This window comes from Paenibacillus sp. FSL H3-0321 (assembly GCF_038002865.1).
In the GTDB taxonomy this organism is placed as follows: Bacteria; Bacillota; Bacilli; order Paenibacillales; family Paenibacillaceae; genus Paenibacillus_AQ.
This window is the reverse complement of record NZ_JBBODH010000001.1, coordinates 1,960,442-2,018,112: the sequence shown is the minus strand read 5'-3', so window position 1 is coordinate 2,018,112 and position 57,671 is coordinate 1,960,442. Positions and strand designations below refer to the sequence as shown.

At 41.9% G+C, this 57,671-nt stretch carries 55 protein-coding genes and 3 pseudogenes (2 of these 58 running past the window's edge); 39 read left to right on the top strand and 19 right to left on the bottom strand.

Translation table 11 applies throughout. The features are described 5' to 3' along the window. The 3 genes in view from MHI45_RS09005 to MHI45_RS08995 are tightly spaced (at most 18 nt apart) and all read right to left on the bottom strand, a layout consistent with a single transcriptional unit that may run on beyond the window. Window positions 1-754 carry the 5' portion of a class I SAM-dependent methyltransferase gene (locus tag MHI45_RS09005; protein WP_076113971.1) on the bottom strand. The gene continues 2 nt to the left of window position 1, outside the view, so the window shows 754 of its 756 coding nt (coding positions 1-754); it begins with the start codon at window positions 752-754; only part of the stop codon is in view: it crosses the left edge, with 1 base visible at window position 1. Continuing rightward, entirely contained in the window at window positions 751-1,116 is a 366-nt protein-coding gene (locus MHI45_RS09000; RefSeq protein WP_076113972.1) for a cupin domain-containing protein, read from the bottom strand. Before MHI45_RS09000 ends, MHI45_RS09005 begins: the two co-directional genes overlap by 4 nt. An 18-nt stretch (window positions 1,117-1,134) precedes the next feature. Beyond that, window positions 1,135-1,473 (bottom strand): cupin domain-containing protein, encoded by a 339-nt coding sequence (locus tag MHI45_RS08995; protein ID WP_076113973.1) that lies wholly within the window; start codon window positions 1,471-1,473, stop codon window positions 1,135-1,137. A 130-nt stretch (window positions 1,474-1,603) separates the two neighbouring features. Here MHI45_RS08995 and MHI45_RS08990 point away from each other — a divergent pair, with 130 nt between their 5' ends. Continuing rightward, window positions 1,604-2,314 carry a Crp/Fnr family transcriptional regulator gene (locus MHI45_RS08990; RefSeq protein WP_076113974.1) on the top strand — a complete coding sequence of 237 codons (711 nt, stop codon included), beginning with the start codon at window positions 1,604-1,606 and terminating at the stop codon, window positions 2,312-2,314. 376 nt (window positions 2,315-2,690) lie between these two features. Here the strand turns inward: MHI45_RS08990 and MHI45_RS08985 are convergent, their stop codons facing one another. Further along, window positions 2,691-3,545 carry a LysR family transcriptional regulator gene (locus MHI45_RS08985; RefSeq protein ID WP_076113984.1) on the bottom strand — a complete coding sequence of 285 codons (855 nt, stop codon included), beginning with the start codon at window positions 3,543-3,545 and terminating at the stop codon, window positions 2,691-2,693. 128 nt (window positions 3,546-3,673) lie between these two features. Between MHI45_RS08985 and MHI45_RS08980 the strand changes: the two genes are divergently transcribed. The 5 genes from MHI45_RS08980 (at window position 3,674) to MHI45_RS08960 (ending at window position 7,106) form a co-directional block, all read left to right on the top strand. After that, window positions 3,674-4,663, top strand: coding sequence for a zinc-binding dehydrogenase (locus MHI45_RS08980; protein ID WP_076113975.1), 990 nt, complete (start codon window positions 3,674-3,676; stop codon window positions 4,661-4,663). After that, window positions 4,660-4,965, top strand: coding sequence for a hypothetical protein (locus MHI45_RS08975; RefSeq protein WP_083675916.1), 306 nt, complete (start codon window positions 4,660-4,662; stop codon window positions 4,963-4,965). The genes MHI45_RS08980 and MHI45_RS08975 overlap by 4 nt, the downstream gene beginning before the upstream one ends. Before the next feature lie 66 nt (window positions 4,966-5,031). Further along, window positions 5,032-5,856: a MerR family transcriptional regulator gene (locus tag MHI45_RS08970; RefSeq protein ID WP_076113976.1), complete on the top strand. Its 825-nt coding sequence runs from the start codon at window positions 5,032-5,034 to the stop codon at window positions 5,854-5,856. Window positions 5,857-5,940: 84 nt separating this feature from the next. After that, window positions 5,941-6,711, top strand: a complete 771-nt coding sequence (locus MHI45_RS08965; protein ID WP_076113986.1) for an SDR family oxidoreductase — start codon at window positions 5,941-5,943, stop codon at window positions 6,709-6,711. 215 nt (window positions 6,712-6,926) lie between these two features. Further along, window positions 6,927-7,106 carry a hypothetical protein gene (locus tag MHI45_RS08960; RefSeq protein ID WP_076113977.1) on the top strand — a complete coding sequence of 60 codons (180 nt, stop codon included), beginning with the start codon at window positions 6,927-6,929 and terminating at the stop codon, window positions 7,104-7,106. A gap of 125 nt (window positions 7,107-7,231) precedes the next feature. Here MHI45_RS08960 and MHI45_RS08955 read toward each other — a convergent pair whose 3' ends face one another. Beyond that, window positions 7,232-7,585 (bottom strand): hypothetical protein, encoded by a 354-nt coding sequence (locus tag MHI45_RS08955; RefSeq protein ID WP_076113978.1) that lies wholly within the window; start codon window positions 7,583-7,585, stop codon window positions 7,232-7,234. A 530-nt stretch (window positions 7,586-8,115) separates the two neighbouring features. Between MHI45_RS08955 and MHI45_RS08950 the strand changes: the two are divergent. From MHI45_RS08950 to MHI45_RS08925, 6 genes and pseudogenes are all read left to right on the top strand, one after another. Then, window positions 8,116-9,090 (top strand): annotated as a pseudogene (locus MHI45_RS08950) (sigma-70 family RNA polymerase sigma factor); the annotation flags it as partial. Between the two features lie 79 nt (window positions 9,091-9,169). Then, window positions 9,170-9,592, top strand: a complete 423-nt coding sequence (locus MHI45_RS08945; protein WP_076114664.1) for a VOC family protein — start codon at window positions 9,170-9,172, stop codon at window positions 9,590-9,592. Between the two features lie 189 nt (window positions 9,593-9,781). Continuing rightward, the gene (locus tag MHI45_RS08940) at window positions 9,782-10,147 is read left to right on the top strand and encodes a collagen-like protein (RefSeq protein WP_341118978.1); all 366 of its coding nucleotides are present in this window, start codon (window positions 9,782-9,784) and stop codon (window positions 10,145-10,147) included. A 177-nt stretch (window positions 10,148-10,324) separates the two neighbouring features. Continuing rightward, a complete protein-coding gene (locus tag MHI45_RS08935; RefSeq protein ID WP_341118977.1) occupies window positions 10,325-11,260 on the top strand; it encodes a LytTR family transcriptional regulator DNA-binding domain-containing protein in 936 nt (311 codons plus the stop codon). 138 nt (window positions 11,261-11,398) lie between these two features. Further along, on the top strand, window positions 11,399-12,244 hold the full coding sequence (locus tag MHI45_RS08930) for an ABC transporter ATP-binding protein (protein ID WP_076114611.1): 846 nt from the start codon (window positions 11,399-11,401) through the stop codon (window positions 12,242-12,244). Further along, complete coding sequence (locus MHI45_RS08925) at window positions 12,241-12,951, top strand: ABC transporter permease (RefSeq protein WP_076114612.1); 711 nt, start codon at window positions 12,241-12,243, stop codon at window positions 12,949-12,951. Before MHI45_RS08930 ends, MHI45_RS08925 begins: the two co-directional genes overlap by 4 nt. Window positions 12,952-13,565: 614 nt before the next feature. Here MHI45_RS08925 and MHI45_RS08920 read toward each other — a convergent pair. Then, entirely contained in the window at window positions 13,566-13,769 is a 204-nt protein-coding gene (locus tag MHI45_RS08920; protein WP_144024520.1) for a hypothetical protein, read from the bottom strand. A 317-nt stretch (window positions 13,770-14,086) separates the two neighbouring features. Between MHI45_RS08920 and MHI45_RS08915 the strand changes: the two genes are divergently transcribed. Continuing rightward, on the top strand, window positions 14,087-14,230 hold the full coding sequence (locus tag MHI45_RS08915; RefSeq protein ID WP_179091895.1) for a hypothetical protein: 144 nt from the start codon (window positions 14,087-14,089) through the stop codon (window positions 14,228-14,230). A gap of 1,091 nt (window positions 14,231-15,321) precedes the next feature. Here MHI45_RS08915 and MHI45_RS08910 read toward each other — a convergent pair. The 5 genes from MHI45_RS08910 to MHI45_RS08890 form a co-directional block, all read right to left on the bottom strand. Continuing rightward, window positions 15,322-15,591, bottom strand: coding sequence for a PqqD family protein (locus tag MHI45_RS08910; protein WP_076114615.1), 270 nt, complete (start codon window positions 15,589-15,591; stop codon window positions 15,322-15,324). A 279-nt stretch (window positions 15,592-15,870) separates the two neighbouring features. Next, the gene (locus tag MHI45_RS08905) at window positions 15,871-16,662 is read right to left on the bottom strand and encodes an ABC transporter permease (RefSeq protein ID WP_076114616.1); all 792 of its coding nucleotides are present in this window, start codon (window positions 16,660-16,662) and stop codon (window positions 15,871-15,873) included. Continuing rightward, window positions 16,662-17,444, bottom strand: a complete 783-nt coding sequence (locus MHI45_RS08900) for an ABC transporter permease (protein ID WP_341118976.1) — start codon at window positions 17,442-17,444, stop codon at window positions 16,662-16,664. The genes MHI45_RS08905 and MHI45_RS08900 overlap by 1 nt, the downstream gene beginning before the upstream one ends. A 1-nt stretch (window position 17,445) precedes the next feature. After that, window positions 17,446-18,414, bottom strand: a complete 969-nt coding sequence (locus MHI45_RS08895; RefSeq protein WP_076114655.1) for an ABC transporter ATP-binding protein — start codon at window positions 18,412-18,414, stop codon at window positions 17,446-17,448. After that, on the bottom strand, window positions 18,415-18,786 hold the full coding sequence (locus MHI45_RS08890) for a CPBP family intramembrane glutamic endopeptidase (RefSeq protein ID WP_341119149.1): 372 nt from the start codon (window positions 18,784-18,786) through the stop codon (window positions 18,415-18,417). Window positions 18,787-19,702: 916 nt separating this feature from the next. Between MHI45_RS08890 and MHI45_RS08885 the strand changes: the two genes are divergently transcribed. From MHI45_RS08885 to MHI45_RS35120, 10 genes and pseudogenes are all read left to right on the top strand, one after another. Next, window positions 19,703-20,536 carry a hypothetical protein gene (locus MHI45_RS08885; RefSeq protein ID WP_340897118.1) on the top strand — a complete coding sequence of 278 codons (834 nt, stop codon included), beginning with the start codon at window positions 19,703-19,705 and terminating at the stop codon, window positions 20,534-20,536. Between the two features lie 190 nt (window positions 20,537-20,726). Beyond that, window positions 20,727-21,844 (top strand): annotated as a pseudogene (locus MHI45_RS35125) (transposase); the annotation flags it as partial. Between the two features lie 409 nt (window positions 21,845-22,253). Continuing rightward, window positions 22,254-23,543 (top strand): hypothetical protein, encoded by a 1,290-nt coding sequence (locus MHI45_RS08870; RefSeq protein WP_341118974.1) that lies wholly within the window; start codon window positions 22,254-22,256, stop codon window positions 23,541-23,543. Window positions 23,544-23,559: 16 nt separating this feature from the next. Next, window positions 23,560-24,495: a hypothetical protein gene (locus MHI45_RS08865; protein ID WP_076114445.1), complete on the top strand. Its 936-nt coding sequence runs from the start codon at window positions 23,560-23,562 to the stop codon at window positions 24,493-24,495. Between the two features lie 25 nt (window positions 24,496-24,520). Continuing rightward, window positions 24,521-25,612 carry a phosphotransferase gene (locus MHI45_RS08860; RefSeq protein WP_076114444.1) on the top strand — a complete coding sequence of 364 codons (1,092 nt, stop codon included), beginning with the start codon at window positions 24,521-24,523 and terminating at the stop codon, window positions 25,610-25,612. 55 nt (window positions 25,613-25,667) lie between these two features. Continuing rightward, a complete protein-coding gene (locus MHI45_RS08855; RefSeq protein WP_076114443.1) occupies window positions 25,668-26,429 on the top strand; it encodes an SDR family NAD(P)-dependent oxidoreductase in 762 nt (253 codons plus the stop codon). 394 nt (window positions 26,430-26,823) lie between these two features. Next, the gene (locus MHI45_RS08850; RefSeq protein ID WP_076114442.1) at window positions 26,824-28,038 is read left to right on the top strand and encodes a hypothetical protein; all 1,215 of its coding nucleotides are present in this window, start codon (window positions 26,824-26,826) and stop codon (window positions 28,036-28,038) included. A 99-nt stretch (window positions 28,039-28,137) separates the two neighbouring features. After that, window positions 28,138-29,283 (top strand): 3-dehydroquinate synthase, encoded by a 1,146-nt coding sequence (gene aroB / locus MHI45_RS08845; RefSeq protein WP_076114441.1) that lies wholly within the window; start codon window positions 28,138-28,140, stop codon window positions 29,281-29,283. Next, a complete protein-coding gene (locus MHI45_RS08840; RefSeq protein ID WP_076114440.1) occupies window positions 29,276-30,100 on the top strand; it encodes a sugar phosphate isomerase/epimerase in 825 nt (274 codons plus the stop codon). Before aroB ends, MHI45_RS08840 begins: the two co-directional genes overlap by 8 nt. 817 nt (window positions 30,101-30,917) lie before the next feature. Next, window positions 30,918-31,663 (top strand): annotated as a pseudogene (locus MHI45_RS35120) (ISL3 family transposase). A 425-nt stretch (window positions 31,664-32,088) separates the two neighbouring features. On the opposite strand, the gene MHI45_RS08835 reads toward MHI45_RS35120, so the two are convergent. After that, window positions 32,089-32,382 carry a hypothetical protein gene (locus tag MHI45_RS08835; RefSeq protein WP_076114437.1) on the bottom strand — a complete coding sequence of 98 codons (294 nt, stop codon included), beginning with the start codon at window positions 32,380-32,382 and terminating at the stop codon, window positions 32,089-32,091. A gap of 724 nt (window positions 32,383-33,106) precedes the next feature. On the opposite strand from MHI45_RS08835, the gene MHI45_RS08830 reads away from it, so the two are divergent. Together MHI45_RS08830 and MHI45_RS08825 are read left to right on the top strand one after the other, a co-directional pair. Beyond that, window positions 33,107-34,480: a UDP-glucose dehydrogenase family protein gene (locus tag MHI45_RS08830; RefSeq protein WP_076114436.1), complete on the top strand. Its 1,374-nt coding sequence runs from the start codon at window positions 33,107-33,109 to the stop codon at window positions 34,478-34,480. Between the two features lie 17 nt (window positions 34,481-34,497). Next, complete coding sequence (locus MHI45_RS08825; protein WP_076114435.1) at window positions 34,498-35,523, top strand: GDP-mannose 4,6-dehydratase; 1,026 nt, start codon at window positions 34,498-34,500, stop codon at window positions 35,521-35,523. Window positions 35,524-35,634: 111 nt separating this feature from the next. Here the strand turns inward: MHI45_RS08825 and MHI45_RS08820 are convergent, their stop codons facing one another. The 3 genes from MHI45_RS08820 to MHI45_RS35115 all read right to left on the bottom strand — a co-directional run bounded on the left by MHI45_RS08820 (window position 35,635) and on the right by MHI45_RS35115 (window position 37,178). Further along, a complete protein-coding gene (locus tag MHI45_RS08820) occupies window positions 35,635-36,249 on the bottom strand; it encodes an IS630 family transposase (protein ID WP_256718290.1) in 615 nt (204 codons plus the stop codon). After that, a complete protein-coding gene (locus MHI45_RS08815; RefSeq protein WP_076114434.1) occupies window positions 36,246-36,656 on the bottom strand; it encodes a helix-turn-helix domain-containing protein in 411 nt (136 codons plus the stop codon). Before MHI45_RS08815 ends, MHI45_RS08820 begins: the two co-directional genes overlap by 4 nt. 129 nt (window positions 36,657-36,785) lie before the next feature. Beyond that, entirely contained in the window at window positions 36,786-37,178 is a 393-nt protein-coding gene (locus MHI45_RS35115; RefSeq protein ID WP_076114433.1) for an IS5 family transposase, read from the bottom strand. 582 nt (window positions 37,179-37,760) lie between these two features. Here MHI45_RS35115 and MHI45_RS08810 point away from each other — a divergent pair. The 6 genes from MHI45_RS08810 (at window position 37,761) to MHI45_RS08785 (ending at window position 41,535) form a co-directional block, all read left to right on the top strand. Beyond that, a complete protein-coding gene (locus tag MHI45_RS08810) occupies window positions 37,761-37,973 on the top strand; it encodes an NAD(P)H-binding protein (RefSeq protein WP_076114432.1) in 213 nt (70 codons plus the stop codon). Between the two features lie 102 nt (window positions 37,974-38,075). After that, window positions 38,076-39,173, top strand: a complete 1,098-nt coding sequence (locus MHI45_RS08805) for an MBL fold metallo-hydrolase (RefSeq protein WP_076114431.1) — start codon at window positions 38,076-38,078, stop codon at window positions 39,171-39,173. Between the two features lie 190 nt (window positions 39,174-39,363). Next, a complete protein-coding gene (locus MHI45_RS08800) occupies window positions 39,364-39,711 on the top strand; it encodes a DUF6713 family protein (protein ID WP_340899761.1) in 348 nt (115 codons plus the stop codon). Window positions 39,712-39,727: 16 nt separating this feature from the next. After that, the gene (locus MHI45_RS08795; protein ID WP_076114471.1) at window positions 39,728-40,483 is read left to right on the top strand and encodes a class I SAM-dependent methyltransferase; all 756 of its coding nucleotides are present in this window, start codon (window positions 39,728-39,730) and stop codon (window positions 40,481-40,483) included. 135 nt (window positions 40,484-40,618) lie between these two features. Next, window positions 40,619-41,104 (top strand): LURP-one-related/scramblase family protein, encoded by a 486-nt coding sequence (locus MHI45_RS08790; protein WP_076114470.1) that lies wholly within the window; start codon window positions 40,619-40,621, stop codon window positions 41,102-41,104. 176 nt (window positions 41,105-41,280) lie between these two features. Next, the gene (locus MHI45_RS08785) at window positions 41,281-41,535 is read left to right on the top strand and encodes a cold shock domain-containing protein (RefSeq protein WP_076114469.1); all 255 of its coding nucleotides are present in this window, start codon (window positions 41,281-41,283) and stop codon (window positions 41,533-41,535) included. Window positions 41,536-41,777: 242 nt separating this feature from the next. On the opposite strand, the gene MHI45_RS08780 is transcribed toward MHI45_RS08785, so the two are convergent. Continuing rightward, window positions 41,778-43,280, bottom strand: coding sequence for an alpha/beta hydrolase family protein (locus MHI45_RS08780; protein WP_076114468.1), 1,503 nt, complete (start codon window positions 43,278-43,280; stop codon window positions 41,778-41,780). A gap of 248 nt (window positions 43,281-43,528) precedes the next feature. Between MHI45_RS08780 and MHI45_RS08775 the strand changes: the two genes are divergently transcribed. The 4 genes from MHI45_RS08775 to MHI45_RS08760 all read left to right on the top strand — a co-directional run bounded on the left by MHI45_RS08775 (window position 43,529) and on the right by MHI45_RS08760 (window position 48,137). Then, window positions 43,529-43,918, top strand: a complete 390-nt coding sequence (locus MHI45_RS08775; protein WP_076114467.1) for a hypothetical protein — start codon at window positions 43,529-43,531, stop codon at window positions 43,916-43,918. Window positions 43,919-44,458: 540 nt separating this feature from the next. Then, window positions 44,459-44,860, top strand: coding sequence for a GntR family transcriptional regulator (locus MHI45_RS08770; protein WP_076114465.1), 402 nt, complete (start codon window positions 44,459-44,461; stop codon window positions 44,858-44,860). Further along, window positions 44,857-45,930 carry a DUF5808 domain-containing protein gene (locus MHI45_RS08765; RefSeq protein ID WP_076114464.1) on the top strand — a complete coding sequence of 358 codons (1,074 nt, stop codon included), beginning with the start codon at window positions 44,857-44,859 and terminating at the stop codon, window positions 45,928-45,930. Before MHI45_RS08770 ends, MHI45_RS08765 begins: the two co-directional genes overlap by 4 nt. A 116-nt stretch (window positions 45,931-46,046) precedes the next feature. Further along, entirely contained in the window at window positions 46,047-48,137 is a 2,091-nt protein-coding gene (locus MHI45_RS08760) for a serine hydrolase domain-containing protein (RefSeq protein WP_076114472.1), read from the top strand. Between the two features lie 125 nt (window positions 48,138-48,262). On the opposite strand, the gene MHI45_RS08755 is transcribed toward MHI45_RS08760, so the two are convergent. Next, entirely contained in the window at window positions 48,263-49,135 is an 873-nt protein-coding gene (locus tag MHI45_RS08755; RefSeq protein ID WP_341118973.1) for an SDR family NAD(P)-dependent oxidoreductase, read from the bottom strand. 152 nt (window positions 49,136-49,287) lie between these two features. Here MHI45_RS08755 and MHI45_RS08750 point away from each other — a divergent pair, with 152 nt between their 5' ends. Then, complete coding sequence (locus tag MHI45_RS08750) at window positions 49,288-49,737, top strand: MarR family winged helix-turn-helix transcriptional regulator (protein WP_341118972.1); 450 nt, start codon at window positions 49,288-49,290, stop codon at window positions 49,735-49,737. Between the two features lie 175 nt (window positions 49,738-49,912). Here MHI45_RS08750 and MHI45_RS08745 read toward each other — a convergent pair whose 3' ends face one another. Next, window positions 49,913-51,064 carry a glycosyl hydrolase family 8 gene (locus tag MHI45_RS08745; RefSeq protein ID WP_341118971.1) on the bottom strand — a complete coding sequence of 384 codons (1,152 nt, stop codon included), beginning with the start codon at window positions 51,062-51,064 and terminating at the stop codon, window positions 49,913-49,915. Window positions 51,065-51,271: 207 nt separating this feature from the next. Between MHI45_RS08745 and uvrA the strand changes: the two genes are divergently transcribed. Together uvrA and MHI45_RS08735 are read left to right on the top strand one after the other, a co-directional pair. Further along, window positions 51,272-54,118, top strand: a complete 2,847-nt coding sequence (uvrA, locus tag MHI45_RS08740; protein ID WP_340897129.1) for an excinuclease ABC subunit UvrA — start codon at window positions 51,272-51,274, stop codon at window positions 54,116-54,118. Window positions 54,119-54,134: 16 nt separating this feature from the next. Next, the gene (locus MHI45_RS08735; RefSeq protein ID WP_076114459.1) at window positions 54,135-54,470 is read left to right on the top strand and encodes a hypothetical protein; all 336 of its coding nucleotides are present in this window, start codon (window positions 54,135-54,137) and stop codon (window positions 54,468-54,470) included. Window positions 54,471-54,895: 425 nt separating this feature from the next. On the opposite strand, the gene MHI45_RS08730 is transcribed toward MHI45_RS08735, so the two are convergent. Beyond that, window positions 54,896-55,804 (bottom strand): AraC family transcriptional regulator, encoded by a 909-nt coding sequence (locus tag MHI45_RS08730; RefSeq protein WP_076113819.1) that lies wholly within the window; start codon window positions 55,802-55,804, stop codon window positions 54,896-54,898. A 178-nt stretch (window positions 55,805-55,982) separates the two neighbouring features. On the opposite strand from MHI45_RS08730, the gene MHI45_RS08725 reads away from it, so the two are divergent. Then, a protein-coding gene (locus MHI45_RS08725; RefSeq protein ID WP_341118970.1) for a glycoside hydrolase family 52 protein crosses the window boundary here: on the top strand, window positions 55,983-57,671 show its 5' portion. The gene runs 537 nt beyond the window's last position; 1,689 of the gene's 2,226 nt are visible here — the first part of the coding sequence; the start codon lies at window positions 55,983-55,985; the stop codon falls past the right edge of the window.

The following is a 57,671-nucleotide window of genomic DNA, read 5'->3' as shown; positions in this document are numbered from 1 at the left end:
ATTGCTTCCGGCTGCAGACGGCGATATAGCTGAGCTCCTTGCCGGTGGTATTGAAGAACCTGAACATCTTCTTGAACTGCTCGCGGTTCTCCTTCTTGAGGCCGTTCCTGATAATGCGCATAGCGCCGAACACGCCTTCATCGCGGATCAGTCCCTGAATCTGCATCAGCGACATCGGACCTGTAGCGGTGCCTACATGCGAGAAGCCTGCCGAGTAGAACAGCTGCTGCCAATTGGCGGCAGGCAGCGGCTCGACGTTCACATGGATGGTCCGCCGCAGCTCTGCAAGCTCATCGGCCATATTTTCCTTCGTATAGCTGATATCATGGGTCAGCAGAATGCCTCCGGGCTTCAGTACCCGGTAATATTCAGCCACCGCCTTCATCTTAGCCGCCCCATTCAGCATCGTGAGCATCGCTTCATTGATAACTACGTCAAAGCTCTCATCCGCAAAAGGCAGCTTCATCGCATTACCTTGCATAACCTCTATGTGGTCTTCCAGCTTGGCCGCCCTGATATTTGCTCTTGCCTTTTCCAATGCCCGGGAGTCCATATCAATGCCTGTAATCTTGCATTTGTAGCTCCGGGCGAGCTGGATTGAGGTGGTGCACATGTTGCAGGCAACCTCCAGCACCTTGCTCTCACTGCCCAGCTCCGCCTGGCCCAACAGCCAGTTGGTGGCAACCACACCGCCGGGGCGCAGACGCTTTTTGCCTAGCTTGGCAAGAAAATTATGGCCTACCTCCTTCTTCATCCTCCAATCCTCACCTTTTGTTCCGGCTTGACTACAATCAGCAGCATCTGGAAGGCTTCGACAGCTTGCAGGGCATGGGGGATATTGGCCGGCATGAGGATGCTCTCATTGTGCTGCAGCAGGAACTGCTCACTGCCGATCGTGATTTGGGCTTGTCCGGACAGGATATGAACGAGCGCATCGCCGGGTGAAGAGTGCCCTCCAATCGAGGACCCTTTATCGAGAGACAACAGTGTCATTGCCAGATTAGGCCGCTGCACCAGCGTCAGGCTGCAGATCTGCTGCTCCTCAATGCCGATGATTTCTCTTAAATCCAGAACTTGTGACTGCGGCAGTTTCTTGATATATCCGCCTGATTCCATGATACATTCCTCCATTTGTTATAGACTGATCTGCAGGAATTTGCATCTGCTTCCTGCGGCATACGCATGCCAGGTATTTCTGGGGACGATGACAGCTCCTCCGGCTGTCAGGCTGCAGTCCTGAACATCCACCAGCATCCGCAGCGTTCCCTCCAGGACATAGATAAGCTTGGTGCTGGGCGAAGTTTCGCTGCTGATAGTTTCCTCTTCGTCCATGGCATACAACACCCATTCCTGCCCGGTCCGGGCCGTGTCAGGAATATCGGGCAGTGACAGCTTCCTGCTTGCGATCTGGCCGGGCTTAACTTGGATCATTTCCTGTAAATAGAACACCTGGCCGGCCGAAATTCCGCTCATACGCTTCCTCCTTGGTGTTGATTGATGGGCCCAATCTGCTATAATTATAATTGAGAATTATTCTCATTGATTGAATTATAACAGAGTAATGAAATTGACTCTGTTGCCATAGCAACAGGAGGCGAAGGGAATGCGCAAAGATTTGGCTACGATAGGCAGCACCATCTTGTTCAGGGGGTTTGAGGAACCTGAGATTCAGCAGGCATTGAGCTGTCTTGGAGGCACTGTCCGGGAGTTTATGCGCAAGGAGGTTATTTTCAGGCCCGGAGATATTCTGGATTCGGCGGGAATTATTCTGCAAGGGCAGGTTCTGCTGTGCAAGGAGAGCATGGAGGGCGTGCGGTTTATTTTCTCGGAGCTGGGCAGCGGGGAGATCGTAGGCGAGACGGCGCTTCGTGCAACCAGAGAAGAGAGCGGCTATGAGGCGGTAGCAGGCACGGAATGCAGAATCCTGTTCATCCAGATCCATAAAATCGTGCGGCCCGGCGGCCACACCTGCTCTCTGCGGGCACGCATCATTGAGAATATGCTGGCACTGCTGCTGGAGAACAACCGTACGATCTATCAGAAGCTGGATCTGGTCTCCCACAAATCGTTGCGTGCCCGGATTCTGCATTACTTAACCCTGCAAGCCCGGAAGAATAATGCCCCGCAGTTTGTCATTCCATTCTCCCGCAATGATCTGGCGGATTATTTGACCGTGGACCGGAGCGCTCTATCCAGAGAGCTGCAGCGGATGGCGGTGGAGGGGCTGATCCGGTTCTCGAAGAATCAGTTTGAGCTGCTCTATCCTTACGGGACAGAGGTGTTGTCCAGGCCCAGAAAGCTGTCTAACCGGTAGGGTTTAGACTGACGAACGTGAGAAATGGGACGGGAAAATAAAGTTGCACTGAAAAATAAAGTGTTAGACTGACTATGTTTCATTGAACGGGCAGGATAGCTTAATGATTTCGCGGATACTCTACCTATGAAGTTATTTACAAAATTTGTAAATAACAGACAACCCTGCACTGGCTAAGTCCGCCGGACCCATGGAGCGAGCAGTTCGAAGTTTAGGGAAACAATGAACAGGCCTACACCAGACGAGTGGAATTGACTTCCCCGTCACGGAGACAGCAGTCTCATCCAGCGTGATGAAATAGAGATCTTGAAAACGATGTAATGGAAGTTGCTGATGCTGGTCTACCACCACTTCTTATTCAGTAGGCTAGGCATGTCTATGGCTGTTGAATTATTTGGAGTAATCTTGACAATGCACTGGAGAAAATGGAATTCTGACGATGTACAAACCATACGTGCAAGTCCCGGTACCCTTCAGGAAGGCGATGGGAAGATATTAGACCCGCCTCTTCCGCCTTGGTAATTGACGATTGTGGCAGCATAGACACGCCGAATCCAGCGGCTACCCCATTTAGAATCACTTCTAACGTTCCAAACTCCATAATCTGATAAGAGCTCATCCCGCTTTCTCCTAGGAATTTCTCAGCTTTTGCGCGATGTGTACATCCAACGTCGAAGAACAACATCGGCTTCGTAAGCAATTCGCGCATGTCACTCTTACCCGGTTCCGAGATCAGCACCAACTCCTCGTTGAAAGCCACAACATGTTCTATATCAGGCTGGTCAACGGGTCCATAGACAAAGGCTCCATCTAGTTCGTAATCAAGCACCTTTTGTAAGAGACCATGCGTTTCGCCAGTGATGAGCGATAGTTTGACATCGGGATATCGTAAGTGATACTTGGTCAGAAGAGGAGTCAGATGAATAACTGCTGTCGTTTCAATGGAACCTAAGCGGAGAAGGCCCGCAGGATGCTCCGAGTATTGTGTGGATTTCACAGCCTCGTCCATCAGAGTCAGTATTTTATCCGTATACTCCAGCAAGTTCTCACCTGCCGGCGTTAACGTCATCCCCCGATTGGATCGACGAAAAAGAGGGAGTTTCAACTCAGCCTCAAGGTACTTAATCCGGTTCGTCACATTGGACTGTACATAGTTTAAGACTTGCGCGGCCTTCGTTATGGTGCCCTCGCGAGCAACAGCTTGAAATATTTTCAAATCTCCACTTTCCATTTCCATGTCACCTGCCTGGTATGATTCTTTATGATAGTCGCCTTCAGTTTTGATCATTTTACTGGATTACATCCTTTATGTACAATTCAATATAGATTCATTAATAACGACTTAAGGGAGTAATCAAGATGAAAGCAATTGTACATGCTGGACAAAGTGGCCTGAAGGGCTTGAAATATAAAGATATTAGGGACCAAAAGCCGGGGGTTGGCGAAGTAAAAGTAAGGATAGAGGCTGCAGGGCTGAACCATAGGGACTTGTTCATCATGGCAGATCGAACAGAACAGGATGTCCCTTTGGTTATTGGTTCTGATGGCGCGGGCAGGATTGAAGCAGTAGGTGAAGGTGTATCCAGCCATCCAGTAGGTGCCGATGTCATCATTAATCCATGTATCGGATGGGAATCCGCCGACAATGTTCCGTACGTTCCAGCCATTGTAGGCGGTCCTTCAGATGGTACATTCGCCGAGTCTATCATCATTCCTGTGCAAAATGCCATCAGCAAGCCAGCTTACCTGTCTTGGGAAGAAGCGGGTGTGCTACCCCTGTCCGCCTTGACGGCCTATCGGGCTCTATTCACGAGAGGCCGCTTACAGCAAGGTGAACACGTCCTTATTCCTGGCATTGGTGGTGGTGTTGCGACTTATGCCATGAAGATGGCTTCAGCGGTGGGTGCGCGTGTTAGTGTCACATCACGTAGTGAAACGAAAAGACAAGCTGCACTCATTAATGGGGCTGACTACGCATTTGACAGTCATAGCGATTGGAAGGAAAGTATGAATGGAGACACCGTCGATCTCATCCTCGACAGCATCGGACCTGCGACGTTCCCACATTACTTTGACATTATTAAACCTAATGGCCGTATTGTCACGTTTGGGGCAAGCTCGGGAGATCGAATGGAGATCCCGATGCGGTCCATATTTTTTCCCCAAATTAGTATCATTGGTACCTCTATGGGAAGTAGTGAAGAGTTTACTGCCATGCTTCAATTTATGGAACGCCACATGCTTCGTCCTATCATTGATCGAGTATATCCTTTACAAGATACAGTTCAGGCATTTCACAGAATGCAGAAGGGGGAGCAGTTCGGTAATATAGGAATAAGAATAGATTGAACGGACACCAACTTTTCAATGATATATCCATGCAAAGATTTCTAAATATTATTAGTGAGACCTTTCCCGCAATGAAAACAGCATACATCTTATATTGGACACCAGAGCAGGGGGAAGATATTATTACTTTTCTTGTGGATGTACACTCAGTTATTAAGATTGAATTGGATCGCTACGATTTAAAAATAGCACCTATAGTTGATGTGTATCCAATAGAGAATTTGTTCAAGGGACGTAGTAAGATAAATCAGATTAAAATTGCTGTAGCTTTGGATTTAGCTAAGAACGATCTGGAATTTTGAATTGATATATTTCTGAATAAATAGGGAACAGGCCGATACTAAGAATTCACAAAAGGGGGAATTAGGATGTTCAAAATTGGGGCGTTCGCGAAACTGAGCGGCGTGACGGTGAAGACATTGCGCCACTATGATGAACTCGGCTTGTTAAAGCCCGCGCATGTGGACGAAGAATCGGGATATCGTTTTTATACTGCGGAGCAACTGCTAACGATCCGTCGTATCGCGGGTTTCAAAGAGCAGGGCTTAACCCTAGAGAAGATGCGACCGATGCTTACCGGAACCGCCTCTCTGACGAAAGCGGAGCGCACGTTGCTTGAGAAACGAAAGGAGCTGGAGCGCCAGATACAAGAGGCTCAGCAGCAAATTACGGTGATCGATGAGCGACTCGTGCGCATTGAACGGAATGAGGCGGTTGCGGAGAATGGGAAGTTCTTGCTTCGAAGCGTGGATCCGGTTCTCGTCGCTTACGTCCGCGAGACTTTGCCAAAAAACCAACTGTGTCTGTTGCTCGACGAACTGAAGCAGTATGTCCGCTCACATGGAGAAGAGCCGGACCGTGAGATGACAATCGTCTGGCATCGGAGGAGCGATTGCGATGAAGAGCTTTCGGACATCGAGGTCGCTATTCCTGTTTCAAAACCGATTCCTAATAGCGGCAGGGTGAAGATTCACCAAATGCCCGGCATGAAGGAAGCTGCCTCTTTTACTCATCAATGTGACCCGTATAAGGATAATTGCAAGGCGAGCGAGACGCTACGGGCTTGGATTGCTGGCACGGGCTACCGGCCACTCGAGGCGATACCGGTTCGGGAGATTTATCTGACGTCGGATAAAGATATTTATGGTCAGCTACGTTTGGCAGAGGCGATCGTGCCGGTTGAACGAGTCTGAAAAAAGATTGGAGTCCATTCCTTGACTCTCCCCTTATGAGGAGGGTTTATCATGGTATCAACCCATTATAAGGAGTGGATCTACATGAATTTGAAGCGTTTGGAAGGTCGAATCGCAGTCGTTACAGGAGCCAGCCGAGGGATAGGGAGAGCGATCGCGCTGCGTCTCGCCGCTGAAGGTGCGCTAGTCGCAGTACATTATCGCACGCGGAGGGATGCGGCGGCAGAGACGGTTTCTGCGATCGAAGCAGCGGGAGGTACAGCTTTTGCCATCGGTGCCGAGTTGGATTCTCTGGAGGGAGTCGATCGACTTCTTCAGGTCTTGGATGAGGAACTTATCCGCAGAACGGGCATCAACCATTTTGATATCTTGGTTAACAATGCCGGCATTGGCACATCCCCATCATTTGAAGAGACGAGTGAAGAGGACTTTGATCGACTGTTCGCGGTCAACGTCAAGGCGCCGTTCTTCCTCGTCCAGCAATCGATCGGACGTCTTCGAGACGGAGGTCGCATTATCAATATCTCATCTGGAGTGACACGAATTGCCTATCCGCATATCATGACCTACAACCTAACCAAAGGCGCACTAAATACATTCACCCTACACCTGGCTCAGCTTCTGGGTCCGCGGGGTATTACAGTGAACGCTGTCATGCCCGGCATAATCGATACCGACGTAAACGCGTCGTGGCTACACACGCCCAATGGCCGTAAGTCTGCGGTAGAGATGTCGGCACTTGGACGCGTAGGTGAGCCTTCGGATATCGCAGATATTGTCGCCTTCACGGCGTCACCTGACGGCCGATGGATAACGGGACAAATGATCGATGCGACTGGCGGATCGCATTTGTAAACTATGTCAGAACAGAAGCTAAGGTAGACGAAAGTACATTCTATTTATCGTTGTTGGAGTTCGCTGTTGATTTATGAGGTCGGCCTTCGCGCATAGTTCTCTAAGATGAGACGCACAATATTAGGGCGATTTGCCATACATGCATTGAGATAATATGCTTGTGGCGTTGCCAGGCAGAATCATTCGAGAATAAGATGAGGAGGCGCTAAGTTTTAATGTCCAATAAAAAAAGTTACTATGCATTTGAGGATCCGCTTGGCACCACAGTTGAATTTCAAGCCACTAGCTTACAACAAGCCATGGTGATTAAAAAGAAGAAGGCTCATGAACTGGGGATTCCTAAAGAGGCTTTTGAACTCACAAGCATACGCAAGAAACCAAGCCAGAGCGCATAAAGCTTGTAATGGAACCTTGGTGAGAAAAGAGGAGCCAGCGGACGAATGACCGCTGGCTAGAAAGCTTATTCACCCGTTAGGGTGATTTTGTTCAAATATAATGGATATGACAGAATGACTTCTAATCAGGCCTTACTGCGATAGGAGGAAGTTAACACACCGGTGCTATCCACAGGGCCTAGCTCATAAGCTTTTTGCAACGTGGAGAAACGAAACCTACTCTCGTCAGAAACACCATTGTGCTGTTCATATATACGATTGTTTAAAATTTCGTCATTAGAAATCTGGCGCGCATTGTACGAATTTAATTGTTCGCCCTTCTGAATTGCTCCCATAAAATCATCAAAACTCATCGATTTGCTGGTATCACTTGTTTTAATGCCCCGTTCTTCATTTTGCACCCGACTTCCGATGACCAAATGGGCATAAGCTGACCATTCTGCTGTGGCTCTTCCATTACTTGCGGCTATATAAGACAATACCCTCTCTCCTTTCAAATAATGCAATAATACAATTATCGGAAAATATCATTGGAAAATTAAGACAAAAATAGAAGTGATTCCTTAAAAAACAAGGAACCACTTCGAGATTGGAACTTTTATTGAACTACAATTGCTTTGAAACCGGCATAAGAAGTATAGGGTGTAATATAATTTTGAGCACTTGCAGTTAGTGTGCCAGTGCTAATATCATTGAGATCAAATGAGAGATAGCGAATCTCTCCAATTTCAATATTTCCTGAATCGGTTATATATAGTAACCCCTTGCTGAGAGATCTTGAGAGATTTATCTTGTCTCATCCTTTTTGTTACACTGCTTTGCGGCACCCTCTAAAATTCACTTATCTGGAAACAAGTCCTCTGGCAGAATTTTTGCCGCTAGCGGGCAGTATAGTTGAAGATAAATTCCGGTGAACCGTATCACAAATAGAGGCAAGTTTTCTCGCTTATGAAATGTTAATATGAATAGTAAGATATAAGCTGTTTGGACGCCAAAAAGGAGGAAACGTAAAATGAGCCAAAAGCATGGAATAGACATGCTCGAGGAGTTGCGTTCTGAACTAATCGGATATTGTTATCGGATGATGGGGTCCATTTTTGAAGCGGAAGATGCGGTGCAGGATACGCTGCTTCGCGCTTGGCAGAACTGGGACCAGATTAGGCAGGATTCTTCCCGTAAAGCTTGGATGTATCGGATTGCCACTAATGTTTGTTTGGATAGGTTAAGGAATGCAAAGCGTCGGGCACTTCCGATGGATCTCTCAGAACCCGCGTCTATTATTATGGAACCAAGGGACAGCTTGCCCCGAAGTTCGTGGATCTGGCCGGCCCCCGATAACGTTGGTGACCCGGCCAATATCGTGGTTAGCAGAGAAACCATTCGATTATCTTTTGTTGCGATCCTGCAAATATTGCCGCCCCGGCAACGCGCCGTACTGATCCTGCTTGATGTCTTCCGATGGTCGGCGAATGAGGCAGCGAATGCGATGGGGATGACCACGGCAGCCGTCAACAGCGCTTTGCAACGGGCTCGCTCGACGATCGCTCGGTCGAATCTTCGGTCCGAAGAATTACAAGGGGGAGATGTTCAGGCAGATCAACAAGTGCTTGCAAGTTATATGGAAGCTTTCGAACAGTACGACATCGATGCATTGTTAGCATTATTCCACGAGAACGGTAGCTTGTCGATGCCGCCATTTAAGATGTGGGTTCGTGGCAGCTCTAATCTGTCTTCATTCTACAATACAACACGCAGCCATTGTTTGGGTTCCAGATTGCTGCCGATTCGGGCTAACGGGGATAGTCCAGCTTTTGCTCAGTATGTACCCACCGGAAGGGATGGGCTGCTGGCTCCGTGGAGCATTCATATTCTAGAGATAGAACAGGATAAGATCGCTCATATCCATTATTTCATTGCCTCCGATTTATTTGTTCGATTTGGATTGCCTACAGGTTTGGACGCGAAGCAGGATTTTTCAATATAGCGATGAGTTTACGGTGGCCGGATCGTCTATACTTATGAACCACATTGAATCAAATCAAAATTTAAGGAGGAACAATCTTATGACGGTAAAACTTACCCCTTATATTACTTTGGAGGGCCGGGTAAAGGAAGCAATTCAATTTTATGAACAAGCCATCGGTGCAGAAATCCTCTCCATGGTGACTTACGGTGAAATGCCGGACATGCCTGGTACGTTCACTGACGATCTGAGTAATCTTGTAGCGCACGCCAAGTTAAAGGTCGGAGTAACGGAACTCATGTTATCGGATGCTCCAGGCGGTTCGCCTAGTGAAAACGGGAAACGGGTCACCATCTGCATTACAACGAATGAAGTAGAAGAATCAAAACGGATTTATGAAGCCTTGCGGCAAGAAGGTCAGGTCAATATGCCGTTTAAAGAAGAACCTTTCAGCCCTGGGTTTGGCGATGTAACGGACAAATTCGGCGTGACTTTTCAAATTTATACTGAAATTGAAGACTAAATTACGGATAAAGAGTTGCACAAGATGATGGTGCGACTCTTTTTTTTGTAAAGCTTGGATTTGTGTCGAAACCATCCGTGTTGTGCATAGTCGATCTCTGTTAAATCTTATTGTTGGGCATCGGCCCAAGCGCCCTTTCCGCGAATGCATATGATGATTATGCCTAATCATTGAAAGGAGCGATCACATATGGGGTTTTTTCCAACACCGGGGACCGGCGGAGGATTTCCGGGGTTCCCGGGCGGACCTGGCGGACCTGGCGTGCCGGGAGGACCGGGGTTTCCGGGAGGTGCACCGGGAGGCGTTCAAGCGCCGACGGCTCCTCCACCGCAATTCGTACCGCAAATGCCAGCTACCGCTTTTGCCATCGACCCCGGGGGAATCAGACGATGCCTGTTCCGTAACACATACATTTGGCTGAACAACGGCGAGCAATTCTGGTTCTTCCCGGTATTCGTCGGGCGTAATTCTATTGCAGGGTTCAGATGGACTGGTTTCTTCTGGGCGTACTTCGGCATTGATTTGAATCGGATTAGCTCGTTCACATGCTTCTAAGGCAGATAACAAAGAGAACAGCCTGCGGCTGTTCTCTTTGTTGTGGTACTTTTGTTGTCATCTTATTTTCCCGACCTATGGCATGCTGTTATATATTCTAATAGAAAATGACAAAAAAGCAGCCCAACTTTATAATTGTTTTATATATCCTATAGCGGCACTAACCGGGAGGACGGCATGCAATTTCAACCGATGTATTATGATGGTGAGTTATTTCTACCGAAGATCGAATTAAATATGACAACGAACCAATCGATTGGCATTATAACGGACTTGAAGCGAAAGCAGCTTTTAATGGATCAATTAGTTGATCATTCCCGATATTATTTATTTCGGGCTGGGCAAAACGAGTATATGCGTTTAACGGTGGAAGAGCTAATCACTTTTCTAATCAGAGTAACGGAGAGGAATGAGCGTGCCGCTTCGTTGATGGATTATTTTGCATTAAAAGAAGAACGAAAGGTAAAAATCAAGGACCTAAGCTCATCAAGAAGGGTGTATGTGACCTTGCTGCGTGTCTTTTTTGCGCATCAGCCTACACTTGTACTGGAGGAACCCTATTTTTACTTAGAAGAGCAAGATCGCCGTCAATTTAAACGGATTCTAGATGACCTTTTGAAAGAGAAGCAAGTATTAATTTTAACTTCGAATTTAGAGGATGCCCTTATTTCCTGCGATGCCATTTACCGGTTGAACGAGTCCGGATTTCATCCATTGGATATTCGGGACTCCGAAGAGGATAAGCAGGAATTACAGAAACAAGACGAGGCCAATATAACCTTGCAGAAGATCTCTACCAAAAGAAATGACAAAGTAATTTTATTTAATCCGCCTGAAATCGATTTTATAGAAAGTGTAGAGGGTTCGATCCTTGTTCATGTGGGCGGGGAAAATTATGACTGTGCGTTGACGCTAACTGAGCTGGAGCAGAGATTGTTGAATTTCGGGTTTTTTAGGTGCCATCGGTCCTACATCGTTAATCTGCAAAAAGTAAGAGAGATTATTACATGGACGAAGAATAGCTACAGCTTGCGGTTAAATACAGGTCAAGATGCTGTGGTTCCGTTATCCCGTTCAAAATTGCATGAATTAAAAGCACTTCTTAACATTTAATTTCCGGGGAAATATCGAACCAATCAAGCATTGGGTGGTACCATTCAGGCGATAATAGCTACATTTCGGCGGGTTTTGATGGCTGGAAGCATGGAATCTGTATATGTTTAAGCCATCAACGCTAAGGAAGTGGTGTTAATGGATGTTATCCAAGTAGAACGTATCCGTAAGAGATTTGGAAACAAGGATGCGTTGGCAGATGTGTCTTTTTCAATTCCGAAAGGGGAAATTTTTGGTTTCCTCGGTCCGAGTGGTTCAGGCAAAACAACATTAATCAAGATTTTAACGGCGCAGTTAAATCCGACAAGTGGACAGGCAAGTGTATTTAACCAGCCAGCGGAGATGATGCAGCAGTCTGCACAGAAGATGCGCTTTGGCATTTTGACGGATAACAGTGGTCTTTATGAGCGATTATCGGTTGAGGAGAATCTGGAGCTGTATCGTAAGTTGTATGATCTTCCCAAGTCTGCGGTCGATAAGGTACTGCAGTTTGTGAACTTAAGCGGAGAGCGCAAAAAGAAAGCCAATCTCTTATCGAAGGGAATGCGTCAGCGTGTTATGCTGGCCTGCGCGATTATCCATGAGCCAGAATTGTTATTCTTAGATGAGCCTACTTCGGCTTTGGACCCGGTCAACACCGCACATATTTATAAAGGCTTGCGCTACTTAAATGAGAAGGGGACAACGATTTTTCTGACTACGCATGATATGGCTGAAGCAGAATTGATATGCAATCGTGTAGCGATTCTGTATCAGGGACAAATTCAAGCCATCGGCTCACCGAAGGAACTTAAACGGCAGCACCGGGAAAACGTAATTTGTGTTGAATTAATTAATGGGGAAACTTACGAGCTCCCGATCGGTGAGGGAACGGGTGATCAAATCGCGGATTGGATGAGACGGGGGCTAATTGACCGGTTAGAAACGAAAGAGCCCAGTCTGGGTGATATTTTTATTAAAATGACAGGAAGTGAGCTACTATGAGTATCTCATTGAAACGTGCGCGGGCGATATTTGTAAAGGATTACAAGGAGTTTTCACGTAACTATGCGCTGTCCATTATGCTGATTTTTCCTGTGATCATCGCTCTGCTTTTCAGGAGGGCAGGTGCGTCTTTGCCTGGAGCCAGCGGTTTTCTTTTTAATAGTTCGTTTGTATTGCTGACATGCTTCGCACAAGCCTGCTTGATTGCGGAAGAAAAGGAGCGTAACACTTTACGGTCATTAATGATGACTCCGGCTACGACCATGGATGTTCTAATCGGTAAAAGCTCTTTAGTCTTTGTAATGTCTGCTGTTGTTCTCGCTATTTCTACATTATTATTTGGCTATGAGCCAGCTAATATATGGGCGTTTGTGGCAGTGATCTTTCTTTCGATTATTCTGTACACAGCAGCCGGGACCATCTGCGGTTTATTCTCCAAGACGCTGCTTGAAGCCTCATTATCTATACTCCCTGTGGCGTTCATATTTATGGGTGCACCGTGGGGAGCAGTACTAGAGAAGGATTATCCGGTCTTCCAAGTGCTGGATTACATGCCAAGCAGTCAGCTTGTGCATTTGCTAGGGATAAGCAATACAGGCTTTACGACGGGAGATATATTAAAACCCCTCCTCATTATTTTGGTATGGACGGTTGTATTAACGATTGTGTCTGTTGTTTTGTATCAACGACGGTTGAAGGATGAGTAGAATTTGCTGAAAACTTGCCGTTACAGACAGCGCGGTGAACCGTATCATATTTCCTGCTGATTGTCGCATGCCATAAAGGGTCCGCTTATAGCGTCTTACCAGCTCCTGTCCGCACTACTGGGCGGGGGCCTGTTGATTATACAAAAAAATGGATGCAAAAGGCCACCTACTGGTTAACCGATTGTACACGACTACACTCGATTCAGAAGGTGACCTCATGGAGAAGTCTACCATGTTTTTGAAACTGTTTCAAAGAATAATACCGGAACAAGAGGTTAAACCATTCATTCTAAATGCCAACCATGTAGACACCGCTCAAAAAGTCATAGTGTACCAGTTGTTATTGTTTTTTTCTCAAGCCTCTTTTGGAGCGTGAAAAAGTTATCGGGGCGGAGCACCACGAACTACGCAATGCGGATTGAAAGCAAAGAACTATTCTTGGCTATTCAAAAAAGCGAGAGAGGTTCCCCTTGAGATCTACAAGCAGCTTTTTTCATTTCTTGATCCAAAAGTGTAATCGTAAGACGAGAAGAAAGCTGAAGTTTTCCAAAGAACTGCTGGTTGTTGATTCAACCAAGATTATTGTCGGGATTGGCCAGTTGCCTTGGGCACCTTTAAAAGGAACGCGGGCTGGAGTCAAACTTAATGTAGCCTTTCATCCATCGGTTGGCCAGCCACATCGTGTGATTCAATCCACTGGGAATCACCACGATTTCCGCAGCAGTGAAGAACTTTTTGACGCAGCAATCATTAATGTAGCGGACCGGGCATACGCCAAGTGCAAGCGGTTCGATGAGTACGTATAGCAAAAACGGCATTTTGTCGTCCGTCTAAAAGATGAAGTGGTACTTTACAAACTACGACATTCTCGTCGTCACAGACCCGCGGATTCGCTTATTGAGAAAGACGTTATCTGTCAGCTTGAAACTGGAGTCAATCGTTCTACTCTGCGGCACCGGGTGGTAACGTTTCGCGATTTTGCTGGGAATCCTGTGATCCTGGCAACGAGTTTATAACGGGTTTCCTCGGAAAAAATCGCTGAAATCTACAAGTTGCGCTGGCAGATCTAAGTCTTTTCCAGTGGATTAAACAGCATTTAAATGTTCCGGCCTTGTTCGGGATAACACCCAATGCGGTGTTTACACAGTTGTATACCACCACTTTGCTGGTGTATGTGTTGCTCAAACGTACCTATGATGACATTCACCAGACAAAGGATGGTTTCAAAAATGTAGACCGCTTCGGCTTCGGGAGACTTACAATCGTTCGCATGGCGTAAGGCATTGCTTGTCGCCTTAGATTTGAAAAGAGACTATCTATACGGCCATGCTTCAAAAATGAAGAAGCATCAGGATATTCTTCGTTTTTTTCAGGTATTAAGGCGCCGGTTTCATCGATCGGAGCGCCTCTATGATTCTGGATAAATTTTCTCCACACGTACACCACTAGGTGAAAGAATGGGCGGCAACGAACAATGTAGAATTGTTTTATGCCCCAACGTATGCATCGTGACTCAACCGCACTGAATGCCATTCTCGCCCCTTCAAAAGTTTGTCCTCGAAGGTAGTGATTTTGCCAAACACTCCTATTTAGGATTGGCGATTCAGGCGTATCTTCGTTGGTGAAATAAGAACAAACGTAAAGACATTATTCTACGTGAGCAAAATAAATTCAAGGTTGTCAGAAGGGGGATTAGTAGTTATTCTTTGACTTGAATTATCGAGTTACAGGATAGTTACAGTTTTGAAAATGAACAAGGCGATGAGCGCAACAATCGCAATAGATATTATACGTGCAGTTTACACACCAAGTGCGGTTGGCTATCTGGAGGACCTGAAGGTAACTCGGGACCGAAGAGAACACTCTCGTCCCCGATGTTTAACCGTACCAGCGCCGGAACGGCTGCCTAGAAGTGCGGTGATCCAGATGTATAAAAGTAGGCACAAGGGACGTCTTTCGTTCATTGAAAGCATGCTCGGTATACATTATTCCGCAGCGAACGTTAGCAACATACCCCACGGTACTCTAAGACATTCAGACTTATAGTCCGTCCACTCGCTAACGCTACGGGGTCGTTTACCTGGACTGACTGTACCTGAAGTTCAACCGCGGCATGGTCGTTAGTGATGTCATATATTTTGCCATAGGCATCGATGAAGAGGGCAAACGTCAGTATTCTGTGGTTCTAAGCCGGAGGCTAAGAAGTTCGAACAGATGGCAGGAGGTACTTAAAGCCTCTACGCCCGTCGAGTGCAGGAAGTGCTGCTTGGTGTTTTCGACGGACTTTCGAGGTTGGACGGTGTTTGAAAGAGCATTAAATCAATGACTACTAACTTCTATTGAAATATCTAAGTTGACTGGATAAAATAGTTATTCAACTTGCGATTCAAATATAGCATTAATTGAAATCAAGAAATTCAAGAAATTATTCAAATCTTTTTCCGCTATAGATTCTTCACAATTGAATTCCTTTACTAAAATTTCTTTAATCATAGATGAATTTTTTCTTCCATTTATGTTATTCCAAATAATAACAGCTGTATCATTAAGCGTATAGGCCTTCTCATTTCCTAATAAAATTTTATTTCCTGCAATATTTCTCAATCGAAAATTTATAGAATGTTTATATATTTTGTCCATATTAAAGACTCCTCGCCTATTGGTTATTTCGGACTTGTAATAAATCATGTCTTTATGAAAGTTATTATATCTGATGAAATAAAAGAGCATATTAGTTGGGATTATTAACTCGTTAATATACTAACTTAAAAATCTGAATAGCAGATGATACTCTTTCTAAACTAATAATATAGCCCAAAAACGATGTTATTCACAACGTGCTTATGCTAAAACATACTGATTCCGAACGAATGCATTTTATTGGATTTTGTATCAATATAGAGATTAATAATAATCTTGTTAGTAAGAATCTAAGCTCGCATCATTTCTTGACTTTTTCTCGAAATAAATGAGAGAGAAGTAACCAATTAAAAAATATAGTATGCCTTTTAATATTTCGTATAATAGTTCAGGATAAATTATTAAATAGCTTGCCATTCCGGACAAAAGATTTAATGCCTCTATACTGTTGGATAATGGTAAAAACTTTGATGTTTCTGCTAAGACTATAGGTAAATTTGTCGATGGTACTAAAGCACCACTCAGTATCCATAATAAAAATAAACATAAGTTCATCAAAAGATTGAGATCTCTTGCATAAAATCCCAATGATCCAATCATTAAGCCAAAACCCATCAATGAAAACATACTACAGATCGTAATAATAAAGAACCATATGATATTTTCAATAGATAAGCCAACATTGAAAAAAACACAGCTTAACAATAGACCCAAAAAAACTGAAAAAATTCCGTCAATAATATGAAAAAATGCTCGTCCTATAAAAAAATGAAATTTATTAATAGTTGAAGCTACTATTAACGATAGCGTTCCAGAGCGCCTCTCTTGAAGCATTACGAACCCTACACCAAAAAAAGCGTTATAGGCACCTAATAGTAAAGAATTATTCATGATATGATTTTTAACATCAACTGGACTATAAGAATATTTAATTAATAATATAAAAAAAAGTAACTGGAAGAATGGATTCAATACTTTTATAAGTAAAAATGATTTTATATCTAAAAAAGCATACAAACTTTTATAAGACATTAAGGACAATGATAAAAAAGTTTTGAGGTTATTTTTCATTAATATAAACCAAGCCTCCCTTTGCTTCTTATGGCGCTATCAAATTTTTTGAATAAGTGAAAAATTATCAATAAATAAATGATATTTTCAAAACCAAAAATAAATAAATATTTTGCGAAATATGTATGATTTATTCCTGTCATGCTTTTTTTTAGCATAAGCGTAGACCATGTTGGTGTTAATAAATATGATAAATACTGTACCTGCTTAGGAAGTAATGTTATTGGGAAAACAAATCCACATAGAATAAAAAAAGGATATTCTAAACAATTCATTAGAAGTCTAGAATTTCTAGATAGTGTGAAAATGAGTGAGCATATCAGTGAAATAATTATAAAGGTGATTATAGTAGCAATATAAGAAACTGAAAATAAAAAGGGGTTAGTTATTTGTATATGCAAATTTAATACTAAAGTAATAAATACAAAGCTAATTAAAGTTGAAATAATACCTAAAGTGATATTTCCAATTATTTTACCTAAAAGAATTATTTTGAAATCAACTGGAGCGGAGTAGATCGCTTCAAGTGTACCCATGGATCTTTCTCTTTCAAGATCGCTTGCAGAAGAATATAGGATTGAACTCCATAAGTTCATCAATCCAGTCCCAATTATTATTTTTTCACCTAAATTTGTAGGATTTGAGTGACTGTACATTAAAAATAACAAATAACCATAGAGTAAGGGTTGGAGTATGATAACAAACCGGAAAGTTGGTCTAGAGAAACTTTGTTTCAATTGGTAAAATGAACTTGATATAACTGCATTGATTGTATATATCATTTTATTCTCCACAATATTTAATATAAACATCTTCTAAACTGTGTTCTTTGATTTCAAGTCCCTTAATACTCTTTTCTGGCATTTGTTCGAGAAATCTTTTTATCGTTTCAAACGGATTCATTGATCTTACAGCTAATATGGAATATGCTTCTGATTTTTCAATGCTGTAATCAACTACTAATTCATCTTTCATTAATTTTTTAAGATTTAAGTTTATGTCTTTACAAACTTTAAATTCGATTGTGGTAACTTCATCGATTTGTTTTTTTATATTTTCAGTTGTATCAAGAGCGACTATTTTGCCTTTTTTCATAAATGCCACCTTATCGCAGAGTTGCTCAGCTTCAAACATATAATGTGTAGTAAGAAGAATGGTTTTTCCTTGGTTTTTTAATACTGTTATTATTTCTCTAAGTTCTTTAGCGCCTACTGGATCCAATCCAATAGTTGGCTCATCTAAAAAAAGTATTTCTGGATCATTGACCAATCCTTTAGCTATCTGTAATCGTTGTTTCATACCTTTTGAAAAATTCTCTACGCGTTCATCAGCACGATTCTCAAGACCAACAAGATGTAATAGTTCTTTTATTCTAGATTCTTTAACATTCTTATTAACTTTATATAAATCAGAGAAGTACATTAAGTTATCTTTCGCACTAAGTCTCCAGTATAGATTTCTTTCACCACCATAAATGAAATTAATAAATGGCCGTATTTTTTTTTCTTCTTTGTGAGGTTCATAACCTAAAACTTTAACATTACCTTTTGTTGGATTAAGTAAAGTTGTCAATATTTTTATAGTAGTTGTTTTGCCAGCGCCATTAGGACCTAATAAACCAAAGATTTCTCCTCTTTTTACATTGAATGTAATATCATCAATGGCTCTTGTTACTCTTTGTATTTTCTTAAAGACACCATTTTTATAAATATAATCTCTTTCAAGGTTATTAACTTCTATGACGTTTTCCATTTATGTAGCTTCTCTCCTTAGTACGTTCTTATATGAATATCTGATTAATTTTAAATTATAAATTATCCGTGGAGTGTTATAGATCAAATGGAAAATAATTGATGGAACTATAGAGTTTGAGAGAATATATAATAACCCAGATAATACACTAAAGATTATTTGTAATAAGAAATCATATTTATTGAATTTCTGCGACCATTTAACCCCATAATGAGATAAAAAAAACAAAAAGCAACTTATAATATAGTTGATGATAGTAAAGTCATTAATCGAAATAATGAAAAATCTAAAAAAATACTCTTCAGCAATAGGAGCGCAAACAAGCAAAGTTATTATTGAGATCAAATGTGAATTGCTCTTTGCCTTGGACATTTGAATATATTCATTTGAAAGAAGTATTCTCCATTCTTTATACTTTGGTAATAAACATAGTAAGCCTAATATTATGGCGAAAATGGTCCATTCTATTAAAAAAAAAGATTTTAAAGGGGGCTCATTCTTAATAATCAAAGGAAATAGTAGAGGGATTATATATAAACACCGTCTGATTAACAAAGTTGTTTTTTTGAATTTTTGGGAATGAATTCTTTTTACGTTTCCAATAACGATAATTTCAATAGTCCATAATAAGCATAGGAAAATATAACTCGAATGCATTAATGATAATAATAATAGTAAAAAGATGCTGAACCACTGAACATTCTCTTTCAAATCCATATAACGTTTATCAGTATGCAATACTGTCCTCCTTAATGAAGGGAGAGTAACATTAATGTCACTCTCCATCCTTGCACTTTAAATTAACATTCATGCATCAGTGCAGCGGGAATTTGAATTTCAACTGCTTTAGGTTCTTCATATTTCTTCATAATTATCACTCCTTCCTAAATTTTCTAATTGTTAATTATAAAGTACATAGGAAAAAAAATCATTGTAATAAAAAGAAGAAAAACAAACTAAAATGTCGAATTTGGTTAATTTTTTTATAAAAATCATAAAATTATTGGAATTGTAGAAAAAAACCTATATATGTATGGATCAGATGATAATAGTGTATAATTGCAATCTATTTGGTATTTCATTGGAGTAATATATTCATATTTTAAGTAATTAGTTTCAGTTAAACCTCGCTTGAATTTTTTTGTTATAAATTGATTTAAAATGATTTGGGCAAAATATTTACAAACAAAGAAAAAAAGTATATAAATTGTAATACGTGAAAAAAGTTGTAGAATAATTGTATAAATATTAACTACAAGCAAATGAAACAGAAATAGGAGGGGGAGAAATGTTGAAGCTAATTCCACTTAATAGAACAATTGAAAAAAATCTGATCTTAGAAAATGTAACATATGAAGAAGGAGATTTGATTTTTGTAAGTGGCTCAATAATTGAGGGGATAGGTAATCTGAAATCTGATCTTGATATATTCGTAGTCTCTAAAGAATTTAAGATTAGAAAAAATTATCAAATAGTATATGATAATGCAGGCGTGAAGGTGACTTTTAAAAAAATCGAGAATATTCCATGTGACATTGAATATTGGCCATGGGAAGTGCTAGAGGAAATTATTGAACAGATTAATAATATTGATTTTAACGATCTGAACAAAAGAACAATTAATCAACTTAAAATTCCAGGATATACTATACATCAGTTATCATCTTTTTTACATAGATTTCTCATAGGTAAGCCACTCTCCAACGAAAAAGAATTTAATAGGCTATCTGAAAAGCTCAATCGAGACAATTATTATAAATTAATGGCTCGTGTATATATTGGATTTATTGATAATGATTATTCCGACATAATTGGTAACTTGGAAAATAATGAAGTCGAAACTTCTATTCTAATTGCTAGAAGTACACTAGTAAAAGCATCGATAGCTTATATTTTTTCGAAGAAAAAATCAATAAATAAAGAAAAATGGGCTTACATACACATGAGAGCGTTGGCTGAAACAGATAATGTTTCAATGAATATTTTTAATGATTATAGGAGTTACTTATTTAAAGATCTCAACACTATGACGAATAAAAACCTCATAATGCATGTTGAAGATCTCTTGAATTTTATTAATCATTTAATTGAGAATGCTGAAAACAATATAGATTCCTACTAAGCTCAAAATCTAAAAATAAATTTAGATAATATTTTAAGTATGAAAATATTGCAATAAGAAAATTGAATACTCATTAAAGTAGAACAAGTGCACCTTACAATAAACTTTGGAACGAATTCCTTGGCTTTTGTATAGTGCACTTTTTTATGAATTTTAAGTGGGAATTATCTAAATAAGCATTTAGCATAAACTCTTTTTCAGTGCACTTGACCTACGTCCTTACGCGAGAAAACTGAGAAATCCTTCACCCCGTGGAGCAGATGGTCACTGCTGCCAGGCCGTTCTTCGCGCTTGCTCGCTGAGCCTTTGGAGAATATCGATACGTTTACCAGCTTGCAACGCAGACTCGAATTTGACCTTCGTTTCTGTTACCAGTGTGGGCTCAGGCTGTATCGATTAACGCCTGCCACTTCTACCATAAGCCGTGTATTTGCCGATTTGACCCGAAAAGGAATTGCGCAGCGTTTGTTTGAAGATCTTGTCACTGAGTTTCAGGAAGCTGGACTCATGGACGGAACCCAAGTCGCCATTGACAGCACCGCCTCCACGCCTATGAGAAAAAAGAGCCGAAACGTAAAAGCGAGTTTACGGGCAACGCCAACTGGGGCGTGAAGCTCGACACCTTTGGCAACAAAGTCAAATGGTTCGGTTACAAGCTGCATCTGGCCGTCGATACCAAGAGTGAACTTCCGATTGCCCTAAATGTCACACCCGCACATGTGAACGATGGGGACAAAGGGCCCCTACTCATGAAGCAAATGGTCGAGCGATTCAAGACCAGATTTTTCTTGTTGGATGCGGGTTATGATCAAGTGAAAAACTACGAGGCTGGCCGGAAGGTTAAAACCCAGGTGATTATTCCAATGAATCTGCGGAATGAAAAAGAGCCGCCTGCAGGCATGACAACCAAAGGAGCACCATGTTGTTCGATGGGATTTCTGATGACGTATTGGGGGCAGGAAAAGGAACGGTTGAAATTCCGCTGTCCGCACGCCAAGGGAACAGTCGAGTGCCCTTTGGGTATGGCGACTTGTTCCACTTCCAAGTATGGGATGGTGGTCAAGGTCGACACTCAGCCCGACTTTCGCCGTTATGCGATGCCGCACCGAGAAAGTCGGGCTGGAAGGAACTCTACAACAAGCGAACCAGCGTAGACTGCTGTAATTTCCAGTGAAGACCTATTTAACAGCAGACCAATTGCATGTTTGAGGCATTCAAAAAATCACGACTCACCAATATTTGTATGCCAATGTGCTGTTTGCCTCTAGGCTGGCTATATCGAGACAACGGGTCGCATCCGCCGCTTAAATTTTGACCTTACTGTAAATTCTGCCTGCCTGTCTGTCTATTAACTCTTGCTCTCTCAAAACATCAATTTAACATGCAGTCTAACCTGGTTTCTTAGTTGGGGAAAATGAATTATGCAAAATGCTCAAATATATATGTGAAGAGTAAGGTGAAGGTAACGAGTCGGGGAAGATCCTAAGAATTGCACCAATTGGTTTAATACACTTATTTTTTCGGTTGATAAATATCATGTGTTGCTAGAGATACAGGTTTTTTCTGGTATAAGGCAATCAAAAAGAAAAGGACCAATGTTGATAAAAGGCTTGTTAAAAAAATACTTTGACAATTTAAAGCGTAGTAGTATTATGTATATAAGATTTTGCATAACTTTACAATATATCACTATCCTTGAAAAGAAGGTTGTTTATAGATGTCGAAAAACATCGAATACATAGTTGAAATGGTAGAAAAAGACTATGACTTAAAGGTGAGGAAAATCAATAAATCAATTACTAATGGTTATTTAGGCGATATATATTGTATTAACGATACATACATTTTAAAAATACCAAAGAGAGGGGGGGTTTCAAATAAACCACAAGGTAATGTTAAGTTTTCTGCCTATTTGATGAATGAGGCGAATCTCCACGGTATACCAGCACCAACAAATGTCATTTCGCGAAACGGACTATTGTACGCTAAAGATTTTAAATTAGGTGAATATCACATTATGAATAAAATTAAAATCAATGAATCGGTTGACTGTCTAGACAAGAATGAAATGGCATTTCTTCTTGGTTTTCATGCTTCACAAATTACTTTATTAACTTCAAATTTAAACATGAGTTGTTTTAACAAAAATGATTATATTGATCATTGGTCATTAAAAAACAGCATTTGTAAAATTATGGATATATTTGGTTTGAATTTCAATATGACCTACATTGATGCCGTTAAGAAATTAGAACAGGCTGCACAAAATTTAAGTTGTTTTGAACATGTTCCAAAGACGCTAATTGACCAGCTAAGAGATTTTCAACCATTAAAAATGATTGAAATATCTAAAGGGAAATTAGAAAGAAAACAAAGGAAAGTTAGAAGCGTGATAATACATAATGATATAAATCCTAGAAATTTTGCATTTGGGCTTGAGAAGAAGCATGTAAATATCTTGGCTTCTTTTGATTATACTATGTCATGTTTAGGCAATCCGGCTAAAAATATTGCTTATACAGCTATTGATTCATTTAATGAAGAATTTGATTCAACTGATAAACTTGAGAATTATATATATGAAATTGCTAAAGGGACTTTTGTGTGGGATGTATTAGAAAAAGATGAAATATATTCAGTATATGACGAGGTTTTATCGGCTTGTTTGAAAAAATACTCTCTTCGCTGGGAGTATTGGAAAAATGAAATTAAAGGAATTCCTCGGTGTCATAACGTTGAATTTTTAGATCCCAATAAGTTTTATGATTTATACAATTATCTTGAAAGCAGTTTTGATGTTAAATCTCTGAATGGAAAATTAATAGATCTTTCAAAAAACAACTATTCACAAAATAAACAAATAATCAAAATTGGGGATTTTTTTAGGTCCCATTCATACTGGGAACAAAGGAATGAAACTCCCGAACTTATTAAAACGACAATTATTCAATATTGTAATGGATTTCTAGATGAGTATTTCTCTAAAAAAGTATTAAACTTTAATTAAAAGGCGTGTTTACTTTATGCTAATCAACAATATTACCCGTGTGCCGGGTAAAGAGGAATTATTATTACGTGATCCCTTTTTTCGTGAGGGAAAATATCAATTTCATAGTTATTTTAGAAATGATGCTGAAAAAATATTATCTCAACTTGCATTAGTTATAATAAGACCTGATGCATTTTTACTTGGTAAAGCTAAAAATGCTGTTAAATTAATCGAATCTATGGGGTACGAACCACTTTCTTTTCAATTAGTTACTATTGATCGTGTGATTTTAAGAGAATTTTGGAGATTATCATTTAGTCAAGCTACTATAGATCGTATACTGATTCTCGAACGACTATTTAGTCTTTTTACTTCAGTAGCTATAGTGTTTAGAAATAAAAATAGCTCAATTGATTGGCCTGCCTCAGTAAATCTAAGTATAAAAAAGGGCTCTGCAAAAACAGAAAAAAGAAGTAGTATAGATATTCGTTCAATGCTAGAAAGCCCGAATAGATTTCTTTCATTACTTCATGTTTCTGACGAGCCAGGTGACTTACTACGAGAAATGTGTGTTCTTTTTTCATCAACCGAAAGTTTGAAATTCTTTGTAACAATACAAGGTCATATCAATAATAAAAGTACATGTCACAACCAGCTGATGGATAAATTTGAATATTTAGAAAGTATAGCTTCTAAACAAAATGGTATTTTTAATAGTCGCATTCAGCGTTACTGTTTAAATCATGAAGAGTTTTTTAAAGACTATAAAATAGAAAAAAGCCTCTTCGAGAGGAAAGATTTAACTCTTAATAATCTAGACACCATAATTAATGAACTTGATCTTAGCCCATTTGTAGATAAATTTATTAGTGTCATTTTAGCTGGACAATATATACAAGCTTATGATCCTTCAGCTCCGTCTAAATCTATTGATAGTTTCAAACTTTTTTGGACGGAAAGTACATTTTAGTAAAAAAGCATAGGAGGAAACTTATATGTCTGTTTTTACAGATCTAAGTATTGAAGATATAAATAATATTAGTAAAAAAAGCGGGAAGAATTTTATTCCGGATTCATTAGAACATGTTCTCGATGGTAAAACAGATTCATGTTTTTACCTTAGGGATACTAAGGATAAGTACTTTGTGAAAATTCATGAAGATGGTCGAAGTAGTCCACATAGCACTAATTATGATCTAAGATATGCTATAGAGTTTGCACATTATTTATCTTGTTTTAATGATCAATTTAACTACCTAAATATTTTACGTCCAGTTAGATGGAAAAATGGCGAATGGTATGGACATTTTAAGCAGAGCGAAGGTTTTGAACATAATAAATTAATCTCAATATGGCCTTATATTGAGCCGATACATCCAGTTCCTTCGGAGATAAGTGGAAACTTTGATCATTCAAGTATAATTAAATTTGGAAAAGCTGTAGGCGAGTTACATAATGTTTCATCAAAGTATTTACCAAGTATTAAATATCCTTTTCCTAAAGATTTGATGGATATACTGAATACTATGAGGAAAATAGAGGCACTTCCTAAAAAAAAGGAAAACATTCAAAAATATTTATACTTGAATAAAAATATAAAAATAATTAATGTGGAATGTTTTTTTAAAGATCTGAATGAAATGATTAGTATATGTATTAATGAGTGGACGAAGAGACGTGTAGATCAAAATTTGAAGTTTGGATATATACATGGGGAGTTAAAGCCCTCAAATACCATAATTCATAATAATAAGCTGACTTTTATTGATATAAGCAAATGCGGTATTGCCCCACTTTCTTTAGAACTTGGAATGTCTAGTCAACTATTCGCTAATACAGAATGTTTAAATATTATTGGTATTGAAAGATTTATTGAAGCTTACTTAAGTACTCGAAGCGATTTTAGTAAGACTGAATTGAGTTTTATACCTTTAATGATAAAGTGCTCTTCAATTCGGCTTGCAGTCTATAGAACTTATGCTGTAACTGCAGGATTCATAAATCAGAAGTCAATTATTTCTCCATTGGAAATATGTAAGGAAGTGGAACGTATTGAAGATGATCTGTTAGCAAAACTGACATCATAAAGTATACACTTTGCACTTTTTTAGTTCACTTAATGAGGAATTTGGAGGGGAAATTTTGAAGCTAAAGGGATTAACCGCTATTGTAACAGGGGCTACATCGGGGATTGGTAAGGAAATAGCTTATCTTTTTTCAAAAGAAGGAGCAAAAGTTGCTGTAATTGGCCGTGATAATTATCGGGGAGCGAAAGTAGTAGAAACTATCGAAGCTGCAGGAGGAACTGCGGCGTTTTTTAACACGGATTTAACAGATCCTAATGCTGTTGCAGTTATGTTTAGTAACATTTCTAAAGAATTTGATGACATTGATATAGTAGTCAATTGTGCGGGAGTAGTAATTCCTGGAACTGTGGATGAAATAAGTTACGAAAACTGGGAAAATTCTTGGCTAACTAATGTCACGTCTGTATTTCTAGTTTGTAATGCTGTGATACCAAGCATGATTAGAAGAAGTAGAGGGAACATATTAAATATTGCTTCGGAAGCTGGATTAAAAGGATTAGAAAAAAGAGCAGCGTACTGTGCAGCTAAATCTGCAATTATAGGTCTGACTAAGGCAATGTCTGTTGATTATTCTAAAAATGGCATTATGATAAATTGCCTTTGTCCCGGGACAATAGAAACCGAAATGGTTGAAAAACTAATTATGACTAGTAATAATCCTAAGATAACTAAACAAGCAATGATCAATAGAAGATCAACACCTTATTTAGGAACAGCAGAAGAAGTTTCCAGAGCGGCTCTGTTTCTTGTCGATCCGCTTAACAAATATATTACAGGAACTATATTAGCAGTTGATGGAGGGGCAACAGCAAGATAAAGATCTTTAAGTGACTTATGTTTTTCTTAGCAATACCTAAGAAAATGTCTTTATAATAACCCGCAAGAAATATTACTTAATCACAAAGCAGTAGTATTCTCTAAATCTTAAATTCATAATTTGCATTAGTCGTTCTTGTCTCTTTACTATGGGGGACTTCTCTTTTCTAATCTATCCTGAATCAGCTCCTAAAGAAAAAATATTAAAGTTCGCGACTGAGATAGATCTTTTTTATTTTCATGTTTTTTGTTAATAAAATTCATTTGGTCTTTATGAAAATATTAAGACAGTGAAAATCGAATGATTATTAAAAATGTTTTAGATAGATCGCTGCAGTTATACCCCGTTTACAGATAACCATTATTTATATAAAAAACTGAGAGGCGGAGTGGGGTTGAGTGTTTATGCTGAGATTTATAGACTAAGGGAATTTGAAGAATATGATAGTGCATATATGGGCTTTTCAACAAAAACAATAGACAATAAGCTATACTTCTCGTTGTGTACACATAATCAAAACTATAGTGCAGGTGTTTTTAGTTTTGATATCACTACAAAAAATGTGAATAAATTATGTGATATTTCAGAACTTCTGAATCAAGGGGGGAATATTAATAGCTTAACTCATGGAAAAATTCATACTAAATTATTTACTGATGAAGAGAATACTCTCTTTTTCGGGACACATTTTTCTTATCCAAACTGCAATCCCCAAGATATTTTTTATGAAGGTGGCCATATTATTGCGCTAAATCCATTAAGTGGTCATGTTGATGATCATGGAGTACTAATTAAAGGTGAGGGAATAGTTACAATGGAAGTGGATTTAAGTATAAGACGTTGTTATATATTAACATCTCCTTCGAATTATTTCATAGACTATGATTTAGTTACAAGACAAATTCGCTACCTTAATAAAATAGATATTACAGGTAGTAGCATCTGCAGAAATTTAGGAATAGACCAAAATGGTGATGTATACGGTTGTAGTGAGTCTTTTAAAATTTTTAAATATTCCCACAATGAACATTCATTAAACTATTTAACAACAAACTTTAATGAGATTTCCAGTAAGAATGAGGAGTGGGTGAGTTCAAAAAAGAAAGGCTCAAATAAAGTGGGTAGAACAATGTGGCGATGTATCGAATTTGATTCATCTAACAATGTTTTTTATGGTATTAATGCATCTGATTCTTCCTTGTTTTTATTTGATCATAGTCAGCAAAGCACTGAGAAAATAGAAAATTTAGAAAATTTAAGTGGAAAAGATATATACCCAACGTTAACCTTTGTGAAGAGGGGATCAGAATACTATTATGTACCTGCTAATGGGAAATTTGATTTTCAACTATCTGAAGGAATTAAATCAACGTGTACATTAGTGAAATTTGATGCTGAGACTAATATTCTAAAAAGTTATGGGTTAATATTCGGGCAAAATAATGAAACAATATTTGGGGCTGGGGCTGCAATGTGTACTAATGATGGAATTTTATATTTGTTAGGTTCAGTAACAACGAATGGATCGGAAAGCTGTAGTAATAGTTTATATTTTTCGGATACGCCTTACGATTTGGCATTGATTGAAGTGAACTTGAACTCTTTATAACTGTAGTTTAAGAAGAATTACAAGCAAGGAGATCGTGAATTTTACCCAAAGGAAAGAATGAACACATTTATTATTAAAACAAAGGGAGAATAGATTCTCATGACAAATATAAGAGTGAATTTAAAGAAAATTGTTGATAAGTCTTATAATATTGAAATTGGCAGAGATTTAATTCACCTCTTAGTTAGTGATCTCCAAAATGAATTAGTGCCTAATATAAAGAAAATAGCGATTATTACCGATTCAAAAGTAAAAGAAATATATGGTATGCAGTTTCTAGAAATCCTAAGATCCAACGATTTTGAATGTGATATATTTTCTATACCAAATGGAGAAATTTCGAAAACTAGAGAAACTAAGATAGCTTTAGAGGATCAATTAATATCTAAAGGATACGGTAGAGATAGTTGTATTATTGCTTTAGGAGGAGGAATGATTTCAGATTTAGCTGGTTTTTTAGCGGGAACATTTTGTAGAGGAATTCCATATCTAATTTACTCCACAACGCTGTTATCGGCAGCTGACGCATCTATTGGAGGGAAGACAGGTGTAGATACACCTTTTGCAACTAATCTCATCGGTATGTTTCATCAACCCCAAAAGGTGTATATTGACTTAAATACATGGAATACACTTTCAGTTAGAGAATTCAGAAGTGGACTTGCTGAGACAATAAAACATGCATGTATGGCCGATGAAGAGTTTTTTTACTACTTGGAAAGAAATATGAATTTAATCCTAATCGAAGACAATCTTCTTCTTGACTCAAGTGTTTGTGAACATATTGCGAGAAAAAATTGTGAGATTAAATATAGAATTGTTGAGAAAGATGAAGAAGAAAATAATTTACGACAAATATTAAATCTAGGACATACTGCGGGACGTGCTTTGGAAACGCTCAGTAATTATGAACTTCTTCACGGAGAAGCTGTAGTTATTGGACTAGTAGTTCAGATTTTTCTTGCAAACCAGTTAGGATATCTACCGATAGAGGATTTACGTAGAGTTTTAAATTTGCTGTTAAAAGCTGGGTTTTCTATTCAATACCCTCCAGAAATTGAATTCAAAACATTAATTGAAAAAATGTATACTGACAAGAAAGTGCGTAGTGGAGAAATACGTTTTGTTTTAATGGAGAAAATCGGACAAATGATGCGATTCGGAGAAGATTCTTATTCAAGAGTAGTCACGGAAAGTGAGATCTTACAAGCTTTGCATAAAATGAAGGTGGAAATTAATGGTTAGAAAGCTGCCCATGTTAGGATTAAAATGTTCGATTAACGAGAAGCAAATTTTAAATAGACTTTTTTATTCTCCTGATCTGATCGAACTTCATTTAAATGAATATGATTTGAATAACTTAACTCAACTTTCTAATATTGTTCGTTATCTTAAGTCACTTGAAATCAAAGTATATCTCCATCAACCTCATACTTTTGAAGGTAAACCTTTAGATATCTTAAGCAACGATCTTAGATCTAAGGATTATTACGTTGATTCCCTTTTAAAGCTCCAAGAACTATCTAGTAGAGAAGAGATTTATTGTGTCATTCACCCTCATTATTCTCTGACAAAAAGTGGAACTCTACCGGATGAAAATAAAATAATACAAATGAATTCAGAACGAATGTATAATGCCTTATGGAAGCTATCGAGTAGATCATTAGATAGAATTTTATGGGAAAATTCTTGTTTAGGTATATTTTCAACTGAAAATCCTTTATGGACCTCTCATATTGTTAAACCGTTGGGAATTCGTCTTTGCTATGATATTAGTCATGCCTTTATAGGTTTTAATGGCTGTCAAAATGAATTGGAAAAAAGCATATTAGACAATAACGATCAAATTGATTACTTTCACGTTGTTGATAGTAGAGGTGAGCGAATTCATGATTCCCTAGCTCTGGGTAAAGGCAAAATTAAGTGGTCAACTCTTTACGAATATATTGTTAGTAAAAACTGTCTATTTGAGATAGGATTATCGGATCAATTTGATTGTAAACCTATGATTGATAGTTTTGAATATTTAGCATTCATAGGGGCTAACGAATCGAAAGAATAAGAGATACAAAGGTAATATAGCTCATACTGCGTTTAGTATGAGTGAGTAGGCAAATCTACTAATGATTTGTCCTGGTTACCGATGGAGAAGAGTTCGAGATCACCATGGACTTAGCTTTCAGCTGTAGTTATGTATCGCTGATTGAGGAGCGGGTGCTGATAAGCTGTATCATGAATTTTATTAGGCGAAGCGGTGCGAAGTAAAGGATAGATACTAAGCAGTATTTCTGAAAATACAATATTTAACAAGCAACTCTTCTACGGATTAGTTGCTTGTTGTTTTTCTAAGTTTTTTCAAGGTTGGCGACAAAAATCACTCATCTCGAACAAATAGATAATTAACAAAGAATGCACAATCAGTATACCGATTTTTTACTCCGACTGCCAGATGCAGAAATAAAGAAAGTCTTGGAAATCAATGAAAGCACTCTTTATATCGAAGTAACTCCCATCACTGTGAGACAAGCCTATCCATGTTGCAATCCATGGAAAACGTCATCCGCAAAGGACAGAATCGGTTCACCGAATTCGTCATCTGGGAATTGGAGGTCAAAGAATCTATCTTCTCGTTCCTGCCATCCGATTATTCTACAAGTCTTGTGAATGAGAATCCGTCTGGCATTATTCCTTTGTTGATCAGGGGAAGCGATATACGAAAGGTTTTGAACAGAAGAACTTCAGACGGCGCGCGTGGCTACGATCACACAAAGCGCAGAGCTTCATTTTTTTCAAACAGTACCATTTCATCATAAGCATGAGCAGTGGCCAGCCATCGAAAGTAATTGCTGCAAAAGCAAGGACGACAAGAAGCCGCCTTAATGTCCATACTTGTTCTGGGGATTGCAGATTTTGCCATTCGAAAAGGACACACCTACAATATGTGTATTCATTACTCGCGCGGCGAAATGCTACTGGATATTCTGCCTGGTCGAAAGCTGGAAGAACTAAGGGTTTCTGCCAAACAGAGTCCTGTTTATTTAGCACTTCGTCCCGTGGTTATTGTGTTGGATTTATCCTCGTGTTACCACAATTGGATTCGAGAATGTTTTCCTGAAGCCACCAGAGTGGCTGACCGATTTCATATGCAGCGGTATGTCGTAGAGCGGTTCATCCGATTCGCAAATCGTTCACTCCCACCCTAGGTCTACAAGCGAAAGCACATTTTACGGCAAAGCATCGCCTTCTGAATCCTCGCTTGGAATCCTTGTCTGTTGAAAAGCAGCAAGAACTGCGAGACATACTGGGATATTCCGCTTTGCTTAAGCAAGCTCTTGGAAAGAAAGTTTCAGTCAATAGAACGATTTCTCACCAAATGTACATACTGCCATACTGGTTCGTTCAGGGTAAACAAATTCAACAACCGACGATTACGGCTTGTTTAAAATCCATTAAAAATTGGAAATTATTGATCCTGAATTACCATCGTTGTCGCTGGACCAACGCTACGGTTGAGGGGTGGAACTACCAAATAAAAGCCTTTCAGTGTCGGCATTATTTTACTCGAAACTGCGAACGTTACGTGCAAGGGGTTCTCGTAGAATGCAACTATGCGCATTATGGTTAAATTGAATCAAGCACTAACTTTGGGTTTGAGCCGAAACATATTAAAGATATTTTTAGTATTTAAAGTTGTTAAGATGCCTTGATATCAAAATATATTTTTTAAAAGTTTACTTTTTGTCATTAGCGTTGCATTAAAATAACACGACTATCTTTTACATGGACGATATCTCTAAATTCGTTCCAAAGGAAAAATTTCTTTACTTTGAGCAAGCGTACGAATTCCCATAATGACTTGAAGTTGAAAGTTCCAGTTTGGTCAGTAGCAACAGCGCATAAGCGATCAGTCAGATCCATATATGATTCCAGACTGCATGTTATTGCTCGCCATAAAAGCGTGTTAGCTTTAATTGCTGGTTTATCCATCAAAAAAAGGTTTCAATCTTCCAACGTTTACGATTCAAGTCACCTATTTCTTCCGCCGTTAGTTCAAAACGATTGAATTAGAATGCGGACTGGATTTCCTATTAAATTCGTCGTTTCAATGAGCCTAAACACCATGGTGGTCTGCTTCTTGCCTTGACCGAGTTTCACCATATGGTTTCTTGTAATAAGCGAACCTTTCGCTACGTCAAACTCATCTTTCGTTTCAATAATGACATTATCCTTGAGACGTGTGACGAAAAAAACACCGTTCGTACTGTACTGATTATTTTTCCCGTAATCCAAATATCCACGGTCAAATACGTAGGTGATACCGTTCTCGTTACTCAGGGAATCCATCACCGTGGGGTAGGCCGGTTTTGCTGATGTAAACACTGCTTTGTCTGGGTATACGGTAGCAAAAAGCCACTTGCAAATGAAGTTTGACACCTGCTTTGGTTTTTAGGGATTCCGTCCAATTGTATTTACTCAGACATAGTCTCATAGTGGTCGAATCAAGCAACTTTACGGTTCCAATCCGAGAGCAAACTGGTTAACCTAGCTGAGCTAGCTGACCAACAAGGTCACAAAACAACTTTTGGAGAATATCTGGTGATAACTTGTTATTCCTCCGTGAGAGTTGAGATGCACTTATCGAACAAATTCAGAGTTCATTTGAAAAGCTTCAGTATGCGGAATGTCGGCAAAAATATCTCTTAATCCGCGATGTTGTTGAAGCTGAGCGTCGATGAAGATGAGGAGATAGGCTAATAAGCAAAGCTTCTTTTAATCACTGGATTCCACAGCCCAACCACGAATTAAATTTCGATTTATGGGTGCTACCCATTTACCAAATGACGATAAAAGTGTGTCCTTGTCTATGCGAGATCTCATATAGTTAGGATTTGGAGAGGATTACCTGCTCCCCTAATTATGGAGATTTTTATTAAATAAACGGAAGTAAATTATCAGTTGTAGCACAATTTATAAATTTACTGAGTGGGGTTTTATGCAACGCTATTGACTTTTGTATTTATTTGTTCCGTGGGATGATTTTATATTCGATAGAGGGGATAAATGAACAATGTCTAACAAAAATCATCTATTTAAAATTGCAGTAGCTGGAACTGGCTACGTCGGCCTAGTAGCCGGCGTTTGCTTCGCCGAAGTCGGTCATCACGTAACTTGTGTGGATATTGATAAGAATAAAGTTGAACTAATGAAATCTGGTGTATCCCCAATTTATGAAGCTGATCTGGAGGAACTAATGCAAAAGAATTATGCAGCAGGTAGACTTGAATATACTTCTGATTATAAGTCAGCTTATAGAGAAGCTGATGCGATATTCATAGGAGTTGGTACTCCTGAGCAGCCCGATGGATCTTCCAATCTTTCATATATAGCTAAAGTTGCAAGACAAATAGCAGAAACAATAGAAAAAGATTGCCTTGTTGTGGTGAAATCTACTGTTCCAGTAGGCACTAATGATAAGGTAGAGCAGTTTATTCACGATTTTCTACCTCGAGATGGCGGAAAGCCTACTGGTAACGGTAATGGAGTAGGTGAAGATATAAGAGTTGAGGTAGCATCTAATCCAGAATTTTTAGCACAAGGTACAGCAGTTAGAGATACTCTGCAAGCAGCAAGAATAGTAATTGGAACAGAGAGCAAATGGGCAGAAAATATACTGATGAAAATTTATGAGCCGTTTAATATTCCAGTCGTATCTGTTAAAAGAAGATCAGCTGAGATGATAAAATACGCATCTAATGATTTCCTTGCTCTAAAGATATCTTACATGAACGATATTGCTAATCTTTGCGAATTAGTAGAAGCAGATATTCAGGATGTATCAAGAGGAATGTCCTTCGATGAACGAATCGGAAGCAAGTTCTTAAATGCAGGCATTGGTTACGGAGGTAGCTGTTTCCCTAAGGATACGAAAGCACTAGAGTACTTAGCAAGACAAAATGGCTATGAGCTTAAGACAGTTAAAGCTGCTATTGATGTGAATACTAGCCAAAAGACAATTCTTTTTAAAAAAGCATCTAAAAGACTTATCACCTTTAACGGTCTAAAAGTAGCAGTGTTAGGATTGACATTCAAGCCTGGAACTGATGATTTAAGAGAAGCAGCTTCGCTTGAAAATATACCTTTGTTATTAAATCAGGGAGCAGAAATCCATGCTTTTGATCCTGTAGGAAAATCGAATTTTTCTAAGGAGTATCCAGAAGGTCGAAACGGAAAGGGAAGTATCAAATATGTTGAGAGCATAAGAGAAGCTCTTGAAGGTGCCAATGTCTGTTTTGTATTTACTGAATGGGGAGAGATTAAAGAAATACAGCCGGAAGTTTATAAAACATTAATGAGAATACCGTTGGTGTATGATGGTAGGAATTTGTATGGGGTTCAAGATATGAAGGAAGCTGGCGTGGAGTATTATTCCATCGGAAGATAGTTGAAGGGGCGAGCTATTTGAACGATATACCTGTAGATAACACGAAAACATTTCTAATTACTGGAGCAGCAGGTTTTATAGGATATTATTTATCTAAAAGGTTATTGGAGCAAGGGAGCCGAGTTATCGGTATTGATAATATAAATGATTACTATGATGTTAACCTCAAGCATGATCGTTTAAACCAACTGAAGTTATTTAGCCGTTTTGAATTCAGAAGAGTTGATATCTCATACAAGGACTTGATTATCAAGGTCTTTGAAGATTACAAACCGAACATTGTTGTAAATCTAGCAGCACAAGCAGGGGTGCGTTACTCTATAGAGAATCCTGATATGTACATTCAAAGTAATATCGTAGGTTTCTTTAACATTCTTGAAGCTTGTAGAAATCATCCAGTGGACCATCTTGTATATGCTTCATCTAGCTCAGTTTATGGCTCTAATAAGAAGGTTCCTTTTGAAGAATCAGATGTTGTAGATCAGCCGGAATCGCTATATGCAGCTACGAAAAAGTCGAATGAGCTAATGGCGCATACTTATAGTCATCTTTATAAGATACCGGTTACTGGTCTACGGTTTTTTACTGTTTACGGCCCAATGGGTCGCCCAGATATGGCCTATTATGGATTTACCCAAAAATATTTTGCGGGTGAATCTATTAAAATATTTAATAATGGTGATTTTAAAAATGATCTTTATCGAGATTTTACTTATGTAGATGACATTGTAGAGGGTATTGAGAGAGTTCTAAGTATAGCACCGACAGAAACAGTTTCTCATAAGGTTTTTAATATAGGAAATAACAGCCCTGAGAAGTTAATGGTATTTATTGATACATTAGAAAAGTGTTTAAGCAGGGCTACTGGTAGAAAAGTGATATTTAATAAAATATTTGAGCCCATTAAACTGGGGGATGTACCAGTAACGTATGCATCCACAGATTTATTGCAACATGCTGTAGGATTTAAACCAAGGACTTCCATAGAGGAAGGCTTACAGAAATTCGCTGATTGGTATGTGGAATACTATGATGCCAAATGATGTATTGTATTGAGCAAAATTCAAAGCTATGAACTAGTACCTTGACCAAATCAAATTTCAGGATACAAATGTTTTAACTTTCCTCGTGCCTGCTCAGTGGTAAATTGCCAATCAACGGATTTTTGGATTCGGTTGCGTTCGGTTTCCCCAAGCCGACACCTCGCCTTGCAATTCTTCAATAGAGACAATTCGGCGGTTCAGGCATTGAATTGTCAGTACACTGAGTTCAATCTCAGCGATGTTCAGCCAACTGCCATGCTTAGGGGTGTAATGAATTTCCAACCGTTTCGCCAAGGCTAAGGCCTGTTCAGGTGCTAAGGTTTCATACAAGGACGAGATCGTATGGGTATTCAGGTTGTCCATCACCAGCCGAACCCGTTTCGCTTCTGGATAGTGGACCTCCAGCAGCTCCTGTATCTGCAGAGCCCAGTCCGATTTAGTACGTCTTTCTGAAGCCTGCACGTGACGCCATCCCGCGAGCGGTTCTGTGAACAGAAACAGGCTGCAACTTCCTTTGCGAACATATTCGTAATCTTTTCGCAGAACCTGTCCTGGCTTCATGGTTTGTGGAGGCCGCGAATGATCGAGCAGTTGGATCGGCTGTTCATCCATACAAATGAGCGGGATTTCAGGGTCATAAGGAAGGGCGTAGGTCTCTAGGACGTCTTCCATCCAAGCGACGAACTCACTGCTCGATTTGGCGGGAATGCACCATTGTTTTTTCAGGTGAGGCTTAAGTTTTGTTTTTTTAAAGTCGTTCGAATGGTTTCTCGTCCGACAGATCCCAAAATATTCAGTTCGATGACTCGGCGGGTCAACAAACGAATGGTCCAGCGAGCATACCCCTTTGGGGGCTCAGAACAGGCTAACGCAATGATTCGGGCTTCCACCTCACCAGTGATCGGGGAAGGGCGTGCCGATTCAGCGCGGCGACGGTAACTAAGCGTCTCCTGAAGCCCACGTGTACAATAGTCTTTTACCGTATAAAAGACCGTCACATTACTGACTCCTGAACGACTGGCAATTTCAGTCTGCTTGGGGATGGCACCTTGATTTTCATCCGAAAGCAGCAGCACGAGACAGCGGCGGCGAATGCCGGGGGATGTTCGGCATGAAGAAGTTGTTCGATCCATTCGCGTTCTTTCGGCTCCAGTCGAATCTCGTATTTTTTGTTCATTGTCTTACCCTCCCATATTTTTTTTATAGGAAGAGTGTAAAACTAGAATCAAAATCGGTCAAGGTACTAGGGCGTGTATTCAAACCTAAGCAAGCCAGATCATAATCGATGCGAGCGTCAAAAAGGTGCGAAAAGTACAGGCCAATTTATCAAAGCGAGTGGCTAGACGACGGTAATTCTTAGTTTTGTTGAAAAGGCATTCTACCAAATGCCGTTCTTTGTAGATTTCTTTATCCCATTTACATTGCACTGGACGGTTTTTCTTACTCGGAATAACAACCGTGGCATACTGTGCTTCCAATAGGCTAAGTTTTCGATTCGTGTCATACGCTCGATCGGCTAAGACTTGTTTTCGAGTCAAATCTAGGCTCTGGAGCATCTCATAATTCATCACGGAATCATGGCTTTGTCCAGCAGTTAGCTCAAAGCGCAAGGGATTCGCTAAGGCATCCACCAAGGCATGGGTTTGGTGGTTAATCCGCCTCTAGATCGTCCCATAGCCTGAAATTGTGGCCCCCATTTGCTCCGGCACGAACAATAGTGGCCTCTATCATTACGCTCTTGAAGTCAGGTTCGATCGAAACTTTTTCTAATATTTGATCCCATACTCCGGCCTTTTGCCATCGGCGAAACCGAATATACACGGAAGACCAGAAGTCGTAATATTCTGGCATATCACGCTACGGTGCACCTGTACAAGCTACGCAAAGCATGGCATTAAGCATCTTTCGATTGTCTTTTGGGGCCTTTTGCCTTTTGGATTAGGCACTTTTTCAAGCGAATTTTTGATTTGATCCCATTGATCGTCGCGTATTTCGTATCGTCTTTTCATATCTTTAATTTACCATCATTTAACTAAAATTTATAGTTTGAATACACACTCTAATGCACACTCTAATGCACGGAACCTGCCTTTTTAAGAATTGTAGATTTTCTATTTCTGTTTACAATTATACATACATAGTTGCTTCTTAATACACTAATGTGCATTTAAGTCGGAGGGGAATATTTCAATGAAAATTGCTATTATTGGAGCAACAGGGGGAACTGGAAGGAAGTGATGGAGCGGGCACTTGAATTGGGACATGAGGTTGTAGCCGTGGCTCGCCGGCCGGAAGTCATTACCCCTGCAGAGCGGCTCAGCACCCGGCAGGGGGATGTATTCGAAGCGTCGAGTATGGCCAAAGCCATTGCCGGTACAGATGTGGTAACAGTTGCATTGGTCCAACCAGTAACTTCTCGCCGGGTACCGCCATGTCGAAGGGAATCCTGAATATTCTTAAGGCCTGTCAGCGTGGTGAAGTTCATCGTTAACGATGGACATGATTTGGTGAATCTGAATGCTTATCAATCTTCAGGAAGGGATGGAAAAATAATGTTTTATGTTTTCCTTTTTTTAGTCGTATCAATCCTTTTAGTTTCATTGTTTATAGGTATACACCCAACGTTTGGCGGAAACTCAATTAAAAAACAAAAACTGGTGTATGGTGGGTTTGATAATTTTTCTAATGGGAAATTTGTTAATCAGGTTCCAACAAAGATGAACATGAGTGCTATGGATGTCCTCTCTATGATTAAGGATTCTATCACTGGAAGAAAAGATCGTAAACCTAGGGGGCCTATTCAGGTGTCAAACATTGATTGGAAACAAATAAAAAGTGAAGAAGATAGTTTAACGTGGTTCGGGCACTCTGCTTTCCTAATGAATATTGATAATAAAAAGCTATTGGTAGACCCTATGTTAGGACCTGTTGCTTCACCAGTTTCCTTTGCGGGCAGCAAGCGATACGGTAAAGATATGCTGCATATTATTGATGAAATGCCATTTTTGGACGCTGTTTTTATTACACATGACCATTATGACCATTTAGATTATCAATCCATTAAAAGACTAAAGAGTAAGGCCGGTCATTTTTTTGTTCCTCATGGAGTAGGTGCCCACCTCAATCGATGGGGAGTTACAAAAGAAAAAATTACAGAACTCAATTGGTGGGACGAAGTTGTGTTTCAAGGTTTAACTATTGCTTTAACTCCCTCGAAACATTTCTCTGGTAGAGGAATGTTTAATCGCGATACTACCTTATGGGGCGGGTGGGTTATTCTTGGAAAAAATACACGTTTCTATACCAGCGGAGATGGAGGATATGATTCACATTTTAAGGAAATAGGGAAAAAATACGGACCATTTAACATTACCTTAATTGAAGGTGGTCAATATGATAAACGATGGCCTTGGGTACATATGACACCTGAAGAAGCGATTCAGGCTCATTTAGATGTAAATGGGAAGAATATGATGTTAATTCATTGGGGGGCTTTTACCCTTGCTTATCATGGTTGGACAGAACCGGTGGAACGAGCTATAAAAAAGGCAAACGAAGCAAAAGTTAAATTAATTACTCCTAAAATCGGCGAAACTACTCCATTAATTGGAGAGTTTTCCGTTCCTTTTTCATCATGGTGGAAAATTTAAGTTGGGGAATTCTGATATTTTATCAGCAAAACTGGCTGACCTCATAATACGAATGGGCAGTTTAACGGAACTCTCCATGTTTCGTAACGTAATTATTTAATGATTGTACCAGCACTCACCTAAAGTGGGATGTGATTAACTCTAGAATATCTCCAATAAGTGAGGTGTAACTTTGTCATCAATTTTACTAATGATTTTTTCAATTAATTTTGCTCTCCTGCTTTTGCACGAAATGGATGCAATAAGAGCTAAAGAATGGAGAATGTTTATAATCCTAAAAGATATGGAAGATAACCGCGTATTCAAAGTTTTTACAATTTTGCATCTACCGCTATATACTTTTTTATTGTTTTCATTTATAAGTCAACAACTTTTATCTTTCGTAATAATAGATCTATTTTTAATTTTTCACTCGATCGCTCATTTTTTCTTTGAGAAGAATCCAAATAATAATTTTAAGAACTTATACTCAAGATTAATTATATATCCAATGGGCTTATTGGGTTTGTTACATCTTCTTGGGTTAATGTATTTTTAAAGGAGAGTGACAAGAGATGAACAATAGAGAAAGATTTTCGAACCGGGTCGATTCATATTTGAAGTACCGCCCGAGTTATCCGAAAGAGGCAGTTGATTATTTGTACGACTTCGTCGGTTTGCGTTCGAACAGTAAAATAGCAGACATCGGTTCAGGTACAGGAATCTTTTCAAAGCTACTTCTGGAACGCGGAAGCTATGTGATCGCGGTCGAGCCGAATCAGGCAATGCGGGTAGCCGCCGAGCAAATGTTAGAAAGCAATCCGAACTTTCAGACTATATCTGGTTCTGCAGAATCTACTGGATTACCTGATCAGTCGGTTGAGTTTATTGTCTGCGCACAAGCGTTTCACTGGTTTGATCGCTTAGCAACGCAAACCGAGTTCCGTAGAATTCTACAGCCGGGTGGGAGAGTAATACTAATCTGGAACTCCCGTCTTACAAACGGTACTTCATTTCGTGAAGAGTACGATCAACTGCTTCATACATACGGAACAGACTACGAAAAAGTCAATCATAAAAATATTTCTCAGACGATGCTTCTCTCTTTTTTCAAGGAAGGTACGATGCATGAAGTGCGATTCAGAATGAGTCAGGAGTTCGATTTCGAGGGCTTGAGAGGCCGGTTGCAATCATCTTCCTACAGCCCTGTACCCGGGCATCCGAATTACAATCCGATGATGACGGAACTGCGAAATCTATTTGATAGGAATAATCAGGATGGTATCGTTCTATTCGATTATGAAACTGAGATATTTTGGGGAGAAGTATAGATCAAGCTTCGATTATTGAAAATCATGGTTATGAAACAAGCTGGCATAATTTTGAATAACCTATCTTTGATATACTTGGTTTATATTGTGTAGGAGACAAGAAATGGAAATATATTATATCGAAGGAGGCGGGGGATGAAGCAACTTTATATAAAGCAGAAAGTATTCAGTATAAGTGGAAAATTTACGGTAAAGAATCAGCAGGAGGAGGATGTTTATTATGTAGAGGGCAGTTTTTTGCAAATTCCAAAGACTTTCTCCATTATGAATACAACAAGAGATGAAGTCGCACTTATTACGAAAAAGATGTTCAGTTTTTTACCAAAGTTTTTTGTTGAGGTTAATGGTCGAGAGGTGTTAACGATTAAGAAGGAGTTTTCTTTCTTTAAAGCACGTTATACGATTGATTCTGCTGACATAGAGGTACATGGTAATTGGTGGGACATGGATTTTCAGGTTTTACAGCATGGTGTAGTCATAGGTGAAGTGAACAAGGAGTGGTTCACTTGGGGCGACAGCTACAAGATTCAAATATTGAATGAGGAGATGGAGGCAATCATGATTGCGTTCGTTGTCGCAATTGATTGTGTGAAGGCTGACCAAGCTGCTTCTCATCAGTGACTATTTTTCCAAGGACTTACAACAACTTATACGTCAAAAACGTTTACTCATTTATTTAAGCAGACAGTGGAGTTAATATCTCTAGATATTAATGTGGTTCTGGATGAGTAATCTATGCTATCGAACGTGTGGGCTCTTTGTAGACATGTTCGATGCCCTACAGAGGAGGTGCCTAAATGGCGGAAAGAAGATGTGGTATTGTCAAATGGTTCAAAGAAGATGAAGGTTACGGACGGATAATGCTAGACGGGCAGGACGATAGCCATGTTTTTGTTCACTTTAGCGAAATACGACCAGACCCTGTTAGGCTACCGAACGGCTTTCGGTTTCTTAAAGAGGGTCAAAAAGTTGCGTTCGACCTATTCGAGTTCCCGGGTATAGTTGATTCTCAGCGTAGGACAGCTAAGAATGTGCAAATTTTGGAGGACTAAAGGATCGAGACGTACTTCCTAAATGGATGGAGGGGCAAGACAGTAAAGAACAATGTCTATTCGTTCCTGATAATTGATAGACCGCCCCTTGCTCATAGCTTTCGCTTCCCCTTCTTCACCCAATCTGAGAGTTGTGTTCGTTCTTCTTAGACAAAGGAAAACTCCCCTTCAAGTAGCGGTTTATTTATTAACCCTGTCTACTTGAAGGGGAGCATATCAAAATCGGTAGCCTGTTCCGTAATTTATAATTGCGAGGTTACGAACTTCACCTCCGGAAAGCGGCTATCCGGTCCTTTCATTAGGATTCCGCCTTGATTTTTCAGATACATATCGAAGAAATCCAGCATATAGGCATTGATAACGGAGTTCGCTCTTTCGGGCGCAATCTTTCCTGTAATGCCCAGCATTTTGAAAATCGGAGTAATGAACTGTACGTCGGCAAAATTCAAATGCTCCGTATTGTCGATATAGAGGACTTGTCCCCCTTCGTCGACCGTTTCGCGCATCCGTTCAAGCTCCAACTTTTTATCTTCCGTTACTTGATCCTCCCACTCTCTTGTTGAGCCCATACGGTTAAGCTCTGCATCTGTGTAGACCCGGTTATCCATCACCATTTTTAATTTTTCGAATTCGCTTTCCGAGTTGATGAACAAAAATGGCTTTCGCAGACCTTCTCTGTCACGCAGTCGATAAAGCCCTCCATCAAAGTCTATTCCAACCGCGATTCGCGGATCGTAAGAAGCGTCATAGGCCGTCGCTCCGCCGATGGAATGACCGAATACCCCGACATGGCCGAGATCAATCCTCCCTTTTAGATGACTTGGAATCTGCCCCGATTGAATGAGCTCGAATTGGTCCAGCGCAAACGCCACATCGCCGGTTAAAACTTTTCCCAACTTGTCGCGATTTCCGCTTTCCGTCCGGTAATCATGGTTGGGTGAGAATAAGTCGTTGGTTGTGCTGGTCGTGATTCGACCGTCCGGAAACTCGGTTGCAAATGTATTGTAGGTGTGGTCGATTACTGCCACGATATATCCGTGACTCGCGAGATTTTCGGCTTGCGACGTGTGGAGGAACCTGGAAGAGCCGAAGCCGGGATTCGCAAGGATCAGCGGGTATGAAGTCTGTGCCGAAGAAACTTCGGCCCCCGAATAAGCATGACTGGATACGTACTTCAGGTGTTGAAAAGTAAACCCGGGAAGGCCATAGTTCGCGGACATATAACGTAAAATCTGGGTATCGGGAATAAAGGGAGCGTACTTGCCGTTGCCAGCTTGAGCCGGATACCATACCTGAACCATCAATTCTCTCTTACCATCTCTGGCTTCGTCGAAAATCTCTTCCCTATTTGTATCCACGAAATGAAAAGTTTGCGTTCCTACCTTAAATTCGCCTGTCGGTTCAGGTAGTTTATATACAGGAAAAGCATACATGAGACCCGCTGTTACGACCAGCATTATCGCTATAGCGGTATAAGCTGAACCCAACATGAATCGTGGGATTTTTTTTTTGCCGGTTTTTTTAAAATAGCTATAACCTGAAATGGCTAAAAAAATGATCGTTATGCAATATGGGAAAAATAGCTGAACTCTGTATCCTTCCACCGTCCAATGAATGACCAGTAGAAGTGTGGCGATCCCGCTTGCAACGAATACTGGAATTCTACGCCGTCCTTTTTTTAATAGGATTGTTAATGCAAACAAGCCGATGTTTGACAAAAAAAGCAACAGTTCAAACAGCCTCATCTCGATTCTCCTTTTTAAAAATTCTTTTTTCATTTGTTCCAATCTTATCCTGCCAGGCTGGCCTGAGCTATCGATTTGCCTTACATCTACCTTACAAGTTTGAAATTCGATCTTGCCGGTCACATTTAAATATCCGTTATCTTTGGCATACCGAAGTTTTGGATTTATGATTGGATTATATGTAAAACACGATATGAAGCTAACTGAAGACGTTCAACGACTGCAAATCTCAAATAGGTGCTGATAATATGAAGAAACGCATAAGGGAAATCAATGTTCGAGATAAAAAATACGTTTATGTTATTAACCAAAAATACCACCAAGGTGTATGCGAAATCACTCTTTCTATATCATTAAAGGGACTGAAGAACATAACATGTTCCTTCCACTTTTGTACATGGGATGACCCGATTTCGGGAAGCCCTCTGTTAGTTGGTGTTCACTTAAAGAAAATAACCTCGGGTGATATTGAAGGTTTTAATTTACATTACCCAGGAATAGTTAAGCAGTTTGTTTTGTATGGTTTGGAAAATGGGTGGAATGGATCAAACAGAATTGAGTTTAACGATGGGTTGGAAATACTCAGTAATATGGGATATGACGTGTTATGGCTTAAACCGGGACACATTCAGCATTAATTTACGTATTCCCATGCCAAAACAGATTTTATAAACTCGATTATGGAAAATTAGGGGTGAACTAACGGACAGGAAAGTTGAATAAGGATACCACGGCAGCTGACCAGAAAATCAGCTGCCGTTTTTATTAAGCTAAGGGCAGGTTTGTTTAATGCTATAGCCTACGCAAACTCATATGACACACTTTAGTTCAAACCTTTAAGAACATTAATAACCATACTAAGCAACATGGAATAATTTTCAAATGTATCTTGCATGGGATTATCATATATGTTATACACGTAATATAACAGATGAAGAGGATTGTCCGATTTTGAATGGCTTCTATATGTCAAAATCGCGCATGGTTAATGATCGCCTGCGCCATTGCCGGTACGCTGCTGATGCCCAGAAGCCTGCCGTCGTCGCGGCCACCTATTCCGACGGCAAGGCTTAGAATACGCGATCGTCGCGCATATGGCGGCCGAATTGTTTTTGCACGGCATAATCGGCCCCACGCTTCCTGAAGATGCGCAGAAACTACCATAAGGAGGGATATTCTTGTTCATAGAGCTCGATTTGCAATCGGAAACCCCGATTTACACACAACTGGTTGATCAAATCGTCGAAGGGATCGCCTCCGGTGCCTTGCAGCCGGGGGATCCGCTTCCGTCGATCCGGAGCTTGGCGGAGGATTTGGGGATCAATCTCCATACCGTCAACAAAGCCTACAATTTGCTCAAGCAGGAGGGCTTACTTCAAGTACACCGAAAGAAGGGGGTTATCGTTCAGCCCGACGGGATGCCAGGCGTGACGGAAGCTTTCGAAGATAAGCTCCGGCAGCAGCTGCGGTCTCTTGCGGCAACAGCTGCGGTACGAGGCATGTCGGAAGAGGCATTCACGCAGGAGAGCAGGTCCGTGTTCCGGAATATCATTACAAATAGCGGAGGGGAACAGCGTTGAAACAAGAAGCCTTGATTATAGTGTCCAGTAGTTATTTGATGATTGCGCTCATGCTCAGCTTACAGGTCTATATCGGCATGCGAACCCTGCTGTTCGGCATCGTGCTTCCGGCAGAGGCCCTGCAGGATGCTGACGTCCGGGCAATTCGCCGGAATTACGTTTTTCTCACCGGCGGCTTTACGATCGTCATCGGAGGAGCTTCCTTCTTATGGCTGCGTCAGCAACCGGCGTTGGGTTTACTGTGTTGGATGATAGCCGTCTTGCTTCTATTCATTGCGTCAACCTTCGCCGTTTGGATCAGCCGGATGTCCGCGCAACGCTTGAAGGCGGCCAGAGGCTGGCAGGTTATCGTGCAGACGAAGCGCTCAGCGAGCCTTGTGGTCGGCCGGACGCATGGCTCGGCGCTGAGCACTTGGTGGTATTTGGCGCATGTCGTCGTATTGGCGCTATGCATCTTCTTTGCCATTACGAGATGGGATACGATCCCGCAATGGTTCCATCTCGGTAAATATGACTTTGACAAATCCGTGTGGACCGTGTTCATGCTGAACACCCTGCAAACGCTGAATATCGTGTTGTATACCGGCATCCATCTGATGATCAGCCGCGCCAGAACATCGCTTGATCACCATGACCCTGAAGGTTCATTGCAAAAACAGCTGAAGCGCAAGAAAATCTATTCGCTTCTGACCTACTACGCTTCGTTCCTAATCGTTGTATTCCTGGGGTTGACGCAGGCCATAACGTTGTACAGCTGGAACGAAAATTTGCTTTTCCGCATCGGCAGCCCTATATTTGCGGCGCTCTTCTTGGCGCTGATCGGCGTCATGCTTTATCTGCGGTTCAGAGGTCTTGATCAGCAAAGAGACGTACCGTCGCAGGAGGAGAGGCACTGGAAGTGGCTCGGTAGCATTTACGTGAACCCCGAAGACCCGGCGTTGATCGTTCCGGATAGATACGGATTCGGATGGACGGTCAATATGGCTAATCGGCCCGGTAAGATCATTGTCGCTGCAATTATAGCAATTCTGGTAAATGCTGCCATTCTCGGATTTGTCTATTTTAGATAAATAAAGAAATCTTCGGAAGGAGAGTTTATATGAAGAAAAATCGATGGATAATGGGGGCTTTGCTAGCTTGGTGTCTGGTGCTAAGCTTCTGGGACGGCAACACAGCATTGGCTTCAATGCAGAACATAGAAGCGGCACTGAATACATCCGAGGTGCTCGATTCAAGCTCTGTGCCGTTAACCGTGCCAACGGCGGAAATGAACTTGCCTTCGGACGAGGCGGTGATCACCTACGAAGGAACCCTGAAAAATGCAAAGGAGAAGGCCGATCTCCTTACGAAAACTTACGGTACGAACAGCGTGCAGTACGCCATTATCGATCATGGCAGCATCGTCATATCCGGCCAATCCGGCAAGAATGATGAGAAGGGACAGAAGCCGCTCACGAAAGATACGATGTACGGGATCGGCTCGACGAGTAAAATGTTTATCACGGTAGCCGTCATGCAGTTGGTCGACCAAAAGAAAATCGATCTCGATACGCCTATCGTCCAGTATATCCCCGAGTTTACGATGAAGGATGAACGCTACAAGCAGATTACGCCGCGCATGCTGCTGAATCATTCTTCCGGTCTGAACGGATCGTCGATGACAAATGCCGTTTTATTCGAAGATAATGATACTTACGCCTACGACACACTGCTGGGGCAACTGGCCGGTCAGACCTTAAAGGCGGCCCCGGGCGCTTATTCGGTTTACTGCAATGACGGATTTACGCTGGCCCAGATTCTGATCGAGCGAGTCAGCGGCATGGACTTTACCTCTTATATCCATCGATATATTACAGAACCTCTGGGTATGGCAAATACGAAGACGCCGCTTGATTCACCGAACACAGCGAAGATGGCGGGACTCTATTATCCTACCTATACAGGACAACTTCCCAACGAGACGTTCAACGTTATCGGAACGGGAGGTATTTATTCCACGGCGGAAGATTTGGCTCGATTCTCGCAAATTTTCACGGGGGAAGCGGAAGAAGTCTTGTCTGGTAAATCGGCTGCGGCCATGGCGCAAGACGAATTCAAGACATCTTTGTGGCCTGACGATGAGGACAGCTCATTCGATTACGGATACGGTCTCGGCTGGGACAACGTCAATCTGTATCCCTTCAGCGAATACGGGATGAAGGCGCTGACCAAAGGCGGGGACACGCTTCTCTATCACTCATCGCTCGTTGTGCTTCCCGAGCAGGACATGGCGGCAGCTGTTGTCACTTCTGGCGGGAGCAGTGCGATCGACCGGCTTCTCGCGAACGAAATCCTGCTTCAGGCGCTAAAGGAGAAAGGGACAATTGCCGAATTCAAGCCTGAGAAGTCATACGGCGCGCCAATAAAGGCTGATATGCCGAAGTCTGTGCTGCAGTATTCGGGAATCTATGGCGCGACCAGTACAACGATAAAAATCGATATTACCGAAGACGGCGTCATGTCCATCACTTCGGAGCAGTCGCCCGATAATCCGGCCCAGATCTTCGGGTATTCGGCGGACGGCACGTTCCGGAGTGCGGATGGGAATATGATGATCAGCTTCGTGACGGAAGAGAACGGCCGCACCTACTTATGGATACGTCAATACGCTTCATTGCCGGGTCTTGGGCAGATGGCTATATCAGTGTACAACGCCGAGAAGCTCCAGCCCCAAGATCTTCCGGCAAAAACCAAAGAAGCATGGATTCAGCGCGACGGCAAAAAGTATTATCTGCTGAATGAGAAGTATACATCGCTCGGGTATTTAAAGGCGGGAACCATCCAATTGAATGTGTCGAAACAATTACCGGGGTACGTGTTGGATAAGCGAATAACCGGCCCGAATTCAGCCGTCTCCGAATTGCAAATTCCGGGAATGAGCGGGCGGGATCTCTCAGGTTTTGCGTTCTTTAAACAGGACGGCGTTGAGTATCTGGATCTTGGTGGAAGCATCTTAATAAACGAAGCTGCCGTGAAGCCTATTTACATCGCTAAGAAGTCAATCGTTACGATTCCACCCAGCGGATACGCCAGGTGGTATACGATAAGCGACAAAGAAAGGGGCAAGACCGTTAAAGTGAGCATGCCCCCGAACGCTTCCTTCGCTGTTTATAATGCAAAGGGAGCATGCAGCTACTTCAGTGTCATCGGAGGTAAGGATCAGGTCGAACTGCCTGCGGGAGGATCGATTGTTTTCGCCGGGGATGTCGGCGTGAAGTTTAAGATTTCCGCACAGTAACGTCGCGATAGTTATTTCTTAACTGGCCAGGATACAGTCCTGCGTATAACATTCAACTGTCTCGATAGTTCAAACACGACATGTAGACAGCCAGTCATTACGATCGGCTGTCTTTGTTGAATTGCCTATAGAACCCCCTTTTCTCTCAAAATTTTCTCTGTGCTTTCCCACAACCTGTGCTGCATGGCAGCATCTCCTCCGGGAGAGACTGGCTCAATGGATTGTCCTGTTCCGACATTAAAGTATCCACCCGTCTTATTTAGATATTTCGGATCAACAATTAATCGGGTAATAATATCGGTTCCTCTTCGCGGATCTCCGAGGTGCAGGACTTTCAACAATCGTTCGAGTACGGGGGCGAACCAAAGTTCTCGTCCGAGTCCGGTAACATTAAATCCAGGATTCAGTGCATTTACGCTAATACCCGTACCTGACCACTGCCGCGCAAGTTCAGCCGAAAACATAATATTTAATAATTTGGTTTTTCCATAGACAGGGGATGAGCCGCGAGCGGTAAAGGGAGTTGTATCTGTTAAATCCTCTGGTAGCTTCAATATACCGTGACGGCGTGAAGCTTCAGAGGCAACATTGACAACTCTGGCATGGCTCGAGTTTTGCAGGGAAGGTTTTAGAATCTGTGTTAAAATCCAGGGAGCGAAATAATTGACGGTAATCATCTCAGGAAGACCCTCGGGGGTGATGCGAGGCTTAAAAGCATGAATCCCCACATTGTTCAACAGCACATCGATTTTAGGATATTCGGCTGCTATTTCACTCCCAACCCGTGAAACGTCCTTAATTGACGAAAAGTCTCCATAAAAGAAATCAATATTCGCTGAAGGTACCTGCTCCATAATTCGTTCTCTCGTGATTTCAGCGCGTTCTTTACTCCGGGCAGTCAAAATAAGGTCAAATCCGCGTTTTCCTAATTCGAGCGCGACAAGCTGCCCAAGTCCACTGGTAGCACCAGTAATGACAACATTTTCTTTATTAACCATCGTCATTTCTCCTTCCTATGATACACTTTAAAAGTGGATAATCACTATAACCTGCCTATGAATTTAGTTGACATATATCCACTATATTGATTTAGTTGACATATGTCAACTATTTAAAGGTTTGATTTAGACCTAAAGAAAGGTGAATAAGAATGAACGAGATAAACATACCTAGGGATAGACTTGAGATTGAATTGGGCGAACAGCTTAATGCTCTCATTAGTTCTGCACATGCATTAAACGTAAAAGCCGCTGCTAAATTCGATTCCTCCATACAGCCTGCTGCCTTCCATCTTGTTCGCTGGCTGTATTCCTATGGCGCCACTAATGCCGCCGCTTTAGCTGAATCAACAGCAATGGATCGAAGTTCGGTCAGTCGCCTCGTCAAACAACTTCAAGCTTTGGGATATGTAAAACGAGAAACGTCGGCTAATGATGGACGGGGAGTTGTATTATCTCTTACCGATTACGGGCAACAAAAAGTTTTAGATGCGCTAAAGGAAAAAGAGTCTGTGTACTATGAACGGCTTTCGGAATGGGAAGATGCAGAACTTCATGATTTCATCCAAAGGCTGAGGCACTTTAATGGATTTCGTAGTTAAAGTGGAACCTATGACGCATTGCCAGAACAATTTGTAAAATCGAGTAGCACAAGGAGTTTTCTTGTTCCGCTAACAGGAAACATTAGCTCAATAAAACAGCGGCAGTCCAGGACTTTATTTCGTCCACGGCTGCCGCTGTTTTTATAGTGGGGGCTAGTCTAATGCTTTATTTACTTTATTCTTGCTGATAAATGCGGTAATTTCCGCTTAAGGCCAGCAGACTGAAGAAATACAGGCAGTTGTCGTAGTACCGGCGGACCCCGCTGCGCAGAGGCGTATTCCAGAAGAGCCTTGCGAACGGCTCCGCATCCGGTCCATCGGCAGCGAGCGAGGCCATGGACAGCGTAGCCAGGAGTCCGACCGGATGCAGTGCCATTTCCTCGAAAGGATGGCCGTAAATGGTGTACCGGCGGTAATCCGCAGGTTCAATGTCCCGGAAGAATTGCTGAATCCGGTTCGACTGCTCGATCTGCCAGGGATCGCTGCGGAACCATTCATAGTCCAGCGCAATATTGGCCGCTACGCGGTAGGCATCGCTGAAGAAATGCCGGAAATCGCCATGGGGCTGAGGAGCTGCAGGTGTGCCGTCGAAATTTGCGTATTCCGGGGAAAGGCCGGTTACCGGATGGCAGGCTTGATGCAGGTAGACTCTGCTTGCTTCCGCAGCCTCCTTCCAGAATGTGCGGTCCTGCTCGTCTGCCTCCCGGGCAAACAATTCGTAGAAATGAGGCAGATGGTAGGAAGGATCACTGAAAGGAGACTCGGGAACGAACTTGATCAGCTTGTTCGCCGGGTCCCACATCGGTTCTCCCTCACCTTGTTCTCCCTTATGCACGCAGGCGCGGAGAATCGTCTTCGCCTGTTCAGAATAGTTGTACGGCTCCGGCCCGTCACCCCAGCGGCTGGATGCAAAGAACAACGCCATTGCGAAGAATTCTTCACCGTCTGGTGCGGGTCCTTGGGACAGGCGGCTGCCGTCCGGCTTGCAGTGCCAGGCAAAATAATCCTTGTAGCGTCCTTCCGTATGCTGCATGAACACCTTGGAGAAAAGCCACAGCCGGTCGAATTCATCTTTCTTGTCCATTTGCACAGCCATCATCATCCCGTAGGACATGCCTTCGGAGCGCACATCGGAATTTCCGGTATCCAGCATATAGGCTTTATCGTTGTCCGCCGGATAATAGATCCGTACATCGGGAGCCCCGTAGAACAAATCATTCCACGCCTGTTCAAGCCTTGCTTGAATCTCCTCTTCCGTATAGCCAATCTCTCTGAACAGATTTCTATATTCATGCGTGTAATAAGAACCCTCTTTGTTAATGTTCATAGCACCCTCCAGTGGAACTGATTTTGCCCAAAGTATAGCATGGCGGAAGGTGAACAAATTAAAGCGTTTTCCCTGAAAAATATAGTTCAAACCTATTTTGATAAAAAAATAAAGTCTGAATAAATTACATTATATGGTAAAAACCCTTGACATGCATATGATAGAATTTATTTAAGAGTGTTTTTTTTGTTCAAATTAGGAGGCCTTATGCATAAATATATAAGTGTTCACGGAGCCAGGGAAAATAATCTGAAGAATGTCAGTCTTAACATCCCACGCAACCAATTCGTAGTTTTTACCGGGGTAAGCGGATCGGGCAAATCGAGTCTGGCTTTTGATACGTTGTATGCCGAAGGACAAATGCGTTATGTGGAATCGCTCTCGTCCTACGCCCGGCAATTTCTGGGGCTTAGGGGCAAGCCGGATGTCGATTCTATTGACGGACTTTCACCTGCGGTAGCCATCGAGCAAAAGACGACTTCAAACAATCCGCGTTCAACAGTGGGGACAGTTACGGAAATTTATGATTATCTGCGCTTGCTGTGGTCAAAGATCGGAATTCCCCATTGTCCCTCCTGCGGGAGAAGGGTTGAACGCCAATCTGTGGATCAGATTGTGGAACAGATCAGCAGTCTTCCTATCGGAACCAAATACGAAATACTGGCTCCCGTCGTCCGTGACCAAAAAGGAGAGCATCAGCATGTATTCGAACAGGCCAAACAAAATGGATATGTCCGGGTCCGGGTGAATGGGGAGGTTCATGACTTATCCGGTGAAATACGCTTGGACAAAAATAAAAAACACCAAATCGCAATTGTGATTGATCGTCTGATAGTGAAGGACATAGATGTTCAAAGGCTGTCAGACTCCCTGGAAACGGCATTGTCGCTCTCGGGCGATCTGGTCATTATTCGTCAAACCGCCAGCGGTGAAGAGACCTTATTCTCGCAGACCTATGCCTGCCCTTACTGCTCGATCTCACTGCCGGAGTTATCCCCGCGTATGTTCTCGTTCAACAATCATGAGGGTGCTTGTCCGGCCTGCTCAGGTTTGGGTTCGCATTTGAAGGTCGATCCGGGCAAGGTTATTCCTGATAAAAGCCGCTCGATCAACTCAGGCGGGATTGTGGCCAACGGCTGGAACAATGTCAAAAGTAATTCCTTTTGCAAAATGTACTATGAAGCGCTCGGAGCAAGGTATGGCTTTGATTTCGACACTCCGCTAGGCGAGCTTACGGAAGAAGCACTGGATGCGCTGCTGTATGGAACCCGTGGAGAGAAGCTTGAAGTGTACCATCCCAGTGAGGCCTTAAGAAAATATGTGAAAGAATCCTTTGAAGGCATTGTGAACAATCTGGAGCGGCGTTACCGCGAGACACAGTCTGAGGCGATGCAAAAAGAAATTGAAGAGTACATGTCCGTATTGCCCTGTCCGGATTGTCACGGTGACCGCCTGTCCCCAGTTGTTCTTGCAGTCACTGTTAACGGGTTGAATATATCGGAATTCTGCAGGTTATCCATTGACGCGGAGCTGCAATTAATTAGAAATCTGAGCTTGTCGAAGGAACATTCCAAGATTGCCGGTTCTATTCTTCAGGAGATTGATTCCAGATACCAGTTCCTGAACAACGTAGGGCTGAACTATTTAACGCTTTCCAGAGCTGCCGGAACTTTATCGGGCGGTGAAAGCCAGCGCATTCGTCTGGCTACGCAGCTCGGTTCCGGGCTGATGGGCGTACTGTATATTTTGGACGAGCCTTCGATTGGACTGCATCAACGGGACAATGACCGCCTGCTGCTGGCTTTGAAAAAAATGCGTGATCTAGGCAACACCTTAATCGTCGTGGAACACGATGAGGATACCATACGGCAGGCGGACTGGATCGTGGACATTGGTCCTTATGCCGGTACGAATGGCGGTGAAGTGGTGGTGCAGGGGGGACTTGAAGACATCCTGGCGGAGTCCCGCTCCATTACGGGCCAGTATCTTTCCCGGCAAAAGCAGATCCCCGTACCTGAAACGCGCCGTGCCGGAACTGGGCAACAGCTAACCATTACAGGGGCAGCCGCCAACAATTTGCAGGGGATTCATGTGTCGATTCCGCTCGGTACGTTCACTTGTGTCACAGGGGTTTCAGGCTCAGGTAAGTCTAGTCTGGTCAACGAAATCCTGTACAAAAAGCTGGCAGCATCGCTCAACAGGGCTCATACCGTTCCCGGAGCTCACCTGAGCATAGAAGGAATGGAGCATCTGGACAAGATCATCAATATCGACCAACAACCGATCGGACGCACCCCGCGATCCAATCCGGCCACCTATACAGGTTTGTTTGATAATATCCGCACGCTGTTTTCGCTCACCAATGAAGCGAAGATTCGTGCTTATGGCCCGGGACGGTTTTCCTTCAATATAAAAGGGGGCCGTTGTGAGGCTTGTGCGGGCGAAGGACTGATTAGGGTGGAAATGCACTTTCTCCCGGATGTCTATGTGCCCTGCAGCATTTGCAAAGGGCGAAGATACAGCCGTGAAACGCTTGAGGTCCACTATAAAGGCAAGAGTATTGCGGATGTACTGGAAATGACGGCTCAGGAAGCAGTTCAGTTTTTTGAGAATATTCCAAAAATCCGCAAAAAGATCGAAGCGCTCTGCAGCGTGGGACTCGGTTATATTAAGCTCGGGCAATCGTCCACCACATTATCCGGAGGGGAAGCGCAGCGGGTAAAGCTGGCAGCAGAGCTGCTGAAGCCGGCTACCGGGTCTACTATTTATGTCATGGATGAACCGACGACGGGGCTGCATTTTTCAGATGTGCATCAATTGATTGATGTGCTGCATTCGTTAACCGATGCGGGCAATACCGTAGTCGTTATTGAACATAATCTGGATTTGATCAAAAATGCAGATTACATTATTGATCTGGGACCTGAAGGTGGAGCGGAAGGCGGAACGATTGTATGCACAGGCACGCCGGAGCAGGTAGCTTCTGTTGAAACGAGCTATACAGGCCAATATTTAAAAAAAGAGCTGGATAAAAGTTGTGTGCAGAGTGGATGAAAGGAGCATTGCCGCAATGAACTGGGTAAATGAACAAATCTATCATACCGGGTATGGCCCTGGAATTGTCGTCAGCCATATCGACGGACGGATAAGCGTGTTATTTTCTGACGCCATTGGTGAAAAAAGCTTTCTGTACCCGGAAGCCTTTGAGCGCTATTTGAAAACAGCCAATCCTTCTTTTCAGGAACAAGCTGCTGCAGATTTACAATTGAAAATGGAGCAGGTGGCGGCAGAAAAGATCCGCCAAGAGCAGCTTCGTATAGAAGAAATCCATAAGCTGGCTGAGGAAAAGCTGGCAGCAAAGAGCAAAGCCCGCAAGAAAGCAGCGCCGCGGAAGAAGAAAATTTAATCACTATATAGATTGAACTTATAATTCTTCTATTTTGGGATTGGCCGAGACTACAGAGAATGTTTGGACTTCCGGCCGCTGTTAGGTTTGGATTTCCTGAATTTAACCGCGATTCGCGGTAGAAATCCAAACCTAAAGGCGGACGCTATCGCTCCTACAGTTCCAAAATTCCCCTCCGCACTTTTCCCTAATTGTATATTCTCAAGTTCAATCTATATAGTTGTCAGAATTCCCCCACTTCTAAAGTGGTGGGATGAATGTCAAGGGTCTTCTTTCTTCATCCTATATTGTATATACAAAGAAATCGCTTCTTTTTGAGATGGTTGGTGGCACTTCCATGATACCAAAAAGGGCGATTTCTTTTTTTGCGTTTTTTTAAGATTGCATAAACTTGTTCTGCTCAAAAAACCCGGGGTGTCCCAAGCTTATTCGTCCGTTGATCCCCGATACTCGCGCGGTGATTTGCCGTACCAGCGTTTGAATTGCCGGCTGAAATGGGCAATATCACGGTAACCCAGAATACCCGAAATCTGGCTCACGGATAAGCTGGGGTCATCCAGAAGTACCTTTGCTTCATGAAGCATTTGCTCAGACAGAAAGACTCTGGGCGACATGCCAAAGACTTGCCGGAATACACGGTAACAATGTGAGGCGCTGATCCCAAGCTCTGCAGCAATGTCATCAATGCCGTAATGGCTGTCGTAAGGCAGTTCCAGCTTGAATTGCTGATAGACCAGTCCCTGCAGGCGGCTGCGGATCTGGTGGGCAAGCTCTACCTTCTCATAAGTAGTGGACGAAGATAAATGAGCATCAATGGAAAAGGCCTCCCACAGCTGGGCGAACAGATCGAAAACTGCGGACTGCAGCCGCATTCGCTGGGACATCGTAATATCTCCGGCAATTGACTTTGAAATCTCCACCAGTTTAGAGAGAACCGGACCTAATTTATGGGCAATCGTGCTGTCAGATTCAAAGAGAACATGGTTCAGGCGGCTCAGCAGGGAGATCAGGATCTTGTCATCGATATCAAAATGAATGCAGAAATAGGTGAAGGGCTTGCCATTGCCGCTTTGACTGGAATGTGAATCTCCGGGCCTTAGCAGGACCAGATCTCCGGCCCGCTGAGTATAGCTGTGATTATTTACGATAATCAGCTGTTCTCCTTCAAGCACATAATTAAATTCGTATTGAGGGTGAGCATGGACGGGATAATCCCACTCTCCACTTACCTTTCGCAAATGCATACCGAACAGATTAAGGGTTGTTTTTACATCCGGTATAATCGTTTCGCTGATACTTTGTCCAAGTACAGGCGGCAGAAATGCTGAAACCACAAGAAGCCCCCCCGATTGTTTGAGTTCTGTTTTGTCTATATCAGTATATCTGAGTTCTGCTTGATTTGGGTAAATAAATGCTCGATTTGACAATGTTCCCGGCTGCCGGACCCATGATAGGATGAACAAGAACAAGCAGAACAAGGGAGCTTAAGCAGAGCTTCGGAAAGGAGTCTTTATGACAAAAGCCAATGTATTCTATAATGTTCAGCACTCGCCAATCGGTGCCTTTGCCAGTTTCACTTTAGGCTTCAAAGGGAAGAATGGAGGACTTGGACTGGAGCTGGGCAAACCTGCCGACCAGAATGTATATATTGGATTTCAGTCCGGAGATGGAGAATGTTATGAGGTGTTGCCCTTTTTCGAGCATGTGGAAGATGCCGGCGCCAGATATGATATAGAGAAAGCGGAGGATTCCGCTGCGAACGAATTGCAGCAGGTGTTCCCGACTTCGCCGGGTGGAAACGACAGGGATAAGCCGAGCGGCTGGTATCAGCCCTCCCAAATAGTTATGAAAGCGTTTGACGATGACAAGATTGCCAGAACGCTGGGAACGGAAACGGATACCTGGACTGCTGGCGACCCCACCTTTACAATTTACTCACCCGTCCGCTCCGTGCCAGATCCGGCCTCAGCTGATGAAGACGAGCTTAAAGCTGCCATTGTGCCAGCCGTATTTGCTGAATTGACCCTCGATAATACGAAAGGCACCAGTACAAGAAAAGGATTCTTCGGGTATGAAGGCGGTGATGCCTACAGCTCCATGCGCAGACTTGGCGATACAAGCGGAGGAGCTTTTGAGGGTATCGGACAAGGACGGCTGACCGCCATTGCCTGCAAGGCTGAGGGGATTCAAGCCGCCCTCGGATTCACAATGGAGAAAGTACTTGAAGAACCACTGGAACATAATCTCGCTTTTGGACTGGGTGGAACAGGAGCTGTGCTGATGGAGGTTCCTCCGGGAGAGAAGCGAACATACCGCTTCGCCATTTGCTTTTACCGCGGAGGGCTGGTTACAACCGGAATTGATGCCAGCTATGCGTATTCCCGTTATTTTGAGAATATTGAATCCGTAGCCAGCTATACGCTGGAGAATATGGATCGCTTAATCCAGTCCTGTATATCGGCCGATGCCTGGATTGATTCAGCCAAGCTGACAGAAGATCAGTCCTTTATGCTCTCGCATGCGATTCACAGCTATTATGGCAGCACGCAGCTTCTCGAAGCTGACGGGAAGCCCATTTGGATCGTAAACGAGGGCGAATACCGGATGATGAATACGCTCGACTTAACGGCCGATCAGCTGTTTTTTGAGCTGGTGATGAACCCCTGGACGGTGCGCAATGAACTGGAATTGTTCGTCAGCCGCTACAGCTATGAGGACAAGGTGGTATTCCCGGGCGGTACGGAGGAATATCCCGGGGGGATTACCTTCACCCACGATATCGGCGTAGCCAATGTTTTTTCACGCCCCCATTATTCGGCCTATGAGAAGGCGGGACTTACGGATTGTTTCTCGTACATGAGCCATGAGGAGCTGGTCAACTGGCTGTGCTCGGCGCTTGTCTATATTGAACAGACGAAAGACCGCGAATTCGTGGAGAATATGCTGCCTGTGCTCCGTTCCTGCTTGGAGAGCATGCTGAACCGTGATCATCCTGACAGCAACTTGCGCAATGGACTGATGGGACTCGACAGCAACCGGACTCAAGGCGGCGCAGAGATTACCACGTACGACAGTTTGGATACTTCGCTTGGGCAGTCCCGCAATAATATTTACATGGCGGGCAAATGCTGGGCGGCTTATGTAGCACTGGAGAAATTGTTCAGAGAAGAAGGAGCGGCTGAGCTGTCAGCGGATGCCGGA

Excerpts from the sequence above, each read along its gene's own strand:
- MHI45_RS09000 (WP_076113972.1), bottom strand. The coding sequence starts at position 1,116 with ATGGAATCAGGCGGATATATCAAGAAACTGCCGCAGTCACAAGTTCTG.
- MHI45_RS08995 (WP_076113973.1), bottom strand. The coding sequence starts at position 1,473 with ATGAGCGGAATTTCGGCCGGCCAGGTGTTCTATTTACAGGAAATGATC.
- MHI45_RS08990 (WP_076113974.1), top strand. The coding sequence starts at position 1,604 with ATGCGCAAAGATTTGGCTACGATAGGCAGCACCATCTTGTTCAGGGGG.
- MHI45_RS08985 (WP_076113984.1), bottom strand. The coding sequence starts at position 3,545 with ATGGAAAGTGGAGATTTGAAAATATTTCAAGCTGTTGCTCGCGAGGGC.
- MHI45_RS08980 (WP_076113975.1), top strand. The coding sequence starts at position 3,674 with ATGAAAGCAATTGTACATGCTGGACAAAGTGGCCTGAAGGGCTTGAAA.
- MHI45_RS08970 (WP_076113976.1), top strand. The coding sequence starts at position 5,032 with ATGTTCAAAATTGGGGCGTTCGCGAAACTGAGCGGCGTGACGGTGAAG.
- MHI45_RS08965 (WP_076113986.1), top strand. The coding sequence starts at position 5,941 with ATGAATTTGAAGCGTTTGGAAGGTCGAATCGCAGTCGTTACAGGAGCC.
- MHI45_RS08960 (WP_076113977.1), top strand. The coding sequence starts at position 6,927 with ATGTCCAATAAAAAAAGTTACTATGCATTTGAGGATCCGCTTGGCACC.
- MHI45_RS08945 (WP_076114664.1), top strand. The coding sequence starts at position 9,170 with ATGACGGTAAAACTTACCCCTTATATTACTTTGGAGGGCCGGGTAAAG.
- MHI45_RS08940 (WP_341118978.1), top strand. The coding sequence starts at position 9,782 with ATGGGGTTTTTTCCAACACCGGGGACCGGCGGAGGATTTCCGGGGTTC.
- MHI45_RS08935 (WP_341118977.1), top strand. The coding sequence starts at position 10,325 with ATGCAATTTCAACCGATGTATTATGATGGTGAGTTATTTCTACCGAAG.
- MHI45_RS08930 (WP_076114611.1), top strand. The coding sequence starts at position 11,399 with ATGGATGTTATCCAAGTAGAACGTATCCGTAAGAGATTTGGAAACAAG.
- MHI45_RS08925 (WP_076114612.1), top strand. The coding sequence starts at position 12,241 with ATGAGTATCTCATTGAAACGTGCGCGGGCGATATTTGTAAAGGATTAC.
- MHI45_RS08920 (WP_144024520.1), bottom strand. The coding sequence starts at position 13,769 with ATGCCGTTTTTGCTATACGTACTCATCGAACCGCTTGCACTTGGCGTA.
- MHI45_RS08910 (WP_076114615.1), bottom strand. The coding sequence starts at position 15,591 with ATGGACAAAATATATAAACATTCTATAAATTTTCGATTGAGAAATATT.
- MHI45_RS08905 (WP_076114616.1), bottom strand. The coding sequence starts at position 16,662 with ATGAAAAATAACCTCAAAACTTTTTTATCATTGTCCTTAATGTCTTAT.
- MHI45_RS08900 (WP_341118976.1), bottom strand. The coding sequence starts at position 17,444 with ATGATATATACAATCAATGCAGTTATATCAAGTTCATTTTACCAATTG.
- MHI45_RS08895 (WP_076114655.1), bottom strand. The coding sequence starts at position 18,414 with ATGGAAAACGTCATAGAAGTTAATAACCTTGAAAGAGATTATATTTAT.
- MHI45_RS08890 (WP_341119149.1), bottom strand. The coding sequence starts at position 18,786 with ATGTCCAAGGCAAAGAGCAATTCACATTTGATCTCAATAATAACTTTG.
- MHI45_RS08885 (WP_340897118.1), top strand. The coding sequence starts at position 19,703 with ATGTTGAAGCTAATTCCACTTAATAGAACAATTGAAAAAAATCTGATC.
- MHI45_RS08870 (WP_341118974.1), top strand. The coding sequence starts at position 22,254 with ATGTCGAAAAACATCGAATACATAGTTGAAATGGTAGAAAAAGACTAT.
- MHI45_RS08865 (WP_076114445.1), top strand. The coding sequence starts at position 23,560 with ATGCTAATCAACAATATTACCCGTGTGCCGGGTAAAGAGGAATTATTA.
- MHI45_RS08860 (WP_076114444.1), top strand. The coding sequence starts at position 24,521 with ATGTCTGTTTTTACAGATCTAAGTATTGAAGATATAAATAATATTAGT.
- aroB (WP_076114441.1), top strand. The coding sequence starts at position 28,138 with ATGACAAATATAAGAGTGAATTTAAAGAAAATTGTTGATAAGTCTTAT.
- MHI45_RS08840 (WP_076114440.1), top strand. The coding sequence starts at position 29,276 with ATGGTTAGAAAGCTGCCCATGTTAGGATTAAAATGTTCGATTAACGAG.
- MHI45_RS08835 (WP_076114437.1), bottom strand. The coding sequence starts at position 32,382 with ATGGATTCCCTGAGTAACGAGAACGGTATCACCTACGTATTTGACCGT.
- MHI45_RS08830 (WP_076114436.1), top strand. The coding sequence starts at position 33,107 with ATGTCTAACAAAAATCATCTATTTAAAATTGCAGTAGCTGGAACTGGC.
- MHI45_RS08815 (WP_076114434.1), bottom strand. The coding sequence starts at position 36,656 with ATGGATCGAACAACTTCTTCATGCCGAACATCCCCCGGCATTCGCCGC.
- MHI45_RS08810 (WP_076114432.1), top strand. The coding sequence starts at position 37,761 with ATGGAGCGGGCACTTGAATTGGGACATGAGGTTGTAGCCGTGGCTCGC.
- MHI45_RS08805 (WP_076114431.1), top strand. The coding sequence starts at position 38,076 with ATGTTTTATGTTTTCCTTTTTTTAGTCGTATCAATCCTTTTAGTTTCA.
- MHI45_RS08800 (WP_340899761.1), top strand. The coding sequence starts at position 39,364 with ATGATTTTTTCAATTAATTTTGCTCTCCTGCTTTTGCACGAAATGGAT.
- MHI45_RS08795 (WP_076114471.1), top strand. The coding sequence starts at position 39,728 with ATGAACAATAGAGAAAGATTTTCGAACCGGGTCGATTCATATTTGAAG.
- MHI45_RS08790 (WP_076114470.1), top strand. The coding sequence starts at position 40,619 with ATGAAGCAACTTTATATAAAGCAGAAAGTATTCAGTATAAGTGGAAAA.
- MHI45_RS08785 (WP_076114469.1), top strand. The coding sequence starts at position 41,281 with ATGGCGGAAAGAAGATGTGGTATTGTCAAATGGTTCAAAGAAGATGAA.
- MHI45_RS08780 (WP_076114468.1), bottom strand. The coding sequence starts at position 43,280 with ATGAGGCTGTTTGAACTGTTGCTTTTTTTGTCAAACATCGGCTTGTTT.
- MHI45_RS08775 (WP_076114467.1), top strand. The coding sequence starts at position 43,529 with ATGAAGAAACGCATAAGGGAAATCAATGTTCGAGATAAAAAATACGTT.
- MHI45_RS08760 (WP_076114472.1), top strand. The coding sequence starts at position 46,047 with ATGCAGAACATAGAAGCGGCACTGAATACATCCGAGGTGCTCGATTCA.
- MHI45_RS08755 (WP_341118973.1), bottom strand. The coding sequence starts at position 49,135 with ATGGTTAATAAAGAAAATGTTGTCATTACTGGTGCTACCAGTGGACTT.
- MHI45_RS08750 (WP_341118972.1), top strand. The coding sequence starts at position 49,288 with ATGAACGAGATAAACATACCTAGGGATAGACTTGAGATTGAATTGGGC.
- MHI45_RS08745 (WP_341118971.1), bottom strand. The coding sequence starts at position 51,064 with ATGAACATTAACAAAGAGGGTTCTTATTACACGCATGAATATAGAAAT.
- uvrA (WP_340897129.1), top strand. The coding sequence starts at position 51,272 with ATGCATAAATATATAAGTGTTCACGGAGCCAGGGAAAATAATCTGAAG.
- MHI45_RS08735 (WP_076114459.1), top strand. The coding sequence starts at position 54,135 with ATGAACTGGGTAAATGAACAAATCTATCATACCGGGTATGGCCCTGGA.